This window comes from Rhizobium cerradonense (genome assembly GCF_030182455.1).
Taxonomy (GTDB): domain Bacteria; phylum Pseudomonadota; class Alphaproteobacteria; order Rhizobiales; family Rhizobiaceae; genus Rhizobium.
Map to the genome: position 1 here is coordinate 114,684 of NZ_JAQJCK010000012.1, position 57,671 is coordinate 172,354.

The 57,671-nt window shown below is 60.2% G+C and carries 54 protein-coding genes (2 of these 54 cut by a window edge); 30 read left to right on the plus strand and 24 right to left on the minus strand.

The features are described 5' to 3' along the window. Both PH547_RS23735 and PH547_RS23740 read right to left on the minus strand, forming a co-directional pair. Positions 1 to 661: the 5' portion of an amidohydrolase family protein gene (locus PH547_RS23735; RefSeq protein WP_285169593.1), read on the minus strand. The gene continues 176 nt to the left of window position 1, outside the view; the window shows 661 of its 837 coding nt (coding positions 1-661); it begins with the start codon at positions 659 to 661; the stop codon falls past the left edge of the window. 65 nt (positions 662 to 726) lie between these two features. Beyond that, on the minus strand, positions 727 to 1,518 hold the full coding sequence (locus PH547_RS23740) for an IclR family transcriptional regulator (protein ID WP_283047485.1): 792 nt from the start codon (positions 1,516 to 1,518) through the stop codon (positions 727 to 729). A gap of 176 nt (positions 1,519 to 1,694) precedes the next feature. Here PH547_RS23740 and PH547_RS23745 point away from each other — a divergent pair, with 176 nt between their 5' ends. From PH547_RS23745 to PH547_RS23795, 11 genes are all read left to right on the plus strand, one after another. Continuing rightward, complete coding sequence (locus PH547_RS23745) at positions 1,695 to 3,011, plus strand: ABC transporter substrate-binding protein (RefSeq protein ID WP_104824357.1); 1,317 nt, start codon at positions 1,695 to 1,697, stop codon at positions 3,009 to 3,011. A gap of 180 nt (positions 3,012 to 3,191) precedes the next feature. Further along, entirely contained in the window at positions 3,192 to 4,085 is an 894-nt protein-coding gene (locus PH547_RS23750) for a carbohydrate ABC transporter permease (RefSeq protein WP_104824356.1), read from the plus strand. A 2-nt stretch (positions 4,086 to 4,087) separates the two neighbouring features. Beyond that, a complete protein-coding gene (locus tag PH547_RS23755; protein WP_104824355.1) occupies positions 4,088 to 4,954 on the plus strand; it encodes a carbohydrate ABC transporter permease in 867 nt (288 codons plus the stop codon). 5 nt (positions 4,955 to 4,959) lie between these two features. Beyond that, on the plus strand, positions 4,960 to 6,057 hold the full coding sequence (locus PH547_RS23760) for an ABC transporter ATP-binding protein (RefSeq protein WP_104824354.1): 1,098 nt from the start codon (positions 4,960 to 4,962) through the stop codon (positions 6,055 to 6,057). 17 nt (positions 6,058 to 6,074) lie between these two features. Continuing rightward, complete coding sequence (locus tag PH547_RS23765) at positions 6,075 to 7,187, plus strand: mandelate racemase/muconate lactonizing enzyme family protein (RefSeq protein ID WP_104824353.1); 1,113 nt, start codon at positions 6,075 to 6,077, stop codon at positions 7,185 to 7,187. Positions 7,188 to 7,201: 14 nt separating this feature from the next. Beyond that, positions 7,202 to 7,531, plus strand: a complete 330-nt coding sequence (locus PH547_RS23770) for an L-rhamnose mutarotase (RefSeq protein WP_104824352.1) — start codon at positions 7,202 to 7,204, stop codon at positions 7,529 to 7,531. 201 nt (positions 7,532 to 7,732) lie between these two features. After that, positions 7,733 to 8,806: a Gfo/Idh/MocA family protein gene (locus PH547_RS23775; RefSeq protein WP_104824351.1), complete on the plus strand. Its 1,074-nt coding sequence runs from the start codon at positions 7,733 to 7,735 to the stop codon at positions 8,804 to 8,806. A 3-nt stretch (positions 8,807 to 8,809) separates the two neighbouring features. After that, entirely contained in the window at positions 8,810 to 9,262 is a 453-nt protein-coding gene (locus PH547_RS23780) for a MaoC/PaaZ C-terminal domain-containing protein (RefSeq protein WP_104824350.1), read from the plus strand. Between the two features lie 6 nt (positions 9,263 to 9,268). Beyond that, positions 9,269 to 10,402, plus strand: coding sequence for an extracellular solute-binding protein (locus tag PH547_RS23785; RefSeq protein ID WP_104824349.1), 1,134 nt, complete (start codon positions 9,269 to 9,271; stop codon positions 10,400 to 10,402). 114 nt (positions 10,403 to 10,516) lie between these two features. Then, on the plus strand, positions 10,517 to 11,248 hold the full coding sequence (locus tag PH547_RS23790) for an SDR family oxidoreductase (RefSeq protein ID WP_104824348.1): 732 nt from the start codon (positions 10,517 to 10,519) through the stop codon (positions 11,246 to 11,248). A gap of 109 nt (positions 11,249 to 11,357) precedes the next feature. Next, a complete protein-coding gene (locus PH547_RS23795; protein ID WP_104825216.1) occupies positions 11,358 to 12,032 on the plus strand; it encodes a DUF1345 domain-containing protein in 675 nt (224 codons plus the stop codon). Positions 12,033 to 12,067: 35 nt separating this feature from the next. Here the strand turns inward: PH547_RS23795 and PH547_RS23800 are convergent, their stop codons facing one another. From PH547_RS23800 to PH547_RS23830, 7 genes are all read right to left on the minus strand, one after another. Then, a complete protein-coding gene (locus PH547_RS23800; RefSeq protein ID WP_104824347.1) occupies positions 12,068 to 12,241 on the minus strand; it encodes a DUF1328 domain-containing protein in 174 nt (57 codons plus the stop codon). A gap of 225 nt (positions 12,242 to 12,466) precedes the next feature. Beyond that, positions 12,467 to 13,894, minus strand: coding sequence for a gamma-aminobutyraldehyde dehydrogenase (locus tag PH547_RS23805; RefSeq protein WP_260303153.1), 1,428 nt, complete (start codon positions 13,892 to 13,894; stop codon positions 12,467 to 12,469). A gap of 13 nt (positions 13,895 to 13,907) precedes the next feature. Then, a complete protein-coding gene (locus tag PH547_RS23810; protein WP_260303152.1) occupies positions 13,908 to 14,723 on the minus strand; it encodes an ABC transporter permease in 816 nt (271 codons plus the stop codon). Next, positions 14,713 to 15,684 (minus strand): ABC transporter permease, encoded by a 972-nt coding sequence (locus PH547_RS23815; RefSeq protein ID WP_260303151.1) that lies wholly within the window; start codon positions 15,682 to 15,684, stop codon positions 14,713 to 14,715. The genes PH547_RS23810 and PH547_RS23815 overlap by 11 nt, the downstream gene beginning before the upstream one ends. Further along, positions 15,681 to 16,667 (minus strand): ABC transporter ATP-binding protein, encoded by a 987-nt coding sequence (locus PH547_RS23820; protein ID WP_260303150.1) that lies wholly within the window; start codon positions 16,665 to 16,667, stop codon positions 15,681 to 15,683. Before PH547_RS23820 ends, PH547_RS23815 begins: the two co-directional genes overlap by 4 nt. Positions 16,668 to 16,835: 168 nt before the next feature. Next, entirely contained in the window at positions 16,836 to 17,996 is a 1,161-nt protein-coding gene (locus PH547_RS23825; protein ID WP_260303148.1) for an ABC transporter substrate-binding protein, read from the minus strand. A 227-nt stretch (positions 17,997 to 18,223) separates the two neighbouring features. Then, the gene (locus PH547_RS23830; protein WP_260303147.1) at positions 18,224 to 18,709 is read right to left on the minus strand and encodes a TetR/AcrR family transcriptional regulator; all 486 of its coding nucleotides are present in this window, start codon (positions 18,707 to 18,709) and stop codon (positions 18,224 to 18,226) included. Here PH547_RS23830 and PH547_RS23835 point away from each other — a divergent pair. Next, positions 18,597 to 19,838 (plus strand): SDR family NAD(P)-dependent oxidoreductase, encoded by a 1,242-nt coding sequence (locus PH547_RS23835; RefSeq protein ID WP_283047470.1) that lies wholly within the window; start codon positions 18,597 to 18,599, stop codon positions 19,836 to 19,838. The two genes, PH547_RS23830 and PH547_RS23835, sit on opposite strands and share 113 nt — an antisense overlap. A 37-nt stretch (positions 19,839 to 19,875) precedes the next feature. Here the strand turns inward: PH547_RS23835 and PH547_RS23840 are convergent, their stop codons facing one another. After that, entirely contained in the window at positions 19,876 to 20,784 is a 909-nt protein-coding gene (locus tag PH547_RS23840; protein WP_104824340.1) for a LysR family transcriptional regulator, read from the minus strand. A 195-nt stretch (positions 20,785 to 20,979) separates the two neighbouring features. Between PH547_RS23840 and PH547_RS23845 the strand changes: the two genes are divergently transcribed. Beyond that, positions 20,980 to 21,828: a hypothetical protein gene (locus PH547_RS23845; protein WP_104824339.1), complete on the plus strand. Its 849-nt coding sequence runs from the start codon at positions 20,980 to 20,982 to the stop codon at positions 21,826 to 21,828. A 36-nt stretch (positions 21,829 to 21,864) separates the two neighbouring features. On the opposite strand, the gene PH547_RS23850 is transcribed toward PH547_RS23845, so the two are convergent. From PH547_RS23850 to PH547_RS23880, 7 genes are all read right to left on the minus strand, one after another. Further along, positions 21,865 to 22,149: a hypothetical protein gene (locus PH547_RS23850; RefSeq protein ID WP_104824338.1), complete on the minus strand. Its 285-nt coding sequence runs from the start codon at positions 22,147 to 22,149 to the stop codon at positions 21,865 to 21,867. A 237-nt stretch (positions 22,150 to 22,386) separates the two neighbouring features. Continuing rightward, entirely contained in the window at positions 22,387 to 23,883 is a 1,497-nt protein-coding gene (gene lysS / locus PH547_RS23855) for a lysine--tRNA ligase (RefSeq protein ID WP_283047468.1), read from the minus strand. Between the two features lie 16 nt (positions 23,884 to 23,899). Further along, entirely contained in the window at positions 23,900 to 25,357 is a 1,458-nt protein-coding gene (gene gltX, locus PH547_RS23860) for a glutamate--tRNA ligase (protein ID WP_283047466.1), read from the minus strand. Positions 25,358 to 25,531: 174 nt separating this feature from the next. Then, positions 25,532 to 27,304, minus strand: a complete 1,773-nt coding sequence (locus PH547_RS23865; RefSeq protein WP_285169595.1) for an SLC13 family permease — start codon at positions 27,302 to 27,304, stop codon at positions 25,532 to 25,534. 165 nt (positions 27,305 to 27,469) lie between these two features. Beyond that, entirely contained in the window at positions 27,470 to 28,213 is a 744-nt protein-coding gene (locus PH547_RS23870) for a TerC family protein (RefSeq protein WP_283047462.1), read from the minus strand. A 133-nt stretch (positions 28,214 to 28,346) separates the two neighbouring features. Further along, entirely contained in the window at positions 28,347 to 29,186 is an 840-nt protein-coding gene (locus PH547_RS23875) for a GyrI-like domain-containing protein (protein ID WP_285169596.1), read from the minus strand. A gap of 105 nt (positions 29,187 to 29,291) precedes the next feature. Beyond that, entirely contained in the window at positions 29,292 to 29,972 is a 681-nt protein-coding gene (locus PH547_RS23880) for a TetR/AcrR family transcriptional regulator (protein ID WP_104824332.1), read from the minus strand. Between the two features lie 160 nt (positions 29,973 to 30,132). Between PH547_RS23880 and PH547_RS23885 the strand changes: the two genes are divergently transcribed. The 5 genes from PH547_RS23885 to xylA all read left to right on the plus strand — a co-directional run bounded on the left by PH547_RS23885 (position 30,133) and on the right by xylA (position 37,134). Then, positions 30,133 to 31,365: an HlyD family secretion protein gene (locus PH547_RS23885; protein ID WP_104824331.1), complete on the plus strand. Its 1,233-nt coding sequence runs from the start codon at positions 30,133 to 30,135 to the stop codon at positions 31,363 to 31,365. A gap of 15 nt (positions 31,366 to 31,380) precedes the next feature. Next, positions 31,381 to 32,979: a DHA2 family efflux MFS transporter permease subunit gene (locus tag PH547_RS23890; protein WP_483315576.1), complete on the plus strand. Its 1,599-nt coding sequence runs from the start codon at positions 31,381 to 31,383 to the stop codon at positions 32,977 to 32,979. 158 nt (positions 32,980 to 33,137) lie between these two features. Beyond that, positions 33,138 to 34,163, plus strand: a complete 1,026-nt coding sequence (locus tag PH547_RS23895) for a LacI family DNA-binding transcriptional regulator (protein ID WP_285169597.1) — start codon at positions 33,138 to 33,140, stop codon at positions 34,161 to 34,163. 39 nt (positions 34,164 to 34,202) lie between these two features. Further along, positions 34,203 to 35,660 (plus strand): xylulokinase, encoded by a 1,458-nt coding sequence (gene xylB, locus PH547_RS23900; protein ID WP_285169598.1) that lies wholly within the window; start codon positions 34,203 to 34,205, stop codon positions 35,658 to 35,660. Between the two features lie 163 nt (positions 35,661 to 35,823). Next, a complete protein-coding gene (gene xylA, locus PH547_RS23905) occupies positions 35,824 to 37,134 on the plus strand; it encodes a xylose isomerase (RefSeq protein WP_104824327.1) in 1,311 nt (436 codons plus the stop codon). Between the two features lie 39 nt (positions 37,135 to 37,173). Here xylA and PH547_RS23910 read toward each other — a convergent pair whose 3' ends face one another. Together PH547_RS23910 and PH547_RS23915 are read right to left on the minus strand one after the other, a co-directional pair. Then, positions 37,174 to 37,530, minus strand: coding sequence for a VOC family protein (locus PH547_RS23910; protein WP_104824326.1), 357 nt, complete (start codon positions 37,528 to 37,530; stop codon positions 37,174 to 37,176). 10 nt (positions 37,531 to 37,540) lie between these two features. Continuing rightward, complete coding sequence (locus tag PH547_RS23915; protein ID WP_104824325.1) at positions 37,541 to 38,566, minus strand: LacI family DNA-binding transcriptional regulator; 1,026 nt, start codon at positions 38,564 to 38,566, stop codon at positions 37,541 to 37,543. Between the two features lie 166 nt (positions 38,567 to 38,732). Between PH547_RS23915 and PH547_RS23920 the strand changes: the two genes are divergently transcribed. The 8 genes from PH547_RS23920 (at position 38,733) to PH547_RS23955 (ending at position 49,675) form a co-directional block, all read left to right on the plus strand. After that, positions 38,733 to 40,256, plus strand: coding sequence for a sugar ABC transporter ATP-binding protein (locus tag PH547_RS23920; protein WP_104824324.1), 1,524 nt, complete (start codon positions 38,733 to 38,735; stop codon positions 40,254 to 40,256). A gap of 61 nt (positions 40,257 to 40,317) precedes the next feature. After that, positions 40,318 to 41,334 carry an ABC transporter permease gene (locus PH547_RS23925; RefSeq protein ID WP_104824323.1) on the plus strand — a complete coding sequence of 339 codons (1,017 nt, stop codon included), beginning with the start codon at positions 40,318 to 40,320 and terminating at the stop codon, positions 41,332 to 41,334. Between the two features lie 62 nt (positions 41,335 to 41,396). Continuing rightward, positions 41,397 to 42,344, plus strand: coding sequence for a substrate-binding domain-containing protein (locus PH547_RS23930; RefSeq protein ID WP_104824322.1), 948 nt, complete (start codon positions 41,397 to 41,399; stop codon positions 42,342 to 42,344). Positions 42,345 to 42,605: 261 nt separating this feature from the next. Further along, positions 42,606 to 43,658 (plus strand): sugar phosphate isomerase/epimerase family protein, encoded by a 1,053-nt coding sequence (locus PH547_RS23935; protein WP_104824321.1) that lies wholly within the window; start codon positions 42,606 to 42,608, stop codon positions 43,656 to 43,658. Positions 43,659 to 43,977: 319 nt separating this feature from the next. Next, a complete protein-coding gene (locus tag PH547_RS23940) occupies positions 43,978 to 45,165 on the plus strand; it encodes a Gfo/Idh/MocA family protein (RefSeq protein WP_104824320.1) in 1,188 nt (395 codons plus the stop codon). 193 nt (positions 45,166 to 45,358) lie between these two features. Then, positions 45,359 to 46,732: a GH1 family beta-glucosidase gene (locus PH547_RS23945; RefSeq protein WP_104824319.1), complete on the plus strand. Its 1,374-nt coding sequence runs from the start codon at positions 45,359 to 45,361 to the stop codon at positions 46,730 to 46,732. A gap of 74 nt (positions 46,733 to 46,806) precedes the next feature. Next, the gene (locus PH547_RS23950) at positions 46,807 to 47,352 is read left to right on the plus strand and encodes an NADPH-dependent FMN reductase (protein WP_104825214.1); all 546 of its coding nucleotides are present in this window, start codon (positions 46,807 to 46,809) and stop codon (positions 47,350 to 47,352) included. Between the two features lie 109 nt (positions 47,353 to 47,461). After that, complete coding sequence (locus PH547_RS23955) at positions 47,462 to 49,675, plus strand: bifunctional diguanylate cyclase/phosphodiesterase (protein WP_104824318.1); 2,214 nt, start codon at positions 47,462 to 47,464, stop codon at positions 49,673 to 49,675. A gap of 108 nt (positions 49,676 to 49,783) precedes the next feature. Here the strand turns inward: PH547_RS23955 and trhO are convergent, their stop codons facing one another. Next, on the minus strand, positions 49,784 to 50,728 hold the full coding sequence (trhO, locus tag PH547_RS23960; protein ID WP_104825213.1) for an oxygen-dependent tRNA uridine(34) hydroxylase TrhO: 945 nt from the start codon (positions 50,726 to 50,728) through the stop codon (positions 49,784 to 49,786). 144 nt (positions 50,729 to 50,872) lie between these two features. Here trhO and PH547_RS23965 point away from each other — a divergent pair, with 144 nt between their 5' ends. Continuing rightward, positions 50,873 to 51,334, plus strand: a complete 462-nt coding sequence (locus PH547_RS23965; protein ID WP_104824317.1) for a GNAT family N-acetyltransferase — start codon at positions 50,873 to 50,875, stop codon at positions 51,332 to 51,334. A 60-nt stretch (positions 51,335 to 51,394) separates the two neighbouring features. Here PH547_RS23965 and PH547_RS23970 read toward each other — a convergent pair whose 3' ends face one another. The 3 genes from PH547_RS23970 to PH547_RS23980 form a co-directional block, all read right to left on the minus strand. Next, entirely contained in the window at positions 51,395 to 53,785 is a 2,391-nt protein-coding gene (locus PH547_RS23970) for an arylsulfatase (RefSeq protein WP_285169600.1), read from the minus strand. A gap of 241 nt (positions 53,786 to 54,026) precedes the next feature. Then, complete coding sequence (locus PH547_RS23975; RefSeq protein WP_245463895.1) at positions 54,027 to 54,449, minus strand: CHAD domain-containing protein; 423 nt, start codon at positions 54,447 to 54,449, stop codon at positions 54,027 to 54,029. A 14-nt stretch (positions 54,450 to 54,463) separates the two neighbouring features. Then, a complete protein-coding gene (locus tag PH547_RS23980; RefSeq protein WP_104825212.1) occupies positions 54,464 to 54,949 on the minus strand; it encodes a CYTH domain-containing protein in 486 nt (161 codons plus the stop codon). 160 nt (positions 54,950 to 55,109) lie between these two features. Here PH547_RS23980 and PH547_RS23985 point away from each other — a divergent pair, with 160 nt between their 5' ends. The 3 genes from PH547_RS23985 (at position 55,110) to PH547_RS23995 (ending at position 56,948) form a co-directional block, all read left to right on the plus strand. Beyond that, positions 55,110 to 55,748: a 2-dehydro-3-deoxy-phosphogluconate aldolase gene (locus PH547_RS23985; RefSeq protein ID WP_104824316.1), complete on the plus strand. Its 639-nt coding sequence runs from the start codon at positions 55,110 to 55,112 to the stop codon at positions 55,746 to 55,748. Between the two features lie 184 nt (positions 55,749 to 55,932). After that, entirely contained in the window at positions 55,933 to 56,640 is a 708-nt protein-coding gene (locus PH547_RS23990) for a tellurite resistance TerB family protein (protein WP_104824315.1), read from the plus strand. Between the two features lie 92 nt (positions 56,641 to 56,732). Beyond that, positions 56,733 to 56,948, plus strand: a complete 216-nt coding sequence (locus PH547_RS23995; RefSeq protein WP_199773488.1) for a hypothetical protein — start codon at positions 56,733 to 56,735, stop codon at positions 56,946 to 56,948. A gap of 9 nt (positions 56,949 to 56,957) precedes the next feature. On the opposite strand, the gene PH547_RS24000 is transcribed toward PH547_RS23995, so the two are convergent. Continuing rightward, a protein-coding gene (locus tag PH547_RS24000; protein WP_104824313.1) for a nickel/cobalt transporter crosses the window boundary here: on the minus strand, positions 56,958 to 57,671 show its 3' portion. The gene runs 399 nt beyond the window's last position; the window shows 714 of its 1,113 coding nt (coding positions 400-1,113); its start codon lies off the right edge, out of view — the gene reads right to left on this strand; it ends in the stop codon at positions 56,958 to 56,960.

The window sequence follows — 57,671 nt, forward strand, 5'->3', positions numbered from 1 at the left end:
AGTGTTCGACGAAGGGACGCAGTGTTTCCGGCGACCAGTTATCGGGATCGGCATAGGCAACGACACCGGAGATCTTCACGGTGACATTCGGCCGTTTGGCAACCTCACTGATCCCAGACGACCAGCTTTCGCTCAATCCATCCTTTACTGCCGGCACGCCGCAATGATCGAGCACGAAGCGGATGTTGGGATTGAGGTCGATTAGCGCGATCGCCTGGGAAATCTGATGCGGGAGGACGCATAGATCGAAGGTGAGCCGTGTATTGTTGAGCCGCCTCAAATTTTCGCGGAAAAGTGCGCCTTCGGAAACGTCGTCGGGTACGACATGCAGCACCCGGCGGAAGCCTTTTACGAAGGGGTCGGCGAGCACGCGTTCGAGATAGGTGGGAAAGCCGGCATCTTCCGGACGGCAGGCGGCGATCGCGCCGCGCAGCAGGCTGCCGGGCTCATGGCTCAGACCTTTGACATAGTCGGTCTCGCGTTCGATATCCTCTTCGGCGACATCAACTTCCATGTGAAGCGTGTCGGTGATGCCGAGGCGCTTGGCTTCGCGCGCATAGTCCTCATAGAGGCTGTCGCGATTGAGCGCACCGGCGCCAGCCAGCCAGGGATAGGCGAGCTTTTTTCGGTCGACGATATGCAAGTGGCTGTCGAAAAGCATGGTGTTCCTCCCATACCTGCTTGCTCAACATATACTCACATAAGAATAGTTTATTCAAATAAAAATTATAATTCGGCCTTGTCGACCGTTCCGGCGACGGTTTCGGAGATATCCTTGGCCGCTTCCCGCACATATGCGACGACCTGTTCGCGTGTCGGTGCCTTCTGGTTCACGGGCTCGATATAGGGGCAGGTCAGCGCTGCCAGCGCATTGCCGTCCATCGCCAGGATGGGCGCGGAAATATTGTGAACGCCACTCGTCTGCAGGCTGTTCATAGTTTCGAAGCCCTTCTCGCGGATTGCCGAGAGCTTTTCCTCAAGATCGGCTGGCGGCTCCTCCGCGTCCTGTTCCTGGCGCCTCTGCTCATTGATCATCATCTGGCGCTGTTTTTCATCCTTGAATGCCAGAAGAATGTGGCCGGAGCCGGTATTATACAAATTGATCTGAGCGCCGACGCGGATCGAGATGCCCCAATAGGTCGGCGAATCCTGCTGGGCGATCACGACGACCGAGCCGCGGTCGAAAATCGCCAGATGGCAGGCTTGCTCGGCGCGGTTGGAGAATTCGCGCATCAGCGGCGTGGCGAAGGAAACAAGCCGGCGCACCGGCGCGTGGTAGTGCGCCAGGCCGAAGAGCTTGAGGGTCAGATAGAAGCGATCGCCGTCCTGACGCTGTACATAGCCACGCCGGACCAAGCGATCGAGCATACGGTAGAATTCGTTCGGGCTTTTGCCGAGCGCCTTGGCGATTTCGGCCTGCGTCAGGCCGCCGTCGATCCGCGCCAGCAGCTCCAGAATATCGAGGCCTTTGTCCAGCGCCGGCGCGCGGTATCGATCGCTATCGTCTTCTACACTCATAGGGCCTCATCAGAGAAATATGATTCACCATTCATATATGAATGAAAGCGATTTGCAAGCGCCTGTGATCCCGCTTGACGGTCAGTGAATAAGGTGTTTACATATAAATCATTGATCCATATTTGGATCGTGAGGCGATCGGGCGGAGTGTCCGGTCCTTTAGGGAGGAAAATTCAATGAGGAATTTGAAGGCCGGTCTTGCCGCCGGCGTATTGGCATTGCTCGCGAGCTCCGCGGCCTTTGCCGCCGACCTGCCCGGCAAGTTCCCGGGCGTGACGATCGACGCCAAGCTGATCGGTGGCCAGCAATACGAGCCGCTTTATGGGCGCATTTCCGAGTGGGAGAAGGAGACCGGCGCCAAGGTCAACATCCTCTCCAAGAAGAACCACTTCGAGCTCGACAAGGAAATCAAGTCGGACATGGCGTCGGGCGATATTTCCTGGTGCGTCGGCTCGAACCACTCGTCCTTCGCCCCCCAGTATCCCGACCTCTATACTGACCTCGGCAAGCTGCTGCCGAAGGAAGAGATCGCCAAGTTCGTCGATTCGACCATCGAGGCATCGACCATCGACGGCCGGCTAGTCATGCTGCCGCGCGCTCAGTTCGACGTTTCGGCACTCTACTATCAGAAGAGCCTCTACAACGATGAGGCCAAGAAGACGGCGTTCAAGACCAAGTACGGCTACGACCTGGCGCCGCCGAAGACCTGGAAGGAAGTGTCAGACCAGGCAACCTTCTTCGCCAATCCGCCGAACTTCTTCGGCACGCAGTTCCCCGGCAAGGAAGAGGCGATCAACGGCCGCTTCTATGAAATGCTGGTCGCCGAAGGCGGCGAATATCTCGATAAGGACGGCAAACCGGCCTTCAATTCCGAAGCCGGCGTGCGCGCGCTCGACTGGTTCGTGAACATGTACAAGGCGAAGGCCGTTCCGGCCGGCACGACCAACTATCTTTGGGACGATCTCGGCGCCGGTTTTGCGTCGGGCACCGTCGCGCTCGATCTCGATTGGCCGGGCTGGGCGACCTACTTCAACGATCCGAAGTCCTCGAAGATCGCCGGCAATGTCGGCGTCGTCGTGCAGCCTGTCGGTTCGGCCGGCAAGCACACCGGCTGGTCCGGCCATCACGGCTTCTCCGTGACGGAAGCGTGCAAGAACAAGGATGCCGCCGCCTCGCTCGTCTGGTTCCTTACCAACGACGATTCGCAGAAGCTCGAAGCCGCCAACGGCACGCTGCCGACCCGCAAGGCCGTCTGGGAATGGGACATCCAACAGGCTGCATCCGATCCTTACAAGAAGGAAGTGCTCAGCACTTTCCAGGAATCGATGAAGTATGCCTTCCCGGTTCCGCGCACGCCGCAATGGATCGAGATTTCCAACGTCGTCTATCCTGAGCTTCAGGCCGCCATCCTCGGCGACAAGACCTCCAAGGAAGCGCTCGACACGGCCGCACAAAAGGCAACCGACGTCCTGAAGGACGCCGGCGCACTCTGATCGCCGCAATCAAACTCCCGCATCCGACAGAGGGTGCGGGAGTTGTTTGAAAAATAGTATGACCTGCGCCTTTAGGGGCCGGTCTGTCCGGCCGGCTGTGACGCCGGCCTCTCGGCCCCATGCAATCGCATTCCACGCAGTCCGGGCCATGCTGCTGAGGAATGCCGACAGGTGCAAACCATGTATAAGAAAATATCTCCACCGGTCCTGCTGCTTCTTCCGGCGATCATCGTGCTTGTGGCGGTGGTGCTGTTTCCGTTGCTTCTGTCCTTCTATTCCAGCTTCACGCCGTTCCGCCTGACGCGCCCGGCGACGCTCTTCACCTTCATCGGCTTGCGGAATTATACCCGCATTCTCACCGATCCGGTTTTCCTGGCGGCCTTCGTGCGCACCGTGGTGCTGCTGACCATCGCGCTCAATCTGGAAATGCTGCTCGGCCTCTGCCTGGCGCTTCTGGTCAACAAGGCAACTTACGGCAAGCGTGTGCTGCGCACGCTGATGATGTTTCCGATGATGTTTTCGCCGGTGCTCGTCGGCTTCCAGTTCAAATTCATGTTCAACGACAATGTCGGCATCATCAACAATGCCCTGCAATCCCTGGGCATAACCAATAGTGCCATCCCCTGGCTGATCGACGGCAATCTGGCGCTGCTGTCGATCGTCATCGCCGAAATCTGGTCGTCGACGTCGGTTTTCGCCATCCTCATCCTCGCTGGCCTGCTCGCCATGCCGCAGGAGCCGGTGGAGGCCGCGAAAGTGGACGGCTGCACGAGCTGGCAGACCTTTCGTTACGTCACCTGGCCGTTCCTGATGCCGTTCGCCTTTATCGCCATGACGATCCGCTCGCTCGACGTTGCCCGCGCCTACGACATCGTCAAGATCATGACGGATGGCGGCCCGGCGCGCCGCACCGAGCTGATCTGGACGCTGGTCGGGCGCACGGCCTATGCCGATGCGCAGATGGGGCTCGCCAACGCCATGGCCTATGTCTCGATCATCCTGTCGATCGCCTTCACAGTCTATTTCTTCCGTAAGCTGGCGCTTGCCCGCACCCAGATCGGAGCGGAGTGGTAATCATGGATCGCAACGCTGAACAACGCATGCGCCGCCGCATCGGAAAAGTCGCCTATCTCATCGGCCTTTTCATCGCGATGCTCATCATCTGCCTGCCGGGCTTCTGGATCATCCTCAGCTCGCTGCGGCCCACGGTCGAGATCATGGCGAAGCCGCCGGTTTGGATCCCGCAGGAGCTGTCGCTCGATGCCTATCGCGCCATGTTTGGTGGGGCGGGACAGGGCGGCATCCCCGTTTGGGATTATTTCCGTAATTCGCTGGTGATTTCCGTCACCTCTACCGTCATTGCGCTGATCATCGGCATGTCCGGCGGCTATGCCTTCGCGCGCTTCCGCTTCACCGGCAAATCCGCGGTGTTCCTCGGCCTGATGCTGACGCGCTCCGTGCCGGGCGTCGCGCTATCGCTGCCGCTCTTCATGGTCTATGCACGGCTCGGCATCATCGACACGCATTTCGGCCTGATCCTCACCTATGTCGCGCTGAATGTGCCTTTCACCATCTGGCTGATCGACGGTTTCTTCCGGCAGGTGCCGAAGGACCTCGCCGAAGCCGCGCAGATCGACGGCTGCACGCGCTGGCAAGCCTTCTGGCAGGTGGAATTTCCGCTCGCCGGCCCCGGCATCGCATCCGCCGGCATCTTCGCCTTTCTCACCTGCTGGAACGAATATGCATTGGCCTCGCAGCTCACGCGCTCCGTCGATTCCAAGACACTCCCGGTCGGGCTGCTCGACTATACGGCGGAATTCACCATCGACTGGCGCGGCATGTGCGCTCTCGCGGTGGTGATGATCGTTCCGGCGCTCGCTCTCACCTTCATTATTCAGAAGCATCTGGTGTCCGGTCTGACATTCGGTGCGGTCAAAGGTTGAACCCCATGGCTCAGGTTACGCTCAAAAAACTCGTCAAGCGCTATGGCGCCCTGGAAATCGTGCACGGGATTGACCTTGATATCAGGGACAAGGAATTCATCGCCCTTGTCGGGCCTTCCGGCTGCGGCAAGTCGACGACGCTGCGCATGATCGCGGGCCTCGAGGACGTCTCCGAGGGCGCCATCATGATCGGCGATATCATCGTCAACGACCTGCCACCGCGAGATCGCAACATCTCCATGGTGTTCCAGTCCTACGCGCTCTATCCGCACATGACCGTGCGCGAGAATATGGGCTTCTCGCTGAAGATCGCCAAGCAGCCGCAGGCGGAAATCGACCAGCGCGTCAACGAGGCGGCCGCGATCCTTAGCCTGGAAGCGTTGATGGACCGTCGCCCGGCACAGCTTTCCGGCGGCCAGCGCCAGCGCGTTGCCATGGGCCGCGCCATCGTCCGCCAGCCGGAAGTCTTCCTCTTCGACGAGCCGCTGTCGAACCTCGACGCCAAGCTGCGTACGCAGATGCGCACCGAGATCAAGAAGCTGCATGCCAAGGTGCAGTCGACGGTGATCTACGTCACCCATGACCAGGTGGAAGCGATGACGCTTGCCGACCGCATCGTCATCATGCGCGATGGCTACATCGAGCAGGTCGGCACGCCGGATGAAGTGTTCAAGCGGCCGGCCACGCGCTTCGTCGCCGGCTTCATCGGCTCGCCGCCGATGAATATCGAGGAGGCAACGGTTTCGGCCGGCGCGCTGGTGTTCAAGAATGGCGACAAGCTGCCGCTGCCGGGGCAATTTGCGGATCGGGTCAGAGATGGCGAAAAGGTTGCCTTCGGCCTACGCCCGGACGATATTTTCCCGAGCGGCCATGGCCTTCATTCCGGCGCCGAGGCCGCGGTGCATGAGGTGACGTTGCCCGTCGCCATCACCGAGCCTCTCGGCAATGAAACCCTGGTCTTCGTCGAATTCGCCGGTCGCGAATGGGTGTCGCGTATGCTCAATCCGCGCGGATTAAAGAGCGGCGAACAATTGAAAATGAGCTTCGACCTCAGCCAGGCGCATCTCTTTTCCACCGAGACCGGCAAGAGCCTGGCGATCTGAGCGGGGGAGGCAAGCACATGGCCCGCATCGAGAAAATTGAGCTGCGCATGGTCGACCTGCCGCCGAAGGTGAAGCGGACGGATGCGATCCAGAGCTTTGTCAGCCAGGAGACGCCGATCGTCACCATCACCGATTCCGACGGCGCCGTCGGTACCGGCTACAGTTACACGATCGGCACCGGCGGCTCCTCCGTCATGCGGCTGCTGTCGGACCATCTCGTGCCGCTGCTGATCGGCGAGGATGCCGATTGCATCGAGGCGATCTGGCACAAAATGGAATTCGCGACCCATGCGACGACCATCGGCGCCATTACCGCGCTGGCGCTCGCCGCCATCGACACGGCGCTTTGGGATCTGCGCGCCAAGAAGCAGAAGCTGCCGCTCTGGAAGCTTGCCGGCGGCGCCAAGGATCGTTGCCCGCTCTACACGACCGAGGGAGGCTGGCTGCACATCGAGAAGGAGGCTTTGGTCGAGGATGCCTTGCAGGCGAAGGCCAAGGGTTTCTCCGGCTCGAAGGTGAAGATCGGCAAGCCGCATGGCTCGGAAGATTACGACCGGCTTTCCGCCATGCGTCTGGCGCTTGGGATGGGTTTCGAGATCATGACCGACTGTAATCAGGGCTTTACGGTCGATGAGGTCATCCGCCGTGCTGCAAGGTTGAGAGAACTCGATCTCGCTTGGATCGAGGAGCCGCTGCCATCAGACGATCTCGATGGCCATATTCGCCTGACGCGCTCGACGCCGACGCCGATTGCGGTCGGCGAATCCATGTATTCGATCCGGCATTTCCGCGAATATATGCAGAAGGGCGCCTGCTCGATCGTCCAGGTCGACGTTGCCCGTATCGGCGGCATCACGCCTTGGCTGAAGGTGGCACATGCGGCGGAAGCCTTCGATATTCCGGTCTGCCCGCATTTCCTGATGGAGCTGCATGTCAGCCTCGTCTGCGCCGTGCCGAACGGGAAATATGTCGAATATATCCCGCAGCTCGACGACCTCACCACCAAGGGCATGGAGATCATCGACGGCAGGGCAATCGCACCCTCCGAGCCCGGTATCGGTATCGCCTGGGATTGGGAAGCGGTGAAGGCACGCTCGATCGGCGAATTCACACGGGAAATCCACGGCTGAAGGAGGAATATGCCATGCAGCGGATGGGGATGGTGATCGGCCTGGAGCCGTCGAAGATCGAGGAATACAAGCGCCTGCATGCGGCCGTCTGGCCCGAGATCCTGGCGCTGATCTCCGAGTGCAACATCACCAACTATTCGATCTTCCTGAAGGAGCCGGAAAATCTGCTTTTCGGCTATTGGGAATATGTCGGCACGGATTTCGAGGCTGACATGGCCAAGATGGCCGCAAGCCCGAAAAACCAGGAATGGTGGTCCGTCTGCATGCCCTGTCAGAAGCCGCTCGAGACCCGCAAGGAAGGCGAGTGGTGGGCCATGATGGAAGAGGTGTTTCATCATGACTGAGATGAGGGTGCGCACCTTCTCCCCAGCGGGCAGAAGGACGCGCGGAGCGCGGGTTGAGGGGGCGTTACCGGGCGAACTTCGCCTTTTGCTTTCCGCTCAACGCAGCTCCGAATATGCCGCGAGACCCCCTCATCTGACCCTTCGGGCCATCTTCTGCCCGAGGGGAGAAGGCAAGGTTGCCGCCAACGCCGGAGATATCCAATGACCTTCGATCCCAAATCTCTCCGCCAATGGTGGCCGAAGCCGTCGAATCCCCGCCCGATCGTCATTTTTGGTGCCGGCAGCATCGTCGGCGACGCGCATCTGCCGGCCTACAACAAGGCGGGCTTCCCGGTCGCCGGTCTCTATGATCCGAATGCCGAGAAGGCAGCGGAGTTGGCGGCCCAATGGGGCATTTGCGCCTTTGCATCCGAGGCGGAGGCGTTTGCCGTCGAAGGTGCGATCTTCGATCTGGCAACGCCGCCGGCCGCCCATACCGCTATCCTTGCCAAGCTGCCGCGCGGCTCTTTTGCGCTGATCCAGAAGCCGATGGGCACCGATCTGGCTGCGGCGACGGAAATTCTCCGGGTATGCCGCGAGCGCGACATCAAGGCGGCTGTCAATTTCCAGCTTCGGTTCGCACCGATGATGCTGGCGCTCTATGATGCCGTCGATAAAGGCTATCTCGGCGAGGTCGTCGATTTCGACGCCTGGCTGGCGCTTGCAACGCCGTGGGGGCTCTGGCCTTTCCTGAAAGGCCTACCGCGGATCGAGATTGCCATGCACTCGATCCACTATCTCGATTTCATTCGCGGCCTGCTCGGCAATCCCAAGGGGGTGCATGCCAAGACGATCGGCCATCCGAACCATGAGGTGGCGCAGACGCGCACGGCCGCGATCCTCGACTATGGCGACAAGGTGCGCTGTGTGCTCTCGGTCAATCACGACCATGAATTCGGCCGCAAATTCCAGGCCTGCGAGTTCCGCATCTCCGGCACCAAGGGTGCGGCCTATATCAAACTCGGGGTCAATCTCGACTATCCGCGCGGCGAGCCGGACGAGCTGTGGATTCGCCCGGCCGGCGGCAGCGAGTGGGTCGAGGTGAAGCTTGAAGGCGCCTGGTTCCCGGATGCCTTCGTCAACCGTATGGCCAATCTGCAGCGTTTCGCCTCGGGCGAGGACCAGACATTGGTCGGCTCCGTCGAGGATGGCTGGCAGACCATGGCGCTGGTTGAGGCCGCCTATCAATCGAGCGCTGAGCCGGCAACGCCGATTGCCGGACTTCCAAAGGTGTAAGCGATGGCCCAACAAAGGATCTACTTTGAAGACTATGAGCTCGGCCACGTCCGCATAACGACCGGACGCACGATCACCGAGACCGATTTCGTTGTCCATGCCGGCCACACCGGCGATTTCTTTCCGCATCATATGGACGCGGAATTCGCCAAGACCTTGCCTGGCGGTCAGCGCATTGCCCACGGCACGATGATCTTCTCGATCGGCGTCGGGCTGACGGCCTCACTCATCAATCCCGTCGCCTTTTCCTATGGCTACGACCGGCTGCGGTTCATTCGCCCTGTGCATATCGGCGACACGATCCGCACGCGGGTGACGATATCGGCGAAAGAGGACGATCCGAAGCGCCCGGCGTCCGGCCGCGTTGTCGAGCGTTGCGAAGTGCTGAACCAGCGCGACGAGGTCGTCCTCGCCGCCGACCATATTCTGATCGTCGAGCGCAAAGCGGCAAACTGAGAGAGAATGATGGTGACACTCAAGGGAATGACCTGGTCGCATCCGCGCGGCTACGATCCGATGGTGGCATGCTCGGCCATCTGGAAGGAAAAGACCGGCGTCGAGGTCGTATGGGAGAAGCGCTCGCTGCAGGATTTCGAGACCTTTCCAGTGGAGGAGCTTGCGGCCGCCTATGATCTGATCGTCATCGACCATCCGCATGTCGGCCAGATCACGCGGGAGAATTGCCTGCTGCCGCTCGACGATGCGGACCATGCCGGTGAACTTGTCGCAATCGCCGCCGGCACGGTCGGGCGCTCCTATCCGAGCTACAATTGGCAGGGCCGGCAGTGGGGATTCCCGATCGATGCGGCGACACAGGTTCAGGCCTACCGGCCGGATCGGTTGAGTGGGCCGATCACCGATCTTGCCGAGATCGTATCGCTCGCGGCCAGGGGCAGGGCGATCCTGCCGATGCGGCCGCCGCATTCGCTGATGACCTTCTTCACGCTTGCGGCACATCTCGGCACGCCCTGCAGCGTCGAAGGACCGGAGTTGATCGCCACGGCGGATGGAGAAGCTGTGCTCGACTGGATGGCACGGCTCGTCGGCGGCATGGATGCCAAATGTGACGACATGGACCCGATAGCTGTCTTCGAGCTGATGGGTGAGCTGGATTGCCCCTATGACGTCGTCCCCTTCGCCTATGGCTATGTCAGCTATTCCTTTGCCGGATTCCGACCGGCGCGCTTAGCCTTTGCCGACATGCCCGTGATCGATGGCCGCGCGCCCAAAGGCTCAGCGCTCGGCGGCACGGGTATTGCCGTTTCGGCCCGGACGCAGGTGCCGGAGGAGGCCAAGGCCTTTGCACGCTGGATTGCCAGCGGGCCGGTGCAGGCGGGCGCCTACGCCAGTGGCAATGGCCAGCCCGGCCATGCCGACGCCTGGGGCAGCGATAGCGTTAACGGGCCGGCGCTCGATTTTTACCGCAATACGCGCGCGACGTTGGAGGGCGCCTATGTCCGGCCGCGTCATGACGGCTACATGGCTTTCCAGAGCGAGGCTTCCAACATTATTACCAATGGACTGCGCACCGCCGCGCGGCATACAGTCCTCATCGACAAGCTCAACCAGCTCTTCGCGCAATCGTTCGAAAGCTAGGGCAGGCGGCTCTAGCTGTTTGTTTTCGCATGATCTTATCCGCAAGCAACCACGCATTTTCGCTTCGTGGCCTTTCGGTCTCGGGATCATGCCCTGGAGGAAAGGATCAGGATTATGGGTCACGGATTGGAAGGCAAGAAGGTCGTCATCACGGCGGCGGGACAGGGGATTGGCCGCGCGACGGCTGAGCGCTTCATCTCGCTCGGGGCGCATGTATATGCCACCGACATCAACGAGCAGACGCTTTCGACGCTGGAAGGCGCCAGCAAGCATGTGCTGAACGTGCTCGACAGCGCCGCGGTCAAGGCATATGCCGATGAACTCGGTCCGATCGACGTGCTCTTCAATTGCGCCGGCTTCGTACATGCTGGCACCATCCTCGACTGCGAGGAGAAGGATTGGGATTTCTCCTTCAATCTCAATGCCAAGGCGATGTACACGACTTGCCGCACCTTCCTGCCGGGCATGCTCGAAAAGGGCAAAGGCTCGATCGTCAACATGTCCTCGGTCGCCTCCAGTGTGAAGGGCGTACCGAATCGCTTCGCCTACTGCGCCTCCAAGGCAGCGGTGATCGGCCTCACCAAGTCGATCGCCGCCGATTTCGTCGCCAAGGGTATCCGCGTCAATGCCATTTGCCCCGGCACGGTCGACAGCCCCTCGCTGCATGAGCGCCTGCGCGCCACCGGCGATTATGAGAAGGCGATGAAGGACTTCATCGCCCGCCAGCCGATGGGCCGCATCGCGACTGCCGAGGAGATCGCTGCCCTGGTGACCTATCTCGCCGGCGACGAGGCGGGTTTCACCACCGGTCAGATCCATGTCATCGACGGTGGCTGGACGGCTTGAACTAGCGTCTTCTCCAAGCGCGGAGGCCTCGCATTGCGGGGCCTCTTTTTGTTTGCCACCTACGTCAGAGAATCTATATCTGATGGATATTTAGTGAATGGAGAGCGGCATGCGAATGGGCGGAGAGCAGCATCGTTCCGGGACCGCCGTGCTGTTGCACAAGCATCAGGTGATTCTGGTCAGCGTTGCGGCCGGCATCGTGTGCTTCCTGCTTCTGACCTCGCGTGCGTTCAATCCGAGCAACTTGCTTGTTGCCTGGGATGCCACCGCCATCATCTATATCGTATTCAGCCTGTACCGGATGCTAACATCCGATGTGCATCGCATCCGCAAGCGTTCGGCCGATCTCGATTTTTCGGATGCCGTTCTGCTGTTCCTGTCCATCGCGGCCGCAGTCGCCAGTGTTGGCGGCATCGCTCTGGAACTGCTCGGCGTCAAGGAGGCGCCGCCGCAGGTAGCGCTTTTCCGTGCATTGATGGCGATCGTAACGATCCTGATTTCCTGGGTGTTTCTGCACATGCTTTTTACGGTCCACTATGCGCACCGCTTCTATCGCGGTTCGGGTAGGGGGCAGGGGTTGAAGTTCGCCGAGCCGGTAGAGGAGCCCATCTATTGGGACTTCCTCTATTTCTCCTTCACCATCGGCGTCGCCGCCCAGACAGCCGATATCGGCGTATCTTCCGTCAGCATGCGCAAGCTGGTACTGCTGCACGCCATCCTGTCTTTCCTGTTCAACACGACGATCCTGGCGCTTGCGATCAATGTCGGGGCGAGCCTGGTGTAGCCCGCCCGCCGAAGCATCGTTGATATCTCGTCGGTTTAGAGCACCGCGTTACCGGCCATCACTGCCATGATCAGGAACACCAGGAAAACGATCAGGAAGAGCGCGAAGAGCACGCGGGCGATCGTCGCTGTTGCGGCCGAGACGCCGGAAAAGCCGAAAAAGCCGGCTATCAACGAAATCACGAAGAATATCAGAGCCCATTTCAGCATTAGAAAATCTCCTCTGCGTTGCGCCTAATGAAGACGCAGAAAAGGGGAAATTGTTCCGATGCCGTTTCGATTGCGGGGAGCGGTGGTAGGGCGGCATTCTTGAAACCAATGCCTTTCAGCAGACGTTTCGCAAGTGCTGCACCACCGGCCCTTCGCGTGGCTCAGGGCGTTCGGCGCTGCAATCGACCCGCTGGGTCGATTGCTTCGGTTACACCGAACCGCTTCTCACCCATGATTGATCATGACGTGCCGGACGGCTGTGTAGTCTTCCAGCGCGTAGACCGACATGTCCTTGCCGTAGCCGGATTGCTTCAGGCCGCCATGCGGCATTTCGTTGACCAGCATGAAATGGGTATTGATCCAAGTGCAGCCATATTGCAGGCGGGCGGCGGTTTGCATGCCGCGGCTGATGTCCTTGGTCCAGACGGAGGAGGCAAGGCCGTAGTCGCTGTCATTAGCCCAGGCGACGGCATCGTCGGTGCTGGTGAAGCGGGTGACGGAGACAACGGGGCCAAACACTTCGCGACGGACGATTTCGTCGTCCTGCGTGGCGCCGGCAACCACGGTGGGGGCGTAGAAGAAGCCGCGATCGCCCGAGGTCTTGCCGCCGGTGGTGATTTCCATGTGCCGGTGTTCGGCGGCGCGGGTGACGAAGCTTTCGACGCGGTCGCGCTGGCGCTTGGAGATCAGCGGGCCGATTTCGTTCTCCGTGTCGTCGGCAAGGTTGAACTTGATGCTGGAGACGGCAGAGGTCAGGTCGGCGACGAAATTGTCGTAGACCTTGGCATCGGCATAGATGCGGCAGGCGGCGGTGCAGTCCTGGCCGGCATTGTAATAGCCGAAGGTCCGGATACCGGCGACGACGGCGTCGATATCGGCGTCATCGAAGACGATGACCGGGGCTTTGCCGCCGAGTTCGAGATGGGTGCGTTTCACCGTCTTGGCGGCGGCCTGCAGGACTTTCTTGCCGGTGGCGACATCGCCGGTGATCGAGACCATGCCGATTTTCGGATGGTTGATCAGCGCATTGCCGACGCTCTCACCACGGCCAAGGATGACGTTGACGACGCCTTCAGGCAGGATGTCCGACAGGAGTTTCGCCATCTTCAATGCCGTCAGCGGCGTCTGTTCCGAGGGCTTGAAGACGACGGTGTTGCCGCCGGCAATGGCGGGCGCCAGCTTCCAGGCCATCATCATCAGCGGATAGTTCCACGGTGCGATGGAGCCGACAATGCCGATCGGATCGCGGCGGATCATTGAGGTGTGGCCGGGCAGGTACTCGCCGGCGACCGGGCCGTGCAGGTTGCGCACCGCGCCGGCGAAGAAGCGGTAGCAATCGACGATGGCGGGGATTTCGTCGTTGAGTACGGCATTGATCGGCTTGCCGCAGTTCAGCGCCTCGAGCGTCGCGAAGCTTTCGGCATCCTTCTCGATGGCGTCGGCAATCTTCAGGAGATAGGTGGAGCGCTGGGCGGGCGTCGTCTGCGACCAGCTCGCGAAAGCCTTCTCGGCGGCGTTGACGGCGGCATCGATCTGGCCGAGCGAGGCTTCCGGCAGATTGAGCACGGTCTCACCCGTCTTCGGGTTGAGAATATGCTCTTCCGTCTCCGAACCGGCCTCAAAGCGGGAGCCGATCAGCATTTGGGTGTCCATAATTATCTCCCTTTCATTTGCCGCCGCCGGCGATTTGGTCGCCGTCGCGGGTAAGATAGTAGGCTGCCAGGATCGGCAGGAAGGTGACGAGCACCACGACCATGGCGACGACATTGGTGACGGGACGTTGGCGCGGGCGGATCAGCTCTTCCAGCATCCAGATCGGCAAGGTCATCTGCTGACCGCCGGTAAAGGTAGTGACGATGACTTCATCGAAGGACAGCGCGAAGGCGAGCATGCCGCCGGCAAGCAGCGCCGTGCCGATATTCGGCAGGATCACATGGCGGAACGTCTGGAAGCCGTCGGCGCCGAGATCCATCGAGGCTTCGATCAGCGAGCCGGAAGTGCGGCGGAAGCGGGCGACGGCGTTGTTATAGACCACGACAACGCAGAAGGTGGCGTGGCCGAGAACGATCGTCCAGACCGAGAAGGGAATGTCGAACAGGCTGAAGGCCGAGCGCAGCGCTATGCCGGTGATGATACCGGGAAGCGCGATCGGCAGGATGACCAGCAGCGAGATCGCCTCGCGACCGAAGAATTTCGTCTGGCTGACGGCCGCTGCGCAGAGCGTGCCGAGCACGAGAGCGATGGCAGTCGCGACGGTCGCCACCTGCACCGACAGTGCCAAGGACGACCAGACGTCCGGCCTGTTCCAGGCTATGCCGAACCATTGCAGCGTGAGGCCCGGCGGCGGCCACTGATAGCTCTTTTCCTCCGTCGTGAAGGCATAGACGAAGATCAGCAGGATCGGCAGATGCAGGAAGAGCAGGCCGCCGGCGGCGGCGATCTTCAGGGGCACGGACGCGCGTTGGCCGCGATCAGAGCGCATCGAAGGCCCCCTGTTTCTTGGCGATCCAGAGATAGATGGCCATGATGACAATCGGTACCACCGAGAAGGCGGCGGCGAGCGGCACGTTGCCGGCCGTGCCCTGCTGCGCATAGACGGCCTGACCGATGAAGAGACGCGACGAGCCGATGATCTGCGGAATGATGTAGTCGCCGAGCGTTAGCGAGAAGGTGAAGATTGAGCCGGCAACGACACCCGGCAAGGCCAGCGGCAGCAGCACCGTGCGGAAGGTTTGGTTCGGCGTCGCGCCGAGATCGGCGGAGGCTTCGAGGAGGTTGGCCGGCACGCGCTCAAGGGCAGCCTGCGTCGGCAGGATCATATAGGGCAGCCAGATATAGACGAAGACCAGGAAGGTGCCGATATAGCTCACCGACAGCGAATTTCCGCCGACGATCGGGAGACTGAGCACGCCGTCGAGCAGCCAGCCGAGGTAGAGCCTGTCGAAAAGCCAGGTCAATATGCCTTCCTTGGCGAGGATCAGCTTCCAGGCGTAGACCTTGACCAGATAGCTCGACCAGAGCGGCAGCATGACGCCGAGATAGAACAGCGCCTTCCATTTTCCCTTGGCGTAGCGCGCCGCATAATAGGCGATCGGAAAAGCGACGAACGAGGAGGCGATGGTCACCAGCGCCGCCATAACGACCGTGCGGATGATGATGTCGAAATTGGCGGAATTCAAAAGCTGCGCATAGGTCGCGAGCGTGAATTCGTAATTCACCATTCCGGAGAAGTCGTCGATCGAGAAGAAGCTTTGCAGCAGCAGCGCGATCAGCGAGCCGATATAGATGATGCCGAGCCAGAGCAGCGGCGGCGTCAGCATGAGGAAAAGCAGGAGTTTCGGGCGGCGCCAGAAGAGATCCGAGAGGCGGCCGAAGAAACCGCCGCGACGTGGCAGGATCGAGGTGGCTGCCGGTGCAGCCGTTGAGATGGCGGCTGATATCATGCGGCGTCGTCCATGTAATGGATGTCGGCGGGCAGCCAAGCGATGCGCACCGAGGCGCCGGTGTCGGGGATAGGTTGGCCGGCCGGCACGGTGACTTGCATGCGCGTGCCCTGCGCTTCGACCGAAAGCCGGGTGGCGGCGCCGAGGAAGCTGGTCGCCTGCACCGTCGCCGGAACACCGGCCCCCTCTGTCAACCGTATCGCTTCCGGCCGCAGGCTCGCCCAGCGCCGTTCACCGCCGAGCGATGACATGGTCTCAGGGGCGATCACATTGGAAGAGCCAACGAAATCCGCGACGAAGCGGGTCTTCGGCCGCTGATAGATGTCGTGCGGCGTGCCCTCCTGCACGATCCTGCCATTGTTGAAGACGGCGACGCGGTCGGCCATGGAGAGTGCTTCGCCCTGATCGTGGGTGACAAAGACGAAGGTGATGCCGAGCGCGCGCTGAAGGCTCTTCAGCTCTTCCTGCATCTGCTCGCGCAGCTTGAGGTCAAGCGCACCGAGCGGTTCGTCGAGCAGCAGCACCTTCGGCTTGTTCACGAGAGCGCGGGCCAGCGCCACGCGCTGGCGCTGGCCGCCCGAGAGTTGGCCGGGGCGGCGGTCACCATAACCCGGTAGCTTCACCAGTTCGAGTGCCTGTTCGGCGGCCCTCAGCCTTTCGGTCTTGCCGATACCCTTGACCATCAGCCCATAGGCGACATTGTCGAGGATGTTGAGGTGCGGGAAGAGGGCATAGTCCTGGAAGACCGTGTTGACGTTGCGCCGGTAGGGCGGCACGCCCTCGGCGGTTTCGCCGAAGATCTCGATATGGCCGCCGGTCGGCTGCTCGAAACCGGCGACGAGCCTGAGGCAAGTGGTCTTGCCAGAGCCGGAAGGGCCGAGCATGGCGAAGAATTCACCGGACTCAATCTCTAGATCGACGCGGTCTACGGCGCGGACCTGGCCGAAATGGCGCGATACCTGCTGGAAACGAACGGCGGTCATGGGATGCTCCCGGGTATGCAGAGAAGAAGGGCATGTTGTTCCGTTGCGCCTCTTCGCTTGGAAGAGGGCTCGGTGAGGCGATGAGGGGCTTCAGATATCAGGCCCCTCATCGCCCCGGTGCGATCGCGCTCTTTAGAATGGAGAGGCGGTCGCCATAATCGGCGTGAACTATCTGCCCCCAATCACGCCGATATAGTCTGAAACCCAGCGATGGTACGGCACGCATTCGCTCTCGGTCTTGCACTTGGCGACCGGTGTTTTCCAGAACTTGATCTTGTCGAAATGATCATAGCCGTTGGTCGCGCAGCCGCTGTCGGTCAGGAGCTCGTTGCCCTTGCACGCAGCCGGGACCGAAGGCACGGCGCCGAACCAGGCCGCAGCGTCGCCCTGGACCTTTGGCTGTAGCGAATGCTCAATCCACATATAGGCGCAGTTCGGATGCTGGCTGTCGACATGCAGCATGGTCGTATCGGCCCATCCGGTCGTGCCTTCATCGGGGAAGGTCGAGCCGATCTTCTGCTTATCCGCTTGCAGCAGGTTGACCTGGAACGGCCAGGAGCCCGAGGCGACGACGCCTTCGTTCTTGAAGTCGTCCGTCTGGATCATCGCGTCGTGCCAATAGCGGCTGACGAGCTTGCGCTGGCCGCGCAGCAGGTCAAGGGCGGCCTTGTATTGGTCTTCGTTGAGTTCGTATGGGTCCTTGATGCCGAGTTCCGGCTTGTGGGCCATCAGGTAGAGCGCGGCATCGGCGATATAGATCGGCCCGTCATAGGCCTGCACGCGGCCCTTGTTGGACTTGCCATCCGGCAGGGTCATTTCCTCGAAGACGACATCCCAGCTCTTCGGTGTCTTATCCTTAAAGGCGTCGGTGTTGTACATCAGGACGTTCGGCCCCCAGAGATAGGGCACGCCGTAATGGACGCCGTTGACGGTATGCCACGGCGCGTTTTTCAGTCGTTCATCGAGATTTTTCCAGCTCGGGATCAGATCGACGTTGATCGGCTGAACCCGCTTGCCGGCAACGAGGCGGAGCGACGCGTCGCCCGAGGCTGTGACGAGATCGAAGCCGCCTTCGTTCATCAGCGCCACCATTTCATCGGAGGTGGCGGCGGTCTTGACGCTGACCTTGCAGCCCGTGTCCTTCTCGAATTGGGTGACCCAGTCGTAATTCTTGTCGCTCTCACCGCGCTCGATATAGCCGGACCAAGCAACGATGCTGACGGCGCCTTCGCCTTTGCCGAGCGTCTTCAGCGGCGCAGCGGCGACGACCTGCGTGGCGAAACTTAAGCATGCGAGCGCTGCCGTGCATGATTTCAGCAGATGCTTCATCAAACTCTCCCGGTTCTTGAGCCAGTTGGTATCGGAGCCAGTTTCTGGCGTTATGTTCCCAGAGAAAAGGTGACGCTATTTTGCCGTATTCGCAAATTCATTTATCAGAAAGGCGGTATCGGAATTTCCGATATCTCACTTGGCATATATGTGTCGCAAGTAAGCTCGGCACCTACCCGATATGCGTAGGGAAGAATCCGCGAGAAGCGGACAAAGACAAAGCAGCTTCAAATGAAACGATCGATTAGCAATCGGACTCGTTTCTCAAGAACGGGAACAGAAGGATCGTCCCCAATCTGACCGTCTAACGACAGCATGAACACATCAGTGGCCGTCCTATCCGCCACAATTGCCGATATACACTCGAACGCGACTTTGCGATGTAGCGCATCAATTTCCGGGTCTAGCCGTTCACACACTTCATAGAACTCGCCGGCCATAGGTGCCCCAATCATGTCCGCCCAAGGCTCGATCAGCATAATACGGCAGACCTCAAAGAGGCGCTCCTGCTTCGTGCCAGCGCCAGTAACGGCTGCCTTGGCAAGCGGGTGTCGGGATATCAGCCAGTGCCGAAACACGGCAGTAAAGATATCCTCTTTGTTGCTGAACATTTTGTACAGCAGCGTGCGCGAAATGCAGGCGCGTTTAGCGATATCGTCCAGCGACGTTTTGGCGAAGCCAAAATTGAGGAAGCACCATTTTGCGGCATTCAAAATGGTGTTGCGGCGTGAAGCAACTTCTTCTGGGGTTATCCTGGGCGCCATAGCCGCTTGTGACAAATTGAGTGTTTTTTGTCAAGTTATTGCATTTCTCCTCTTGATCTTTGGCTATCGTCAATTCATTTTGACAGAAAGAGTAAATTTTGTCACAATGTACCGCTTTGCGCAAACAAAGTTACAGCGCGCCAGCTTCCACAGACAGAAAGCAATGAAAATGAGCAATGCTTGGACCCCTGCAGAAATCCCCCCGCAAACGGGTAGACGTATAATCGTTACAGGTGGCAACAGCGGAATAGGATGGCATACCGCGCTCGAATTGGCTCGCGCCGGCGCACAGGTTACGATCGGCGCGCGCAGCAAGTCCAAAGGCGAGGACGCGGTAAAGCGCATCCGCGACATTATTCCGACCGCCACTGTACGCTCGGGTGTCTTGGACCTTTCCAATCCTGTGTCCGTTCAAGCATTCGCCGACAGCCAGCTCGAAGACGGCCATCCTATCGATATGCTGATCAATAATGCTGGCGTAATGGGCCTTCCTCGGCGCGAAGTTAGCGTCGACGGCCACGAGCTGCAGTTCGCGACCAATGTCTTCGGGCCTTACCGTTTGACTGGTTTGCTTTTGCCTGCATTGCTGCGCGCGAACCGCCCACGTGTCGTAACAGTCGCGTCCGGCACACATAAGATGTTCAAGCCGGGACGGATAACGGATTTTGAGGCCAAGGACAGCTACGTGCCGATGCGCGTCTACGCCAAGACGAAGCTTGCCAACGTCCTCTTCGCTCGTGAGTTACAGCGTCGCGCGGGCGACCGACTACTATCCACCATCAGCCATCCTGGCGGCGCGCGAACCAATCTCTTTGCCGCAACAACCTTGAGCACCAAGATCGCCGGCATCTTAACGTACCCTTTGCTGCAAAGTTCGGAGAAAGGCGCGTGGCCGAGCCTTATGGCTGCAACTTTGGAGAACGCCCGACCTGGCGGTTATTACGGACCTGGCGGCTTTATGGAGCTACGCGGCAATCCCGTCGAGGCGAAAACGGCTCCCTATGCGGATGATCCCTCCGCTTGGCGCGCTCTGTTCAGTGATCTGGAACGGATTACCGGCGTCACATACGCCATTTGAAATCGGAAGATTACATGAAAAGCTTTTCAGCTCTCTACTATCGCTGACGGCCCGAGCGCATGGCTTCCGCAATGCCGACGAAATCGCGGGCGGCTTGCGGCAGGCTGGACCCCTTGCGCCAGACCATGCCAACCTGGACGACCGGCAGCGAGCCGGAGACGTCGCGGCTTTCGATGCGGTCGCCTTCCAGCGACCAGGGGCGGTAGACGAGATCCGGCAGCAGCGCCACGCCGGCACCCGTGGCAACCAGGCTTCGAACTGCCTCGACGGAGCGGGTGCGGAAGGCGACATGCGGGCGGGCGCCGAGCGCTGTCAGCAGCTTGCCGGTATTCTCCTCGATCTCGTCGATGGTCAGCATGATCAGCGGTTCGCGGGTGATGTCGGCGACGCTGATGATATCGGCGGAGACCAGGGGATGCCCCATGGGCAACCAGAGACGATAGGGGGATGTCTCGAGAATTTCGGCCTGTAGCGCCATGCGGTCACGCAGGTTGGAAATGACCATGACGGCGACGTCGAGTTCGCCACCAACCAGAAGATGCTCGAGATAGCCGCCATTGTCCTCGATGGCGCTGACCTCGACGCCGGGGCAAGCGCGACGGTAGCGCGCCAGGAGGTCGGACAGCACATAGCCGGCGACAAGCGAGGTGACGCCAATATTCAACGTGCCGCCGGCCGCATTCTGCTGGCTGGAAAAACTGGTGCGCGCGTCGGAAACGGTCGCGAGGATCTTTGTGGCGTGGCGCAGGAATTGGTGGCCGTTATGGGTGATGGAGAGACCGCGCGGATGGCGGTCGAAAAGCTCGACGCCAAGATCGCTCTCCAGCTCCTTCAGGGCTTCGGTGACCGAAGATTGCGAGATCGACAGGTTCTGAGCCGCGCGGGTGATGGAGCCCTGTTCCGCCACGGCGACGAAATATTGAAGCTGTCTCAAAGTGAAGGCCATGCCCCGGTTAGAGCATGGGTTTGCCGTGCAAGGCAAGAACCAGCATCAGTCTGAAAGGCTTGGACCTTTTTTGGTAGCGGAAATGCGAGCGGTACAAGATTCATCTCTTCTTTAAGTATTCCGAAACGCGATATCCCCTAACGTGAGAGTTGATCATCTTGTCGCGTTGGAGTGCTCTATGGTGGAGCAGTTGGCGTGAGCGCCTTACTGCACATTTTCCGGCCATCCCGGAAGCTTGTCTTCATCATCGGCGGAGTGGCCTTGTTGATAGGCTGCTCCGGCGTCTTCGCGCTTTATCTCGGCAAAGACAGGCTTTTGGGTCTTGCCTCCGCCTCCCCGAACGGTTTGAAATGCAGCGACGTCAATCTGGTTACGATCCGCAAGGAGAATCGGCTCTGGGTGCGCAAATATATCCGCACGGACCCGACCGATGGGCTGACGCGCGTCAAAACGGCGCTTCGCGTCGCCAAAGCCGTGTATGACGAGCAAAAGCCTGATCTCGTTCAGGTCGTCGTCCTTGATAAGAACGGCCCGACGCTACGGTCCGATATTCGCGGCCGGGCGCTGGGGGCCGATGTCGTTTATGTTCCGCATCCGGACAAGGTTGCCGATGGTGCAGCCGAGGAGCCGGTGACGGCGCGCTACTACAATGGTGGCGCGAGCGCCCAAGGTCTGTTTTATGGCGAACAGATCAATATGCTGCCCAAGGATATCGATGACGCGCTTGCAGCGCTTCAGGATCACAGCGACTGCGATAATCCGCTGTCCGCCGACAGCGAGGCAGGCGGCAGCGCCAAGAAGGACAAGCAGAAGGCCGCCGAAGCTGCCGAACAGAAAGCCGTCGCCCGCGAGGAAAAGGAGGATGCGCCCGCGACACCTCCGGAGCAGAATCCTCCCGCGTCGAGGAGCAGTCTCCCGCCGGAGGGCAACAATACCGGCAGCTTCATTGGCGCCGACGCCACCGAACCAAATGCGGCACCATCGCCAGGTCTGGACCCGACGATGACAGGCGCCAGCAACCGGCGGTCGCCGGTCACCAATTGACGGCAGACGTCACCTGGCCGGGGCCAGGATAATCCCTCAATCCGCCAGATGTTTCTCGCCGATGGCCTGATAAAGCGCAAACAAGGCTTCGTGGACGTCGCCGGCAAGGCGGTAGAATTCCGGATTGGCGAGGATGGCGGGGTGCTGCAGGAGATGGTCGTCGGTCATGTCGAGCATGAGCGAGGTCGTGTGCATCGCCTCATGGCAGCCGAATGTGCCCGGCGCGAATTGCGTCAGATCGATATCACCCAATTCGGCGAGATCGTCGAGGCGCTGCTGCTCGTGATCGGCGTCGGCGGTCGGATTTTCTTTTTCAGTCATTGTTCGTACCTCTTGTTTCCGGAGGGCGAGGATTCGCCGCGCGTTGGCGGGAACTTATACGCAATCCGCAGGCAATGGCCCAATAAAAAAGGCCGCCATGGCTTAACCTGGCGGCCTGTCGTCTGTGCGAAACCGTGTTAGAGCGGTTCAGCGTTTCAGGGAATCGCTTTCTCGCTCTATCCCTTTGTTTTGCGCATTCCGGACGGAAAACCGCTTCGCGCTTTTCCTGGAATTGCTTTAGTCTGCCTTGCTGCGCCGCGCCGGGAACAGGATAATGTCGCGGATCGACGGGGAATTGGTGAGCAGCATGATCAGGCGGTCGACACCGATGCCGAGGCCGCCGGCGGGCGGCATGCCCTGATCGATGGCGTCGAGGAATTCCTCGTCCAGTTCCTTCTGCTTCTCGCCGCGCGCATGGGCTTGTTCGAGCTGTTCGACCATGCGGGCGCGCTGCTCTTCCGGATCGTTGAGTTCCGAGAAGGCGTTGCCGAGTTCCCAGGTGTTGCAATAGGTCTCGAAGCGTTCCACGAGGCGCGGTTCGCCCGGCACTTCCTTGGCGAAGGGCGAGATGTCCTTCGGGAAATGGGTGACGTGCGCCGGCTGGATCAGCGTGCCCTCGACCTTCTCTTCGAAGATGAAGGCGAGGCATTCGCCCCATGTGGCGTCCTTCTCGACGGCAAAGCCGGCGGCCTTGGCGGCGGCGCGCGCTTCCTCATCGGTCTTGATCGCCAGGAAGTCGATGCCGGTCGCTTCCTTGACGGCGTCGGGCATTGGCACGCGGCGGAACGGGCCCTTGAAGGATATCTGCTTGTCGCCGAAGGCGAATTCGGTGCTGCCATGGATCGACATCGCCAGCGTCGAGAACAGGCGTTCCACGAGGTCCATCATGTCCTCGTAGTCGGCATAGGCCCAGTAACACTCCATCATCGTGAATTCTGGATTGTGCCGGGTGGAGACGCCTTCGTTGCGGAAGTTGCGGTTGATCTCGAAGACCTTGTCTGCGAGGGCCGAAACCAGCGTGCGCTTCAGGAACAGTTCCGGCGCGATGCGCAGATACATGTCGAGCTTCAGCGTGTTGTGATGCGTCTTGAACGGCTCGGCCGTGGCGCCGCCATAGACCGAATGCAGCATCGGCGTCTCGACTTCCATGAAGCCGTCAGTCTCCATGAAGCGGCGGATGCCGGAGACGATGCGGCTGCGCTGCTGGAAGCGAAGCTTCGATTCCTCGTTGGTCATGATGTCGAGATGGCGCTTGCGGTAGCGCAGCTCGATGTCGGACAAGCCATGCCACTTTTCCGGCATCGGCAGCAACGACTTGGTCAGCATGGTGATCTGCTGGGCATTGATCGTCAGCTCGCCGCGCTTGGTGCGGCGCACGACGCCGGTCACGCCGATGATGTCGCCGATGTCGATCATCGGCAGCAGGGCGCGGGCCTCTTCGGACGTTACATCCTTGTGGCTGAAGATCTGGATCTTGCCGGAGGCGTCATGGATATCCATGAACATGCCGGAATTGCGCGAGGAATAGACGCGGCCGGCGACGGTGACGACGTCGCCCGTTTCGGTGTCCGGCTCAAGGCCCTCGTATTTTGCTGCCAGCTCGGCATTGGTCAGCGTCCGGTGGAAATGCGCAGGATAGACGTCTCCGATCTGTTCGCGCAGCAGCTTCAGCTTCTGCCGGCGGACTTCCGTTGCGTCAGAGGAAAGGCCAGATGTTTCGGTCTTGTCGTTCATGATTTTTACGTCCGGTTCAGTTCTTCGGGCCGACGAGGGTCGCAACGGTCTGGGCGGCAAGTTTCAGCCGCTGACGCACGACGGAGCGGCCGAGGATCGCCATGCTGTCAAAAAGCGGCAGCGAGCGCGACGAGCCCGATACGGCGACGAAGAGGGGAGCGACCACCACCTTCAGCTTCTTGCCCATGCGGTCGGCAATGGCGCGCAGTTCGGCTTCGATCGTCTCGACATTCCATTCGAGGATCTTTTCGAGGTCTGGCTGTACCGTATTCAGGATTTCCAGCAGCTCTTCCGGCGTCGACTTGATCTTGGCGAAAGCCGAGGGATCGAGATTGAGGTCGGACTTGAACAGGAAGCCAGTGAGGTCGGGCAGTTCGCCGAGCTTGGAGATGCGCGACTGCGACAGCTTAAGGCCTTCCCTCAGGCGGCTGTTTTCCATCGCCCAGGTGAGCACCCGATGCTGGAACTCTTCTTCCGACAGCTTCTCGCGGATCCAGCGGCCGTTCAGCCAGTCGAGCTTCTGGATATCGAAGATCGCGCCGGCCTTGGAGAGGTTTTCCGGATCGAACTTTTCGGCAAGCTCGTCCATGGTCAGCAGTTCTTCGCCTTCGGCGATCTGAATGAAAAACAGGCCGAGGAAGTTCATCAGCGCCTCGGGAATATAGCCGAGTGCGGTGTAATAGGAGATCGACGTCGGGTTCTTGCGCTTCGACAGCTTCGACTTGTCGGCATTGCGCATCAGCGACAGGTGCATGAACTGCGGCGGTTCGAGGCCGAGATACTGATAGATCAGAATATGCTTCGGCACCGAGGCGAGCCATTCCTCGCCGCGCGCCACATGGGTGATCTTCATCAGATGGTCATCGACGACGTTGGCCATGTGGTAGGTCGGCATACCGTCGGCCTTGAGAAGGACCTGCATGTCGACTGCGTCCCAAGGGATTTCGACATCGCCATAGACGCCGTCATGGAACTTACACGAGCCTTCGGTCGGGATCTTCATGCGCACGACATGCGGCTCGCCGCCGGCAACGCGCGTGGAGACTTCCTCGGCCGTGAGGTTCAAACAGTGCCCGTCATACTTCGGCGGCAGGCCGGCGGCGCGCTGGGCTTCGCGCATCTTTTCGAGGCGCTCGGGCGTGCAGAAGCAGCGGAAGCCGTGGCCGGCATCGACGATCTTCTCGACGAAGGGCTTGTAAATGTCCTTGCGGTCGCTCTGGCGATAAGGGCCGTAGGGACCGCCGATATCGGGGCCTTCGGACCACTTCAGGCCGCACCATTTCAGCGCATCGAGCACCTTGGTCTCGAATTCCGGGGTCGAGCGCGTCGCGTCGGTGTCTTCGATGCGCAGGATGAACTCGCCGCCATGCTTTTTGGCGAAGAGATAATTGAACAGCGCAATGTAGGCTGTGCCGACATGCGGCTCGCCGGTCGGGGAGGGTGCGATGCGGACGCGAACGCCTGATGTTGTCATCTTGTTTGCCCGTCAGAAAAAGCCAGGCCGCTGCTTGGGATAAGCGCTGCCCGGCTGGGGATGTTTATCTGGATCAGGAAACCGGCCGGAAAAGGGCGCCTTGCCGCTTCAATCCCGCGTTTTCCGTTTGGCAGGCTTAGGCCATATTCAACGGATAACGTCAAGGGAAACTGCTCAGCTCACCGGCCAGACATAAAGCAGGGCTGGCACGCTCACGATGATAATGATGAACGATAATGGCAGCCCGAGACGTGGATAATCGCTGAATTTGTAGCCGCCGGGTCCCATCACGAGGGTGTTGCACTGATGACCGATAGGCGTCAGGAAATCGCAGCCGGCGCCGACCGCCACCGCCATCAGAAACGCCTCGGGGCGGTAACCCAACGTCTGCGCAAAGCTGATGGTGATTGGCGCCATGACGAGCACCGTGGCGGCGTTGTTGAGGAAAGGTGTTACCGCCATGGCAGTGACCAGGATCAGTGCAAGCGCGCCATAGGGTGGCAACTGAGTGGCGAAGTGCCCGAGCCAGTGGGCAATCAGCTCGCTGCCACCGGTTGTGCGAAGCGTATCCGAGACCGGGATCAATGCTGCAAGCATCACGAGGATTGGCCCGTCGACGGCTTTGTAGACGTCGGCCAATGGAATGACCCGAAAAAGCAGCATGGCGAGAGCCGCGGCAAAGAAGCCAACCGATACAGGCGCCAGGCCGGTGGCGGTCGTCCCCATGGCTGCGACGAGGATCAGAAGCGGTATGTAGGCACGCCGCCTCGTCCCGAGCATGATCTCCCGTTTGGCCAGCGGCAGGCAGCCATTTTCCTGCAGGAAGGCCGGCATGGCGTTGCGGCTGCCCTGCAAGACCACGACATCGCCTGCCTGCAACGAAATGCCAGCGAGCCTTTCGCCGAGGCGCTCACCCTTGCGGCTGACCGCCAGCAGGTTGATACCGCGGGTGTGAAATAGCGAAAGATCGCGGGCCGATACGCCGACCAGGCTGGAATCCTGCGCGATGACAGCCTCGACCGCGATGATGTCGCCGTCCTCCTTATGCACCTCGGCCATCGGCTTGCCGGAAAGCTTCAGGCTGGCGCCGGAAACGACTAGGTCCAGAGCCTTTGGGCCGCCCTCCAGCAGGATAGTGTCCCCGGCCTGGAGCATGACGTCGGGAACCGGTGAAAGGCGTAGATCGCCGCGCAGGATCGCGGTTGCCACAACTTCTCCATCACCGTTGCGAAGAACTTCGTGCAGAGGTTTGCCAACGGCACCCGAGCCTTCGGGGACCGTCGCCTCGGAAAAATAGGCTTCAATGTCCAGTGCGTCTTCCAACGAGGGATTCTTGTGGCTGCGTTCAGGTACGAGGCGATGGAAGAAAATCAGGAAGAGAACGCCGACCAAGGTCAGGAGTGCGCCGACAGGCGTGAAGTCGAACATGGAGAAGGGCGTTCCGCTGATCTCCTGCCGCAGCCGCGATACCACGATGTTCGGTGAAGTGCCGATTTGCGTCATCAGGCCGCCCAGCAGAGCGGCGAAGCTCATAGGCATCAGATAGCGCGAGGGTGAAACGCCCGTCTTTTTCGAAAACTGAAAGGCAACCGGCATCATGATCGCCAAAGCGCCGATGTTCTTGATGAAAGCCGACAGCACCGCAACCACGATCGTCAGCAGTGCGAGCTGCGTATGGGGGGATTCAAGCTTCGGAAAGAAGCGTCGTATGGCAGAATCGATTATGCCTGATCGGGCGACACCGGCGCTCACCACTAGCGCGCTGCCGACGATGATGACGATATCATCACTGAAGCCGGAAAAAGCATTCTCGGCAGGGACGAGGCCCAGCGCTACAGCGAGAACGAGTACCGAGCACGCTACAATATCGTAGCGGATCCTACCCCAGATGAAGGCGGCCATCATCAGGGCAATAACACCAAATGCAAGTGCTTGCTGAGTGGACATGCCGCTCCGATGATATTGTTGCCAAGGATCCAAGGCCGGATCGTGACGCCAGCTTTTGCCGATACATATCGCCGAGATGAATCAATGCAGGTTTCGCTGCAAAGTTCCGCCGGCGCAAAGCCCGCCGGCGACAGGCGGGCCTACATATAGTCATGGCCGATGGTTTCAGTGCCCGCCGGCAGCTCTTTTCCGCCGGTTCCGGGCCAGCATGTTCAGCACCTCGACTGCGGCGGAGAAGGCCATTGCGGTGTAGACGTAGCCCTTGGGAACATGGAAGCCCATGCCTTCGGCAATCAGCGTCGTGCCGATCATCAGCAGGAAGGCCAGCGCCAACATGACGATGGTCGGGTTCTTCTCGATGAAGTTGGCAAGCGGCGTTGCGGCAACCAGCATGACGGTGACTGCGGCGATGACGGCGATGAACATGATCGGCAGATGCGGCGTCATGCCGACGGCGGTGATGATGCTGTCGATCGAAAAGACGAGATCGAGCAGCAGAATCTGGCCGATGGCCGAGGCAAAGCCGGTCGTCGTGGATTTGGCGATGAAATCCTCGCCATGTTCCAGCGGGTCGACATTGTGATGGATTTCCTTGGTCGCCTTCCAGACCAGGAACAGGCCACCGCCGATCAGGATCATATCCTTCCAGGAGAAGCCCTGGCCGAAGACTTCGAAGACCGGTTCCGTCAGTTGCACGATCCAGGCGACGGTGCCGAGCAGGGCAAGGCGCATGACCAAGGCAAGGCCGATGCCGATCTTGCGTGCTTTTTCCCGGTGTTCGACCGGCAGCTTGTTGGTCAGGATCGAGATGAAGATGAGGTTGTCGATACCGAGGACCACCTCCATGACGACGAGCGTGACAAGCGCGATCCATGCGCTCGGATCCTGCACCAAGCCAACAATGTCCATTGATGATTTTCCTCTGGTCAGCGTCTGCCGACGCTGACCCCCAGCTCCGGCTCCTCAATGATGGTCGCTTATGTAAGGAGCGAAATCGCAGGTGCAAGCGTCGCGACTATTTTCGCGGAGCGCGCGCATATTTCTATGCCTTCAGAGGAATCCAGATCTCCGTCACGCCGGTGCCGGTGCGGGGATCGAAACGGTCGTCGTAACGCTCCATCGTGTCGGGCACGCCGGCGTGCTCCTGGCCGGATTGCGGCAGCCAGTCACCGAAGATCTGATGCACGGTGGCGGAGATGCCGGAAATATGGCCGCGATGGGTAAAGACGGCATAGCGCTGCTGCGGCAGTTTCAAGGTCGTAAAACCCTCCGGCAGATCGTCGACCGCGCTAACCTCGGCGGCGGCGATATAGCGGAAGGTTTCGCTCTCGTCTTCGGCGAGGATGCAGACGCCATAGGCGACATTGCCGACCTGGCCGGGAATATGGCCGAAATGCTGGTTGAATTTCTGCCAAAGCGAGGGAATCCCTTGCGTGGCTTCATAGGCATAGGTTTCCGCAAGGCCGGCGAGCAGCATTGCGGGGAGGGTCTCGAAACGCGGCGCGTCGAGTTTGGGAAGGCGGGTGTCGTCCATTCTGATGGGCTCCAGCAAAACAAGGTTTCGGGCGTGCCCCTGTTTGCGCAAGCTGTCCGGCGTCATGCCGAATTGCTCGCGGAAGGCACGGGTGAAAGCCTCATGCGAGCCGTAGCCCGCATCGAGGGCAACCTCGAGAATGGTCGATGAGCTGTTGATCAGCGCAAGAGCCGCCCCGCTAAGGCGTCGGCCCCTGATGTACCCGCTGATCGAATGGCCGGTGGTGAGCCCGAAGACGCGCGACAGATGATAGCGCGACAGGCCAGCCGTATCGGCAATCTCGTCCAGCGAGATGTCCGACGAGAAATGGCTTTCGATGAACCATATCGCTCTTCCAATCGCGCTCATATTCGATTCCCTGGTTGCCCGCCCATTGTTAGGCGCCGACCGGCTATTGGGTTTGATCGCGATTGCGGGATTGGGGTCAGATATCCGCTGGCTATCGGAAGGCGGTCAGGCCTGATCTTTCCGATTGATACCATAAGCAGCCATGAAGACGCGAACGGCGCCGCGCACGACATAGTCGATCTCCTCTTTCGAGGGCGGGAAATCCATGTCACCGAACAGTCTCAGCTTGAAGTAGCTGCCGCTGGCCATATCGAGGAAATGACGGGCTGCCATATCGAAGTCCTCGATGCGGAGATGACCGGCCGCAACCTGACGTTCGAGAAAGCCACGCAGAACGGTGCGCAGGTTTTCCGGGCCGGTGAAGAAGCGTTGACAGAGGGAGGGCATGCGTTCGCGCACACCGATGATGGTGCGCATGGCGCTGATGGTCTTGTCCGATGTGACGTGGGTGACGAACACCATGCCGAATTCATAGAGATTGGTGGCGACGTCGGTATCGTCGGCAAGCGCGGTGCGCACGGTCTCGACGAAATGCGCACGTTCGCTGTCCACCATGGCGGCGAACAAATCTTCCTTGTTGGCGAAATAGACGTAGAGCGTGCCCTTGGAGACGCCCGCTTCGCGCGTGACGTCGTTCATGCTCGCGGCATCGAACCCCATTTTCATGAAGACACGCTTGGCGCCATCCAGAATTTGCTGGCGCTTGACTGGGTCTTCTCCAGCGGCCCAACGCCCCCCGGATGCGGGTGCGTTCAAGACGGCGGTATTTTGCGGTTCGTGTTTCATCGTCTCCTTCGCGATCACTTTTTCAGAATCTTAATCAGATTCGTTAATTAAATCGAACCGGGTGGTTCGATATGACTTGATATGGAATGAAAAACGATCTATGTCAACTGAACTGAACCGTACGGTTCGATTATTTAGTCAGATTTCCGGTGGTAGGGCAATGTCGTCAAGTCATAGTAACAATGTAGCGCGCATCGTTGATGATTCCGCTGACGTCGAAGTGGAAGCACGGAATGCCGGTGCAACCGCCGAGGCTCCTGCCACGGAAAAGCCTAACAGCCCGCCCCCCGCCCAGGCTGCGCCTGCTCACCCGGTCCAAGCGGCCCCACCGCCGACCGAGAAGAAGCGGCGCAGCCTGGCACTGCCCATCATCGCCGTTCTGGTGCTCGTTGGCGGCGGTTGGTACGGCTATGACTGGTGGACGAACGGCCGCTTCCTGGTGTCGACCGATGACGCCTATATCGAAGGTGACATCGCGACCATCCAGCCGAAAGTGACGGGCTATGTCGCCAAGGTGAACGTCGTCGCTAACCAGCAGGTCAAGGCGGGCGATGTGCTCGCCACGCTCGACGACGGCGACTACAAGCTGGCGCTTGAACAGGCCCAGGCATCGCTCGATACCGAGCAGCTTTCACTGCACACCATCGATGCGCAGATTGCCGCCGGCCAGGCTGCTCTTGCCCAGTCGCAGGCTCAAAAGGTTGCCTTGGAAGCGACGGTACGCGGCGCGCAGATCACCCAGACACGCGCTGCCGAACTTCAGTCGAAGTCCGTCGGCACCACTGCGTCGCTAGACAGCGCCAATATCGCCCTCGACCAGGCCAAGGCCAATCTCGTCGGCGGCGATGCCGCCATCGCGTCGGCTCAGGCCAATATCAACCTGCTGCAGGCGCAGCGTCGCCAGGCCGAAAGCACGATCAAGGGCCTGGAGGCCGCTCGCGACAAGGCCGCCCGCGATCTCTCCTTTACCGTGTTGAAGGCGCCTTATGACGGCATTGTCGGCAATCGTTCGGTTCAGGAAGGCGATCTCGTTTCGCCTGGCCAGAAGCTGATGGCACTGGTTCCGACCCGCCAGCTCTATATCGACGCCAACTTCAAGGAAACGCAGATCCAGCATCTGGTTGCCGGTTCCAAGGTGAACGTCCATGTCGATGCCTATAGCGATCATCCGATCGTCGGTACGGTAACGTCGATCTCACCGGCCTCTGGTTCGGTCTTCTCGCTGTTGCCGCCGGAAAATGCGACGGGCAATTTCACCAAGGTGGTCCAGCGCGTGCCGGTTCGTATCGCACTGCCGCAGGACGCGCTCGACAGCGGTCGTCTGCGTGCTGGTCTGAGTGTCGTCGTCGATGTCGATACGCGCACTGCGCCGGATCGGGTGGCCAGCAACTAAGTTTGGAGAGCGCCGATGGCCTCGACAGCAGCGACCGTAGGTTCGACAGCCGGCCCCGTCGTCCCAGCGGCGGACCACATGGACCCCCGCAAACTCATCGCTTTCTTTGCGATGGTGCTCGGCATGTTCATGTCGATCCTCGACATTCAGGTCGTTTCCGCCTCCCTCAGCGAAATCCAGGCCGGCCTTAGCGCCGGCTCGGATGAAATTCCGTGGGTCCAGACAGCCTATCTGATCGCTGAAGTCATCATGATCCCGCTTTCGGGAACGCTGGCCCGCATCATCTCGACACGATATCTTTTCGCGGCTTCCGCTGCCGGCTTCACCATTGCCAGCGGTCTTTGTGCGACGGCGACCAACATCGATCAGATGATCGTCTATCGTGCGCTGCAAGGCTTTATCGGCGGCGGTATGATCCCGTCGGTCTTCGCCGCAGCTTTCACCATTTTCCCGCCGTCAAAGCGCAACATCGTGTCGCCGATCATCGGTTTGATCGCAACGCTTGCGCCAACCATCGGCCCGACCGTCGGCGGCTATCTCAGTCACGCATTTTCCTGGCACTGGCTGTTCCTCGTCAACATTGGGCCCGGCATCATCGTCACCATCGTCACCTGGAACTTCATCGACTTCGACAAGCCGGAGCTGTCGCTGATGAAGAAGTTCGACTGGTGGGGATTGTTCTCCATGGCGCTGTTTCTCGGCGCGCTGGAATATGTGCTTGAAGAAGGCAACACCAACGACTGGTTCAACGACGACTATATCGTGATTGCCGCGATTGCTTCCGCGATCGGCGCGCTCGTCTTCTTTTACCGCGCTTTTACCGTCGATTTTCCCGTCGTCGATCTGAAGGCCTTTGGCAACAAGAACTTCGCGTTTGGTTCGATGTTCTCCTTCGTCATGGGCATCGGGCTTTATGGTCTGACCTATATCTATCCAGTCTATCTCAGCCGTATCCGTGGGTATGATTCGCTGATGATCGGCGAAACGATGTTCGTCTCTGGCCTGGCGATGTTCTTCACTGCGCCTCTCGCCGGTATTCTTTCCGGCAAGATGGATCTTCGGCTCATGATGATCATCGGCTTCTGCAGTTTCGCGACCGGCACGTGGATCATGACGGGTTTGACGACGGACTGGGATTTCTGGGAGCTCTTCATCCCGCAGATTCTTCGCGGCTTCGGGCTTATGTTGTGCATGGTGCCGATCAACAACATCGCGCTTGGAACGATGCCTCCCGCTCGCATGCGCGGTGCTTCCGGCCTGTTTAACCTGACCCGCAACCTCGGCGGTGCCGTCGGGCTCGCCATCATCAATACGGTGCTTAGCACCCGTCAGGACGCCCATTACATGCATCTGCGCGATCATGTTCATTGGGGTAGTCCGGCTGCCATCGATAAGATCAACAATATGACGGCCAATTTCACCGCCAACGGTCTGGACGGTCCGCAGGCAGCGTTGCGGCAGTTGGTCAACATGGCGGAGCAGCAGGCGGTCATCATGTCCTTCGGCGATGTCTTCCTGATGTTGACTGTATTGTTCCTTGCGATGATTTTTGGCGTATTGATGCTGAGCAAGCCGAACGCCCCACCGAGGGGCGCGGGTGGCGGCGGCCACTAGGCTTAACCGTTTCCTTCCTATCTTCCTGTAATTGAAAGGCTTCTCTGATCGAGAGGCCTTTTTTCTTTTGTGCTTGTCGACAGGGAATTTCAGGTTTCAAAAGTTTTTGATTTACGTACATCAGAAATCGCAGTAAAGGATTTCGCCAGGAGGAGCCGATGAGACCCACCGTTTACGACATCGCCGCTGCTGCGGGCGTCAGCCTCGCGACCGTGGATCGCGTGCTGAACCGGCGCCCGGGCGTACGTCTCGTGACGCGCGAGAAGGTGGAAGCGGCAATTCGCGACATCGGCTATGTCCGCGACGTGGCGGCAGCCAATCTTGCCAAAGGTCGCGTCTATCCGCTCGTCTTCATCCTGCCGACCGGCGACAATTCCTTCATGAACGGGCTCTATGCCGAGGTGCGTCAGGCGATGATGCGCTCGACCTTCGATCGCACCGAGATTCGCATCGTCGAGGTGCCCGCCTTCGACGCGCCGGCGCTGGTTGCCGCGCTAGACGCGCTGCAGGGACTGAATCTCGCCGGCGTGGCTTTGGTGGCGACCGATGCGCCGGAGGTCCGCGCCGCCGTCGACCGACTGGTGGCGGCACGAATTCCTGTAGTCACGCTCGTTTCCGATCTCACCGACTCCACCCGGCACCACTATGCTGGCGTCGACAATATTGCTGCGGGCCGGACGGCTGCCCGGCTGCTCGGCCGTTTTCTCAGCGGGCAGAAAGGCGATATCACCGTTCTCGCCGGCTCCATGTTGGTGCGCGACCATCGGGAGCGTCTGGAAGGATTTTCCTCCGTCATGGCGGAGGAATTTCCGCAACTGCGCCTGCTGCCGGTGCTGGAAGGGCGCGACGATCCGGAAATCGCCAACACGCTCGTCTCCGAAGCGCTTTCCGGCAGCAACAGCATCATCGGCGTCTATAGTCTCGGCGCCGGCAATCGCGGTCTGCTCAGGGCGCTGAAGGAGACAGGGCAGGGGCGCGGGCTGACGGTCGTCGTCCACGAATTGACGGAACATACATGCGCAGCGCTGCAGGAGGGCACCATCGATGCCGTTCTCAACCAGGACGCCGGCCATGAGGTGCGCAGCGCCATCCGCGTCATGAAGGCGACGGCGGACGGCCAGGATGTCATCGCCGGCCAGGAGCGCATCCGCCTCGACATTTTCTTGAAGGACAATCTGCCCTGATCATCAAAATCTGCGGCAGAGCATAGGGAGTTACATCTGATGTATTTGGGTCTTGATCTCGGAACGTCCGGCGTCAAAGCGATGCTGATCGACGGCAACCAGAAGATCATCGGATCGGCCAATGGCGGGCTCGACGTGTCACGGCCGCATCCGGGCTGGTCGGAACAGGAGCCGGCGCACTGGGTTCGTGCCACCGAGGAGGCGGTTGCTGGCCTGAAGGCAGCGCACCCGAAGGAGCTGGCTGCCGTGCGCGGCATCGGTCTGTCCGGCCAGATGCATGGCGCGACGCTGCTCGATGCGGATGACAAGGTTCTGCGTCCCTGCATCCTCTGGAACGACACGCGCAGCTATCAGGAAGCCGCCGCCCTCGACGCCGATCCGCGCTTCCGTGCCTTGACCGGCAATATCGTATTCCCCGGTTTCACTGCACCGAAGCTTGCCTGGGTCGCCAAGCACGAGCCTGATATCTTCGCCAAAGTGCGCTGGGTGCTGTTGCCGAAGGATTATCTGCGCCTGTGGCTGACGGGCGAGCACATGTCGGAAATGTCCGACTCCGCCGGCACGTCCTGGCTGGATACCGGCAAGCGCAAGTGGTCTTCCGAGCTGCTCGCCGCCACCAATCTCGATGAAAAGCAGATGCCGACGCTGGTGGAGGGCACGGAAGCCGCCGGCAAGCTGCGCGGCGAGCTGGCTTCGAAGTGGGGTATCGCCGGCGACGTCGTCGTGGCCGGCGGGGCAGGGGACAATGCGGCCTCGGCCTGCGGCATGGGCACGGTCAGCCATGGCGCCGCCTTTGTCTCTCTCGGTACTTCCGGCGTGCTCTTTGCCGCCAACGGCTCCTACCTGCCGAAGCCGGAAAGCGCCGTTCATGCCTTCTGCCATGCGCTGCCGAACACATGGCATCAGATGGGCGTCATCCTGTCGGCGACCGATGCGTTGAACTGGCATTCGAATGTCACCGGCAAATCCGCCGCCGAACTGACCAGCGAATTGGGGGATGCGCTGAAGGCACCGTCTGGCGTCACCTTCCTTCCCTATCTTTCCGGCGAACGCACCCCGCATAATGATGCGATCATCCGTGGTGCTTTCATCGGTCTCGGCCATGAGAGCAGCCGTGCCGTCCTCACCCAGGCGGTGCTCGAAGGCGTCACCTTTGCCATTCGCGACAATCTCGAAGCGCTGCGCTCGGCGGGAACCGATATCGCCCGCGTTACCGCCATCGGCGGCGGCTCGCGTTCGCGCTACTGGCTGGCTTCGATCGCGACGGCGCTCGGCGTTCCCGTCGATCTGCCGGCCGACGGCGATTTCGGGGCCGCCTTCGGCGCTGCCCGTCTCGGCCTGATCGCCGCAACCGGCGCCGATCCGGTCGCGGTCTGCACGCCGCCGGAAACCGCCGGCACGATCGAACCGGTCACAGCGCTGGGCGGTGCTTACGAGGATGCCTACAAGCGTTACCGCGCGCTTTATCCGGCGATCAAGTCGCTGAGCGCCGGCTAATACGCCTCACCCTACCCTCTCCCCGAGGGGAGAGGGTGAGATCGAGCTTGCGGCAGCCGCCCATACCTTCTCCCCGGCAGGGAGAAGGTGGCCCGAAGGGTCGGATGAGGGCGCGCTACCAGCGACGAAACAATATCGAATACCAAACCCAAGGAGATGAGTTATGGGCACCGGATTTTTTGGTGACATCAAGAAAGTGAAGTACGAAGGGCCTGAGAGCACCAACCCGCTGGCCTTCCGCCACTACAACAAGGATGAAGTGGTTCTTGGCAAGCGCATGGAAGACCATCTGCGTTTTGCCGTTGCCTACTGGCACACCTTCACCTGGCCGGGCGGCGACCCCTTCGGCGGCCAGACCTTTCTGCGCCCCTGGTTCCAGGACACGATGGAAGCGGCCAAGCTGAAGGCTGACGTCGCCTTCGAATTCTTCACCCTGCTCGGCTCGCCCTACTACTGCTTCCATGACGCCGACGTGCGTCCGGAAGGCAAGAATTTCGCCGAGAACACCAGGAACCTCAACGAGATCGTCGATTACTTCGCCGAGAAGCAGGCCGAGACTGGCGTCAAGCTGTTGTGGGGCACCGCGAACCTGTTCTCCAACCGCCGCTTCATGTCTGGTGCCGCCACCAACCCGGATCCGGATGTCTTTGCCTTCTCGGCTGCGACCGTGAAGACCTGCATGGACGCAACGCACAAACTCGGCGGTGAAAACTACGTTCTCTGGGGCGGCCGCGAAGGCTACGAAACCCTTCTCAACACCGACCTGAAGCGTGAGCTGGACCAGATGGGCCGCTTCCTCAACCTTGTGGTCGAGTACAAGCACAAGATCGGCTTCAAGGGCACGATCCTGATCGAGCCGAAGCCGCAGGAGCCGACCAAGCATCAGTATGATTACGACGTCGCGACCGTCTACGGCTTCCTGAAGAAGAATGGCCTTGAAAACGAAGTGAAGGTCAACATCGAGCAGGGCCATGCGATCCTTGCCGGCCATTCCTTCGAGCACGAACTGGCGCTTGCCAACGCGCTCGGCATCTTCGGCTCAATCGACATGAACCGCAACGACTACCAGTCCGGTTGGGACACCGACCAGTTCCCGAACAATGTTCCGGAAATGTCGCTCGCATACTACCACGTGCTGGCAGGCGGCGGCTTCAAGACCGGCGGCACCAACTTCGACGCCAAGCTGCGCCGTCAGTCGCTCGATCCGGAAGATCTGATCATCGGTCACATCGGCGGCATGGATTGCTGCGCCCGTGGCCTCAAGGCCGCTGCCAAGATGATCGAGGACAAGGCGCTCTCCAAGCCGCTCGCCGACCGTTACGCCGGTTGGGATTCGGCTGAAGGCCAGAAGCTGCTGCGCGGCGAATATTCGCTCGATCAGATCGCTCAATGGGTCGAGAGCAAGGACATCAATCCGCAGCCGAAGTCCGGCAAGCAGGAACTGCTGGAAAACATCGTCAATCGTTACGTTTGATCGACAAAACCGGGAGGCGGTGGTTCATCGCCTCCCAGATTATCGCCGGAAGGCGCGGCTGGAAATGGATATGGAATTTCCGCAGGGGTCCTTGGCGTTGGCGTACGCATAGCCGTCGGCCTGGTGCAAGGGGCCGAACTCAAGTCCGTTGCCGGCACATTTGGCGCGAAAGGCTTCCACATCCTCGACGTCGAAGACCAGCTTTACCAGCACCTGGCCCATTTTCTGTGCTTTTCCTGCCGGATGGATCATCAGATTGGCGCCGCCGTCCGGTGCCAGCAGCTCGACAATTCGATCGCCGTCCTGCCGCAGCGGTTTGAACCCAAAATGCTTCTCGTAAAAGCTGATCGTCGCGTCCACGTCGCGGGCATAAAGGACGAGTCTGCCGAGCGGCACGGCTATGTCCTTATCGCCGGGCGCGGGACGGCGCCGAGACCGAGTTGCGCACCACCAAATCCGGCCGCAGCAAGATTTCCGTCTCAGCCGGCTGGCCGTCCGACAACAGCTCAATCAGGAGCGACATTGCATGCTTGCCGATGGCGGTTCGCGGCTGCCGGATCGTCGTCAACGAGGGTGACATGAAAACGGCCTGCGGCACATCGTCGAAGCCGGTCACCGAAAAATCCCCGGGAATGTCGTAGCCGCGCGCTTTCAGCCCGATCATCACGCCAATGGCCGTCTGATCGTTGACACACATGAAGGCAGTCGGCAGCGTGTCGCGCATGAAAAGCTGCTCGACGGCCAGCCTGCCGCTCTCGATGGTGCCGTCGCCCTCGAATACGATACGAAGGTCGGGACTGACGTTGGCGGCATCCAGTCCAGCCTCGTAGCCCATGCGGCGCCGGCTATAGGCGAGGCGGGTGCGCGAATCGCCGATGAATGCAATCTTGCGATGACCCTCGGCAATCAGAAGGTCGACCGCCTTGCGCGCTCCGGCGATATCGTCCACGCCGACATAGGGAATGCCGCCGTTGAAGACCGGCTCGAAGACGCCGACGCTCGGCGGAAGCCGCGCCGTCATCGTCTGGTGTCCGAAGGGCAGGATACCGGTGAACAGGATCAAGCCCGCCGCCTGGTTGGAATTCAGGAACTTCAGATATTCCAGCCCGCGTTGCGCATCGTTCTGCGTGTGGCCGATCAGGACGCCGTAGCCGTGCGAGCGCGCCTCATTTTCCAACCCGATAAGAATGTTGGAGAAATTAGGATCGCCGATATCGGGTGCGACGACGAGGATCATGTTCGATCGACCGAGCCGCAGGCTGCGCGCCATGGCATTGGTGGTATAACCGGTGATCGCGATCGCCTGATTGACCTTCAGCCGCGTCGAGTTCGCGACCTTTTCAGGCATATGAATTGCCCGCGAGACCGTAGCGATCGAAACATTGGCAATGCGGGCGACGTCTTCGATGGTTGCGGGCGTGGAATTAGACACTGCGCTCTGCCTTGGGTCTCGTCTCGGACCGGACACTACACAGACTTCCGCGGAGATCAAAGGCGACCGCGTAAAATTGTGCGACATGCAATGATGTAAACCTTTACACAGAGTATGTAAAGGTTTACACAACATGGAAGTGGTGTGGGGCCACAGGGAGGAAATAATGAGTTCGGAGACCGTCGACGGCGCGGTGGTGCTGTCCGCGAGGCGAATTTCCAAGTCCTTCAGCGGCGTGCAGGTGCTGTTCAGCGTCAATTTCGATCTTCGGGCCGGCGAAATCCATGCGCTCATGGGGGAGAACGGCGCCGGCAAGTCGACGCTCGTGAAAGTCCTCTCCGGTTTCGAGCAGCCAAGCTCCGGCGAGATCCTGCTTGACGGTGAGCCGGTGAAGCTGCCGCCCAACGGTGGCGCCGAAGCGCTCGGCATTGTCATCATCCACCAGGAATTCAATCTAGCCGAACATCTGACTGTGACCGAAAGCCTGTTTCTCGGTCGCGAAGTCACGCGTTTTGGTGTGCTTGATCGCAAATATATGCGCGCCGAAACGCGGCGTGTCCTCGATCTCCTCGGTTCGCATGTCGACGAGAATGCGCTGATCGGCACGCTTTCCATCGCCGACAAGCAGATGGTGGAGATCGCCAAGGCGATCAGCCGGGATGCGAGGATCGTCTTCATGGACGAGCCGACCGCCGTCTTGTCTCGGGAGGAGACCAACTTCCTGTTCAAGCAGGTGCGCAAGCTTAGGGACCAGGGAACAAGCTTCGTGTTCGTGTCGCACAAGCTCGACGAAGTCATGGAGCTGACGGACCGCGTCACGGTCCTGCGCGACGGCCAGTGGGTGAAGACATCGCAAACCTCGCTGCTCGACGGCGAATCGATTGCCCAGTTGATGGTCGGGCGTGAGCTTTCCAGCCTCTATCCGGCCAAGAACGAGCCGGATGTCGACGAGAAAGTCGTGCTCAGTGTCAGCTCGCTTTCGACCGGCTACGTTCACGATGCGAGCTTCGAGCTGCGCAAGGGCGAGATATTGGGCTTTTCCGGTATGATCGGCTCGGGCCGGACGGAGCTGATGGAAGCGATCGTCGGCCTGCGCTCACGCGCCGCCGGTGAGGTCGTTGCCAATGGCCAAACGGTGCCGCCGCATGACGTGCATGCGGCCATCGATGCCGGGCTTGCCTATATGACCAAGGACCGGAAGTCCAAGGGTCTCCTTCTGAATTCCGGCATGGCCGTCAACCTGACCCTCCAATCCTTGGATCGGCACGGCAAGTTCGGTTATCTCAGCGCCTCCAGCGAGGCCAGTGCGCTGACGCGGGCGCGCCGGCGCTTCGACATCCGGGTTCGCGACGGAAATATCGTTGCCGGCCGCATGTCCGGCGGCAATCAGCAGAAATTGCTTCTGGCCAAGGTCATGGAAACCGACCCGCAGATCATCATCATCGACGAGCCGACACGCGGTATCGATGTCGGCACGAAGCAGCAGATCTATCACTTCATTTCGGCACTGGCCCGCGATGGCCATTCGATCATCGTGGTCTCCTCGGAAATGCCCGAGGTCATCGGGCTGTGCACGCGGATCGCGGTGATGCGCGAGGGCCGGATCGTCGGCATGCTTGAAGGCGACGAGATCTCCGAGCAGGAAATCATGCGTTATGCGGCGGGCCTGAAGAAAAAGACCGCTGCCTGAACGGGCAGCAGAGGCAGGGCGAATTCCCAGCAGTCATTGGGATGGGAGGTTGGTTTTGGTTATGAGCGTGGGCGAAGACAGCAGCGGCAAGACCGGTCGGCGAGGGCGTTCCTGGCGTGATGTCGATCTCAGGGCCGTGGCACCGTTTGCAGCGCTGGTGCTGCTTCTGATCGTAGGCGCACTGGTCAACCCGAACTTCATCGGCATTACCAATCTCACCAATGTCGCGACGCGATGCGCCTATATTGCGATTATCGCGGTCGGTGCCACCTTCGTCATCTCGGCGGGCGATCTCGATCTGTCCGTTGGCGCTATGGTCGCCTTCGTCGCAAGCCTGATGATCCTCTTGATGAACTCCGGTGTCATCGCCGATCCTGGCCTGATGTTGGCGGCGGCCGTGTTGTTCTCGATCGTCGCCGGCCTCCTGTGCGGCTTGGCCAATGGTCTGATCACGACCATGGGTAAGATTGAGCCGTTCATTGCGACGCTTGGCACGATGGGTGTCTACCGAGGCTTGACGACTTGGCTGTCGCAGGGCGGCGCGATCACCTTGCGCCCGGCGAACCTGCAGGCGCTGTACAAGCCCGCTTATTACGGCTCCGTGCTCGGTGTGCCGGTGCCGATCGTCGTCATCATTGTCGTTACCTGCATCGCGGCCTTCATTCTTTATCGCACCCGTTACGGGCGGCATGTCATCGCCGTCGGCTCCAGCCGCGACGTTGCGCGTTATTCCGGCGTGGCGGTCAATCGCGTGCGCACCATCGCCTTCGTCATCCAGGGCCTGTGTGTGGCGATCGCCGTGCTTCTCTACGTGCCGCGGCTTGGTTCGACATCGGCGACGACGGGTAGCTTGTGGGAGCTGCAGGCAATCACGGCCGTCGTCGTCGGCGGCACGGCGCTGAAGGGCGGCGCGGGCAGGGTATGGGGTACCGTTTGCGGAGCCTTCATCCTCGAGCTGGTCGGCAACATCATGCTGCTTTCCAATTTCATCAGCGAGTATTTGCTCAGCGCTATCCAGGGCGCGATCATCATCATCGCCATGCTCGTCCAGCGCTCGCTTGCTCGCAAACAGCAATAACCGGGTCTAAGGGGCGCCCGGTCATTAGGACAATGCCCTGTTTCTATCTGGGAGGATGAAATATGCGTAAAAGACTATTTGGTCTGGCCGTCGCGCTGGTGGCTCTGGCCAGTGCGGTTCATGCCGAGGACAAAAAGGTCACCATCGGCGTTTCCATTCCGGCGGCGGACCATGGCTGGACCTCCGGCGTCGTCTTCCATGCCGAACGCGTCGCCAAACTCTTGATGGCCGAACATCCGGGGCTGAATGTCATTGTCAAGACCTCGCCCGACGCCGCAAGCCAGGCAAATGCGGTACAGGACCTTGAGACTCAGGGCATCGACGCTCTCGTGATCCTGCCGTCGGATCCAGATCCGCTGGTCAATGCGATCAAGGAAGTCAAGGACAAGGGCAAGTTCGTTGCTCTCGTCGACCGCGCGCCGAGCAACAACGACAATTCCGTCCGCGACCTCTATGTTGCGGGCAACAATCCTGCTCTCGGCCAGACGGCGGGCGAGTATATCAAGGCCAATACACCGAATGCTCAGGTCGTCGTCATCCGTGGTCTGCCGATCCCGATCGACCAGCAGCGTCAGGACGGTTTCGACAAGGGCATTGCCGGCTCCAACGTCAAGGTTCTCGACCGGCAGTACGGCAACTGGAACCGCGACGACGCCTTCAAGGTCATGCAGGATTATCTGACGAAGTTCCCGAAGATCGATGTCGTCTGGTGCCAGGATGACGATATGGCTGTCGGCGTGCTGCAGGCGATCGACCAGGCCAAGCGTACCGACATCCAGTACATTATCGCCGGCGCTGGTTCCAAGGACATGGTCAAGAAGGTCATGGACGGCGACAAGCTGATCCCGGTCGATGTGCTCTATCCGCCGGCAATGGTCGGGACGGCCATGGAACTGACGGCCGCCAACTTCTACGATCAGGTTCCGGTTCGCGGCAACTATATCCTGGACGCGACCTTGGTCACCAAGGACAATGCCAAGGATTTCTACTTCCCCGACTCGCCGTTCTGATCGGCACGGATTCCGACAGAGGCGCCCGCCGGTTCCGGCGGGCGCTTTTTAAATGTTCCGCCGCTTCGTTTCGCGGCCCGAGGAAATTTTGCGGCACGTACCTCTTGCCGTCGGCGACTGGCCATGATTAGGTCGCAAGGCATTCGACTTTCATCCTGACGACCCTATTGTTTTTTGAGGTTACGGCGTCCCGGCCGCCTCGGATATGGGCCGGAAAGGCATCGGAAACGTTTACAGAACGCAATTAGGGAGGAATTACGCATGAAGACGATCAAGGGTCCAGGCCTGTTTCTTGGCCAGTTCGCCGGTGACGCGGCGCCGTTCAACTCGTGGGATTCGATCACGAAATGGGCTGCCGACGCCGGCTATGTCGGCGTGCAGGTGCCGACCTGGGCAGGCCAGCTCATCGACCTGAAGAAGGCGGCCTCCTCCAAGGACTATTGCGACGAATTCGCCGGCGTCGCCCGCGCCAACGGTGTCGAAGTCACCGAGCTCTCCACCCATCTGCAGGGCCAGCTCGTCGCCGTGCATCCGGCCTATGACGAGGCTTTCGACGGCTTTGCAGCGCCGGAAGTGCGGGGCAATCCCAAGGCTCGCCAGGAATGGGCGGTCGAGCAGGTGAAGATGGCGCTGTCGGCTTCCAAGCATCTCGGCATCAAGGCGCATGCGACCTTCTCCGGCGCGCTCGCCTGGCCGTTCCTCTATCCCTGGCCGCAGCGTCCGGCCGGGCTGGTCGAAACCGCCTTCGACGAACTCGCCCGCCGCTGGACGCCGATCCTCGACCATGCCGATTCCTGCGGCGTCGATGTCGCCTACGAAATCCATCCCGGTGAAGACCTGCATGACGGCGTCACCTTCGAGATGTTCCTGGAACGCGTCGGCAACCATCCGCGTGCCAACATGCTCTACGACCCATCGCACTATGTCCTGCAGTGCCTCGACTATCTCGACCACCTCGACATCTACAAGGACCGCATCAAGATGTTCCACGTCAAGGATGCGGAGTTCAATCCGACCGGACGTCAGGGCGTCTATGGCGGCTATCAGAGCTGGGTCAACCGCGCTGGCCGCTTCCGTTCACCGGGCGATGGCCAAGTCGATTTCGGCTCGATCTTCTCGAAGCTGACCGCCAATGATTTCGACGGCTGGGCCGTGGTCGAGTGGGAATGCTGCCTCAAGCATCCGGAAGACGGCGCACGCGAAGGTGCCGAATTCGTCAAGTCGCACATCATCCGCGTCACCGAAAAGGCGTTCGACGACTTTGCCGGCAGCGGCACGGATCAGGCGGCCAACCGGCGCATGCTGGGGCTTTAGAGCCAGGTCCCTTCTCCCCGTCCTGAGCTTGTCGAAGGGGCGGGGAAGGTGGAGGCCACCTCGTCCTTCGAGGCTTCACTCCTTCGCAAGGCTCAGGAGGCTCCGCACCTCAGGATGAAGGTGGAGCGGGCTTTGGCGAATTTTCATAGGAGCCATCCGTGGCATCAATGGATGGAGGAGCGCGGGTTTCGGCGCAAAAGATCAGCCTCACCCTGAGGTGGCCCGCAGGGCCCTCGAAGGGCGAGGCGGGTTGTTTGGAACAGCAGGCACCAAATCTTCCCCCGCGAGGGGCGAATTCTAATTCATTCAGGAGGACCATATGGCAATCGAAGGATCATCGGAGCAGACGCGAGAGCCGCGCATTCGGCTTGGCATGGTGGGCGGAGGCGCGGGCGCCTTTATCGGTGCGGTGCATCGTATCGCCGCGCGCATTGACGACCAGTTCGATCTCGTCGCCGGCGCGCTGTCTGCCTCGCCGGACAAGGCTATCGCTTCGGGCCGTGATCTCGGTCTCGATCCGTCCCGCACCTATTCCAGCTATCGCGAGATGGCGATCCGCGAAGCCAAACTGAAGAACGGCATCGAAGCGGTTTCGATCGTCACGCCGAACCATGTTCACTATGATGCCGCCAAGGAATTCCTGAAGCGCGGCATCCACGTCATCTGCGACAAGCCGCTGACCTCCAATCTTGCCGACGCCAAGAAGCTGAAGAAGGTGGCTGACGAGAGCGGCGCGCTGTTCATCCTGACGCACAACTACACCGGCTATCCGATGGTTCGCCAGGCGCGCGAGATGATCGCCAATGGCGAGCTCGGCGATATCCGCATCGTGCATGCGGAATATCCCCAGGACTGGCTGACGGAAAACATCGAGCAGTCGGGCCAGAAGCAGGCGGCCTGGCGTACCGATCCGTCGCAGTCCGGCGCGGGTGGCTCGACCGGCGATATCGGCACGCATGCCTATAATCTCGCCTCTTTTGTTAGCGGCCTGGAACTCGATAGCCTCGCTGCCGATCTCGACAGTTTCGTCGAAGGCCGCCGTCTGGACGACAATGGTCATCTATTGCTGCGCTTCAAAGCCAAGGGTTCGGAGAAGCCGGCTAAGGGCATGCTGTGGTGCAGCCAGGTGGCACCGGGTCATGAGAACGGCCTGAAGGTCCGCGTCTACGGCACCAAGGGCGGCCTCGAATGGACGCAGGCCGATCCCAACTATCTCTGGTACACGCCATTCGGTGAGCCGAAGCGCCTGATCACCCGTAATGGCGCAGGCTCCGGTGCGGCCGCGGCGCGTGTTTCGCGCATCCCATCGGGACATCCGGAAGGCTATCTCGAAGCCTTCGCCACGATCTACACCGAGGCTGCGCGCGCCATCAATGCCCGCAAGAAGGGCGTGGCGGTCGATCCGGCCGTGGTTTACCCGACCGTCGATGACGGTGTGAAGGGTGTGGCTTTCGTCGAGGCCTGCGTTGCTTCCTCGAAGCGTAACGGTGCCTGGGTCAAGCTTTGATCTGCGAGTAAGAGGGCGGCGGGTTGTCCGCCGTCCCATGCTTTTCGACTTATAACTGCAACGTTGCAGATTTGTCATTTCAGGACTGTACAAGGACGTTTTCGTTGGTTTAAACCGCGCGCGGGCCCAATATCGTGAGCGCGGTCGATCGCATCAACCGCCGTCCCGCCGTTTGAAAGAAACGAGATTAGTCATGATTGATCCAAAGAGCTTCGCTGCCCGTTTCCCGGGCGATTTCACGTTCGGCGTTGCCACTGCCGCCTTCCAGATCGAAGGCGCCACCAAGGCGGATGGCCGCAAGCCGTCGATCTGGGATGCCTTCGCGAACATGCCGGGCCGCGTCTATCAGCGGCACAACGGCGATGTCGCCTGCGATCACTACAACCGGCTGGAACAGGATCTCGATCTGATCAAGGACATGGGCGTCGAAGCCTATCGCTTCTCGATCGCCTGGCCGCGCATCATTCCGGACGGCACCGGCCCGGTGAACGAAGCCGGCCTCGATTTCTACGATCGTCTCGTCGATGGCTGTAAGGCGCGTGGCATCAAGACCTTCGCGACGCTCTATCACTGGGATCTGCCGCTGACGCTCGCCGGCGACGGCGGCTGGACGGCACGTTCCACGGCCTATGCCTATCAGCGTTATGCCAAGACCGTCATGGCACGCCTCGGCGACCGTCTGGATTCGGTTGCCACCTTCAACGAACCCTGGTGCATTGTCTGGCTCAGCCATCTCTATGGCGTTCATGCGCCGGGCGAGCGTAACATGCAGGCCGCGCTTTATGCCATGCACACCATGAACCTCGCGCACGGTCTCGGCGTCGAGGCAATCCGGGCCGTCGCGCCGAAGGTGCCGGTCGGTATCGTGCTGAATGCGGCCTCGATCCTTCCGGGTTCCGATAGCGCCGAAGATCAGGCTGCCGTCGAGCGCGCGCATCAGTTCCACAACGGTGCCTTCTTCGATCCGATCTTCAAGGGGCAGTACCCGAAGGAATTCGTCGAGGTACTCAGCGACCGCATGCCTGTTGTCGAGGATGGCGATCTGAAGATCATCAACCAGAAGCTCGACTGGTGGGGCCTGAACTACTACATGCCGATGCGTGTCGCCGATGACGTGTCCAAGAGCGGCGATTTCCCCTGGACGAAGGAAGCGCCGCCTGCAAGCGACGTGAAGACCGACATCGGCTGGGAAATCTACGCGCCGGGCCTGAAGCATGTCGTGCAGGACCTCTACAAGCGCTACGAATTGCCGGAATGCTACATCACCGAAAACGGCGCCTGCTACAACATGGAGGTCGTCAACGGTGAAGTCGACGACCAGCCGCGCCTCGATTACTACATCGACCATCTCGGCGTGGTCGCCGACCTGATCAAGGACGGTTATCCCATGCGCGGTTATTTCGCCTGGAGCCTGATGGATAATTTCGAATGGGCGGAAGGCTATCGCATGCGTTTCGGCCTCGTGCACGTCGATTACGAGACGCAGGTGCGGACGGTGAAGAAGAGCGGCAAGTGGTACCGTGAACTCGCCGGTCAGTTCCCGAAGGGGAACCACAAGGCGGCTTGATGCCGCCTTTCGGCTCCTTCCGAAAGAGGGGGAAGGTCGCCCGAATCGCTGGCACCTGATAAGCCTTGGGCATGATCCAGCGTCCGCTCTCCCTCTACGCGCTCTGCGGCAGCCAAAGGCAGGCCTCGACCAGCCTTCGGTTGCTGGAAGCCCTGCGGCTGATTTCGCCAGACGGCGTTTCCATCGAAATCTGCGATTTGATCGGCAGCCTGCCGATCTTCAATCCCGATCATGAGGGCGACAGGACGCCTCCTATTGTCGAAACCTTTGCCGCGAAAATCCGCGATGTAGACGGGGTGATCGTCTCTTGCCCGGAATATGCCCATGGCATTCCCGGCGGATTCAAGAACGCATTGGATTGGCTGGTGTCGCGCGACGAAGTGCCGTTCAAGCCGCTGATGTTTGCGCATGCCTCGCATCGAGGCGATCTTGTGCTGGAACAACTGACCGAGGTGCTGAAGACAATGTCGCTCCGCATTGTGCCGGAGGCTTTTCTGCGTGTGCCGCTCGCCGGCAAGAGCGATGAGGCGCAGGCGACGACCCTGGCGGAGGCGCAACAGAACGGCACGTTGCAAGCCAGCCTCGATCGTTTTGCACAGGCGATCCGCGCATCCGCATGAATGCCTGCGATACCGATAAATATACAACCATTTCCTGCAAGAATCGTAGGCTCGCTTTAACCGTTTCTTGAAGACCTGACGGCACACTCCAAAGTCAAGGAGAAGTGCGTTGGGTGCAGTTTTCAAGTCAATCCAGCGGAATACGCAAATCGGTCGTCATTCCATCGTGACGGCCGTTTTGTTTTCGTTCGCTTTGGTGGTCACTGTGGTTACCTTGATGGTGCTGACAGCGATCGGCCGCGTCGCGGACTATTCCAACAAATTGGATGACGAACGCTCCTGGGAAACCACTGCCGGTGCGCTGAAGACCTTCGAAGGCCTGCTCGATGCCACGCTGCATGACTATGCTGCGCGCAACACCGCCGCCAGGAATGTCTACGATGAAAACGACCAGGACTGGATCGCCGGCAACTACGGCGAGATGTCCTCGGATGGCGCCCTGTTCGACATGGCGCTGGTGGTCGACGACAATAACAAGCCGATTATTGCCTATCAGGACGGCAAGCCGATGACCGACAGGATCGAGGATGTCTTCGGTCCCTCGCTCTGGGCCTTGGTGGATCAGGTGCGCAAGGCGCGGGTGACCAGCGTTCCGGAGGCGAGCGGCTATGTGATGACCAATAAGGGCATCGCCGCCGTTGGCGTGGGGACAATCCGCGAAAAATCCGGCCGAATCCCCGTGCCGGAAGGCAAGCGCCGCTATTTGATCTTCGTCCGGCACCTCGATGCAGCCAAGATCAAGATGCTTTCCAATACCTATGTCATCAGCGGCCTCAAGCTGGTCCCGCCGGATACGATTGCGCGCTATGCCGTTTCGATCGTCGATCCGCTTGGCAAGCCGCTCGGGCGGCTGGTCTGGACCTCGCGCGGGCCTGGTGACGTCAGCTATCAACAGGCCCGTCCGCTGGTGGTTGGTGCACTCGGCCTGGTCGGCATGTTCTTCTTGGTGCTGCTGATTCTGGGGTCTCTGGCAGGACGCCGGCTCAGGGCGGAAGAGGCGCTGGCGCGGCAGGGCTCGCTGCGGGACCGGCTCAGCGGCCTTCTCAATCGGGAGGGTCTTCGTCTCGATGTCGACCGACTAGTGGAGAGCGCCCGCGCCGACGGCAGCAATGTCCTGTTGCTCTATCTCGACCTCGACGGTTTCAAGGAAATCAACGACTCCTATGGCCACGGCACTGGCGACCAGTTGATCCGCGCCGTCGCAGCCGGGTTGAATGTGCTTATCCCGCCGAAGGCGATTCTTGCGCGGCTCGGCGGCGATGAATTCGCCGTCGCCTTTCCGACCAAGGAACTGAACGATGCGCCGGCGCTCAGGCTTGCCGAGCAGGTGCTGGATTTCTTTGCCGAGCCGCTGGAGATCGGTCGCCGCGTGGTGGTCGTCGGCGCCAGTATCGGCATTGCCAGCTCGCCGGAGGGCCGCATCGGCCGCGAGGAGCTGGTGCGCCGCGCCGACCTAGCCATGTACAAGGCCAAGGAAGCCGGACGCGCCCGTATGGCTTGCTATGAGACGGCGATGGATGCCGATCGCGAGGAGCGCAATGCACTGGAACTGGATCTGCGCAATGCCATCGAAAAAGAAGAGCTGACGCTCGCCTACCAGCCGCTGGTCGACGCCACGAGCCATGAGATCACTGGCGTCGAGGCGTTGGTACGCTGGAACAGGCCAGGTCACGGGCCGATTTCGCCTGAAGCCTTCATTCCTGTCGCCGAAACCAGTGGTTTGATCGAAGCACTCGGGCTGTTCGTACTAAGAAAAGCCTGCGAGACGGCGCGGCAATGGCCGGATCTGCGGATTGCAGTCAATGTCTCACCCGGACAGTTCCGCAACCCCGCCTTCGCGGACTATGTTCGGCATGTCCTGAACCATACGGAGATCGAAGCCGAACGCGTCACGCTGGAAATCACCGAAGGCTATATCATCCAGAACCCCGAGCGCACCCGCCAATCGATCGAGCGGCTGAAACGGCTTGGGGTCAAGGTGGCGCTGGACGATTTCGGCTCGGGCTTCTCGTCGATCGGCTATCTCCGCCAATTCGGCTTCGACCGCATCAAGATCGACCGGTCGCTGACCATGGATGTGCTGGAAGACAGCCGCGCCCGCGAGATGCTGCAGGCAACGGTGGCTTTGGCGCGTTCGCTCGACATCCCCGTGACGGCGGAAGGCATCGAGACGAAAGAGCAGGGGGCCGCCCTGGAGCACTTCGGTTGCGACGAGCTGCAGGGCTATTTCTTCGGCAAACCGCTGCCGGAAGCCGAGATCAGCAAGCGGCTGATGGCGCAGACGGCTCGCGTGCTCGACGTCGAGCGCGACGCAGCCGCCTAAATTCCCTAAAGCATGTCGCGCAAAAGTGTGCAGCGGTTTTGCGATAACGACATGCGCAAAATCAAGAACCTAAAGCGCAAGGGCGAATCCCAGAGATCGCGATGCGCTTTAGCCGCCAATATGCTCCTGGCCACGCTTGCGGGCGAGCATCACTTGGCGCTGGCGCTCGCGGAAGCGCTTGCGGTCTTCCTCAGTGCGGTCGTGATAGCAATGGCTGCAGGAGACGCCGGCTTCATAGAAGGGTGACGTGACCTCTTCCGCAGTGATCGGGTTGCGGCAGGCATGGCAGAGCTTGTGGTTGCCTTCCTTCAGGCCATGTTCGACGGAAACGCGCTCGTCGAAGACGAAGCAGGCGCCTTCCCAGAGGCTTTCCTCGGCGGGCACTTCTTCGAGATATTTCAGAATGCCGCCCTTGAGGTGGTAAACTTCATCGAAACCCTGCTCCTTCATGAAGGCGGTCGCCTTCTCGCAGCGGATACCGCCGGTGCAATACATAGCAATCTTCGGCTTGTTGTGCAGGCCCTCGTTCTGGCGCACCCATTCCGGAAATTCGCGGAATGTCTTCGTCTTCGGATCGACCGCGCCCTTGAACACGCCGATCGCCGTCTCGTAGTCGTTGCGTGTGTCGATGACGATGGTGTCGGGGTCGGAGATCAGCGCGTTCCAGTCCTGCGGCGCGACATAAGTGCCGACGATCTTGGTGGGGTCGATGTTCTCGACGCCCATGGTGACGATCTCTTTCTTCAGCTTCACCTTCATGCGGACGAAGGGCATTTTCGAGGCCCGGCTTTCCTTGTGCTCCAGCGTCGAAAATTCCGGCTGGGCGCGCAGGAAGGAGAGGACGGCGCCAATGCCTGCATCGGTGCCGGCGATGGTGCCGTTGATGCCCTCATGGGCGAGCAGCAGCGTACCCTTGACGCCGTTTGCTTCACAGAGCGCAAGCAGCGGCTCGCGCAGGGCTTCGAAGCGCGGGAAGGAGGCAAAATGATAGAGGGCGGCAACGAGGAACGCGCCCCCTGCCTCATGCCGCGGAGTGGAAAGGATGTCTGTCATGCCGCGGAAATACAATTTTGCGCGTCGGCAAGCAATCGGGATTTATCTGATGGCATTACGGTGGCCGTTATACGACTCGTGCTAGTCTGCGTTTGTGTGCAGCAACGATCGTTGCGCGGCGATGAGGTTGATGTGTCTGACAACATGCTGATGGTAAGACCATATGTCCCCGCGGATGCCGATCTGACCATGGACATATTCCTGAGAGCAATCCGGGAGGTGGCGTCGAAGGACTACAACCAAGCTCAAATCGACGCCTGGGCCAAGGTGGAAGACAGGGACGCGTGGGCGAAACGACGGTCAAGCAGGCCGGCCTGGATCGTTCAATATGGGGACGTGTCGATCGGATTTGCGGATCTGGTGCCCGATGGGCTCCTGGATATGATGTTTGTCCATCCCGATTATCAAGGCATGGGTGCCGCCAGCCTGCTCCTGACGACGGTCGAGGCAGAGGCAAGAAAACAGAGGCTCGGGCGCATTTTTACGGAAGCGAGCCTTACCGCCAGAGCGTTTTTCGAGCGACGAGGCTTCCGCGTCCTGGCATCGCAAATCGTGGAAAAGCGCGGGCAGACGCTCGAAAATTTCCGGATGGAGAAATTTCTCTGAGAGGCGGCTGCAGCGGGATTGAGGGGACATCGGTATCAATGTCCCCCCGTCCGGCATTGTCTACGGCTGCAACGCCACTTCCAGTTTTCCGATATTTCCATTGAAGGGGAACGGCACCTGATAGTCGTTGTCCTCTACGCCTGTCCGCGTATCGACCCCCACATCGAAGGTTTCATCCCACGGCATCAGTGCTGGAATTGTGTGTGGAATTTTCTCGTTGGCAACCTCGGTACCATCCACCTTGAGGACGCCCGTTCCGCCCTTGCCGAAACCGGGGCCATCGGATTTGAAATCGAACACAAGGGTGTGCTTGCCGGGTGCCAAGGCGTCATGACCTTCCCAGCGAAAGCGCTCCATATCGACAAAATTGTACAGGAACACCGGCTTGCCTTTGAGCAGATAGAAACCGTATCCGCCAAAGCGTCCACCCGTGGTGACAAGCATGCCTTCACCACCACCCTGCGGTATCTCCACCTCCGCGGTGATCGTGTACGATTTGTTCACGATGCTCGGAGCGTTGCTGGACGGAATACCGGATATCACGCCTGAATAGGTGAAGTTATTTCGCCCGGCCGTGGCACTCGGCCGCGGGGTGAGGAGACGCTCCAGGATAGAGTTATCAAGCGGGAAGACATTGTATTTCGCCGCTTCCATGAGAAACAATTCCTGCATCTCGTGCAGCTTGTCCGGCATCTTGGCGGCGAGATCGTTGTTTTCCGAAAAATCCTCCGTGAGGTTGTACAATTCCCATTTGTAGCCATCGACGACGTCGGGCATTTTGGTCGTGCCCATCAGCCAAGGCGCTGCGGGCGGCGTCGTGGCTGCGATCCAGCCGTCATTGTAGATCGCGCGGTTGCCGAACATCTCGAAATACTGCGTCGTGCGCGCTGACGGGGCTTGGGCATTGTCCCAGCTATAGGCCATGCTGACACCTTCGATCGGCTTTTGCGCCACGCCGTTGACCATGACAGGAGGTTGGATTCCAGTCGCCTCGAGAATGGTGGGAACGATGTCGATCACATGGTGGAGCTGACTGCGGATGCCGCCGGCTTCCTTGATCCGTGCTGGCCAGGCCATAGCCATGCCCTGCCTCGTACCGCCGAAATGCGAGGCGACCTGCTTCGTCCATTTGAACGGCGTGTCAAAGGCCCAGGACCAGGCCACCGACATATGCGGATACGTCTTGTCGGAACCCCAGACGTCGTAGAACTTCATCTGATCCGCGACCGGAATCTGCATACCCTCGATGGTGATCAATTCGTTGGGGGTGCCAAGAGTGCTGCCTTCGGCACTCGTACCGTTGTCGCCTTCGATGTAGATGACAAGCGTGTTATCGAGCTTGCCCAGGTCGTCGACCGCCTGGATCACTCTTCCGATCTCGTGATCGGAATAGGCGACATAGGCGGCGAAAACCTCAGCCTGTCGTGCAAACAGCTTCTTGCTGTCGGCATCTAAGCTGTCCCACTTCGGCAGGTCGTCAGGCCATGGGGTTAGCTGCGTATTCGCGGGAATGACCCCGAGCCGCTTCTGGTTGGCGAAAATCTGTTCGCGCATTTCGTTCCAACCCATGTCGAACTTGCCTTTGAACTTGTCTATCCACTCCTGGGTCGGATGGTGAGGCGCGAGGGTAGCTCCGGGTACGAAATAGACGAAGAACGGTTTGTCAGGAGCGGCTGCATTCAGTTGCTTGATATGGTCGATGGCATTGTCGGCTTCGTCCGTGATAAGGTTGTAGTCCGGCTTGCCAACCCAGGGGAAAATCTGGGTCGTGTTTTGGAACAAGTATGGAGTCCATTGGTTGCTGTCGCCGCCCATGAAGCCGTAGAAATATTCGAAGCCCATCCCCACGGGCCATTGATCGAACGGCCCGGCACTGCTGTATTGGAAAGCAGGGGTGTTATGGTTCTTGCCGAACCAAGACGTTGCAAAGCCGTTCTGCTTCAGAATTTCACCGATCGTGGCGTTGTTTACCCCAATGACGGAATCGTAACCGGGGTAACCGGTTGCCTGCTCGGAAATGACCCCGAAACCCGACGAATGATGGTTTCGTCCGGTAATCAGCGCTGCCCTCGTCGGAGAACAGAGCGCTGTCGAATGGAACTGCGTGTAGCGCAGGCCCGCTTTCGCAACGCGATCCAGGGCAGGCGTCGGGATGACGCCGCCGAAAGTGCCAGCAACGCCGTAACCCGCATCATCGGTCATGATGAGCAGGATATTCGGCGCGCCCTTGGGGGGCACAATCTGCGGCGGCCAATAAGGTTTGGAGTTCTTGGCGTCGAGGCCAATTTGTCCGCCAAATGCCGCGGGCGGGTTCGGAAGATATCTTCCGTCGATCGTCGTTGTTGCGCTGGGCGAACCAGGTTCGCCTGTGACCTGCTGGGCGCTTGCCCGGTCGAATGAAACGGCGGTTAAACTCAATGTGGCGAGAAATAATGTTCCAATTCTCAACATCGTCGTGTCCTCCCAACTCGATGAAGTCGAAACGTTGGCACGATGCTGAAAAGTAACAAGTACGTTACAGTTAATGAGACGTAATCGCTGTTGCGTCGGACGGCTTTCGACTGGGAGCGATCGGCGACAATCGCTACCGAGCGCGAGAAATTGCTTGCCTGTCCTGGGCGGACGGAATTGGTTTCCTCAATCCCCCGCTTCCAGCCAAAGCCGTCTGATCGTCCGCGCTTCCCGCTTCGGCTTATCCGAAAAAAATCCAGCGTGCTTTGGTCAGTGCTTCCTGGCGGGCGCTTTGCTGGCGAGAGATGATTGCCTCCAGCAGGCGGGCGCGGTCGTCGCTGCCGTTGAAGAGATGCGGCTCGCGATCGGTGACCTCGGATAGTATCGACAGATCGAGATAGCGGCCGAGCACATCGACCAGCGCCTTGGCTTCGAGCTGTTTTGCATGCATGGCTGCCGGCCAGATGTCGCGCAGCAGCGCATGATGCATCCAGCAATCCTGGCTGCGTTTGCGCAGCTCGTGAAACTGGTCGGTATGAGCTTCGGCATGGCATTCTGAGAGTGCCCTCGTCGCCTTACGACCGGTCTTGCGCCAGCTATTTTGAAAGATACGCGCGGTCTGGCGCCGGCCGCTGCCGAAGGAGGCGGCTTTCAGCGCTTCCAATGCTTCGCGGCAGGTCAGGCCGAATGCGATAACTCATCGTATTCCTGTTCGAATTGCGTCGCGAGCGCCTGGTTAGAGTAGCGGTATTCGCCGGTCACCTCGCGGCCAATCCAGTCCGGCAATTCCGGATCGTCGCTTTCGTCTTCCATCTCGACTTCGGCGATCACCAGGCCGCGATGCATGCCGCGAAAAACGTCGACTTCCCAGACGAAGCCTTTGAAGGGAACCTTGTAGCGGATCTTTTCTATGACCAGACCGATGGCATTGCCGAGCAGCTCTTCGGCATCGGCGACGGGGATTTCATATTCGAATTCATCCCGGATCATCGCCTTGCCGATCTTCATCGTCAGGGTCGCGACCGTGTGGTTCGTCAGGCGAACGCGAACGGAACGATCGTCCATCGAGGCGACATAGGCCTGCCGTAGGGTGAGTTTCTCGGAAACGAGGTCTCGCCAATGATCGCCACGGACCAGAAACTTTCGCTCGATCTCTTTTGCCATATGCTCGACATGCTCCGCCCGCATCCCATTTAAATAGACTAACGTAACTTATCGGCATTTCCTACCCGTTGTATTCAAACTTAGCTTTTGTCTCGACAAGGACCCTCGGGAAGGCTATTCGGAAACCGGATTTCAATCGTTTTAAGGGAGCACGCCGACCATGGGCGAGAAAACCGAAAAGCTTCTTTCCATCCTGAAACTGCAGCCTGTCGTCCCCGTCCTCATCGTGGAAGATGCGAAGTCGGCCGTTCCGCTCGCCCGCGCGCTTGTCGCCGGCGGCTTGAAGGCGATCGAGATTACGCTGCGGACCGCCGGTGCACTGGATGCCGTTCGGGCCGTCGCCGAGGAAGTCGAAGGCGCCGAAGTGGGCGCCGGTACGATCCTGAATGTCGCGCAGTGGGAAGCTGCCGTCGAGGCCGGCTCCAAATTCATCGTCAGCCCCGGCACCACGCAGGAACTTCTTGATGTGGCCCGCACCTCCCACGTTCCGCTGCTGCCGGGTGCGGCGACGGCGAGCGAAGTCATGGCGTTGCGTGAGGAAGGCTACAAGGTGCTGAAGTTCTTCCCGGCCGAACAGGCTGGCGGCGCTGCCTATCTGAAGGCACTGTCTTCGCCGCTGGCCGGCACGCTGTTCTGCCCGACCGGCGGCATTTCGCTGAAGAACGCCCATGATTACCTGTCGCTGCCGAACGTCATCTGTGTCGGCGGCTCCTGGGTTGCGCCGAAGGAACTGGTCGCGGCCGGCGATTGGGCCGGGATCACCAAGCTCGCCGCCGAAGCCGCCGCGCTGAAGGGCTGAGCCTTCCTGAAAAGTCGATTAAAGGGCGTGCATGGCTTCATGCGCGCCCTTTTTGCTTTTCAGCGGATTTGTATTTGCGGTCCTACCTTCCTATCTCCCTCTCGCAATTTCGTTTGCGCATGATCTCGTCCCAAAACCGCTGCGTACTGGGATCATGCTTCACAAAGGACGGAGGACCATCCACATGATCGACGCCCGCAAGCTTCTGGACCAGTTCCTCGGATCGCAAGTTCCGGGAATGCAGGGAAGCGTGAGAGACAAGGCGAGCGAGGCCATCAATCTCGCCAGGGACAATCCGCTGGCGACCAGCGCCATCGCCGGCGTGCTGCTGGGCACGAAGACTGGCCGCGACATTGCCGGCAACGTACTGACGCTCGGTGGTCTCGCCGCCATCGCCGGGCTCGGCTATCAGGCCTACAAGAACTATCAGGCCGGCAATGCACCACAGCCGGCGCCGCAGCCTGCCCAGCAGGCGGAGCCGCAATTTCTGCCGCCGCCTTCCAATTCCGGCTTCAGCACTGCGCCGGCGATTGCCAGCAATGATTTTGCACTTTCGCTGGTCCGCGCCATGATCGCCGCGGCTCGCGCCGATGGGCATATCGACGATGCCGAGCGGCAGCATATTCTCGGCAAGGTGCACGAAGCGGGCGTCGGTGCTGAAGCGGAAGCCTTTTTCGAGCGCGAGCTTGCCAATCCCGTCGATCTCGACGCCATCGTCGCATCGGCGCAAACGGAAGAGCAGCGCGTGCAGGTCTACGCTGCGTCGCGCCTGGCGATCGAGCCGGATTCGCGGGCGGAGCGCGGCTATCTCGATCTTCTCGCCGGCCGGCTCGGTCTCCCCGACGCGCTGGTCGATCACATCGAAGCGACGGTCGTGAGCGCCAAGGTCTGATCGTTGCCAGGAAAGGGCCGGTTGCCTTTCGCGGGCGGCTGGCCTAAGCCTTCGCCGGAAAGTAAGCAGCAGTGCGCGGAGGATTGGCCATTTTGACGGATAAGAAAAGCGAAACCCGCTCCACGGCGATCGCCGCCGCCATTATCCTGCTGGCCGCCATGGTGCTGCTGTACCTGATGCCGGATATCATCCTCCGGCTCGGCGATGTTTCGCCATGGCTCGGCACCGGCTTCGGCGTCCTCGTCATCCTTGCGTTCTTCCTGGTCTTCTGGCTGAGAGCCCGCTACCAGAGGCGCAACAGCCGGTAGTCCGCAGCGTCAAGTCTGCAGCGATGCGCCGAGCAGAACGATGCCGGTGCAGATGACCAGCAGCGCGCCAAGAATCTCAATGCCATTGCCGACCCACATCGAGAGCCTCGAGCCGCGACCGGTGAAGTGCACGGCGGTGCCCTTGGCGAAGACAGCGATGATGGCGAGCAGCGACACGGTCAGCGCCGTGCCGACCGACATGGCGATGACGGATAGCAAGCCGCCGAGATAGAGCCCGTTCAGCATCGAGAAGGTCATGACCAGCAGGGCGCCGGAACAGGGGCGCAAGCCGACGGTGATGATCGCCGACCAGGCCTCGCGGACACTGAAATTTTCATTCGACAGCATTTTCGGATCCGGCAGATGCGAATGGCCGCAGGTCTCGCAGACCATGCCATTGCCCGCATCATGCGTCGGATCGTCACAATTATAGCGGTTGCCCGTCTGCGGCGCTGCGCGGAAGTGCGATAGCCTTTGGGCGGGAGCGGAGCCGTTCGGAGCATCTTCGAATAGCGACATGCTGATCGGGCCGACCGATGTCGCGAGCTGCACTTCCTGGCGCTGTGGCCGGGCCTGGATCATCGAGCGCAGCTTGCGGAACAGCAGCCAGCCGCCAAAGATGATCACCATCACGAAGCTGGTGATCTCCATCGCATTGGTGGCCATCGTCATGGTGATGCCCGAGCCGCGCAGCACGAAATAAGCGGCACCGACGACGAGGAC

Bases quoted from the DNA above. Each gene is read 5' to 3' on its own strand.
- PH547_RS23740 (WP_283047485.1), bottom strand. From the start codon at position 1,518: ATGAGTGTAGAAGACGATAGCGATCGATACCGCGCGCCGGCGCTGGAC.
- PH547_RS23745 (WP_104824357.1), top strand. From the start codon at position 1,695: ATGAGGAATTTGAAGGCCGGTCTTGCCGCCGGCGTATTGGCATTGCTC.
- PH547_RS23750 (WP_104824356.1), top strand. From the start codon at position 3,192: ATGTATAAGAAAATATCTCCACCGGTCCTGCTGCTTCTTCCGGCGATC.
- PH547_RS23755 (WP_104824355.1), top strand. From the start codon at position 4,088: ATGGATCGCAACGCTGAACAACGCATGCGCCGCCGCATCGGAAAAGTC.
- PH547_RS23760 (WP_104824354.1), top strand. From the start codon at position 4,960: ATGGCTCAGGTTACGCTCAAAAAACTCGTCAAGCGCTATGGCGCCCTG.
- PH547_RS23765 (WP_104824353.1), top strand. From the start codon at position 6,075: ATGGCCCGCATCGAGAAAATTGAGCTGCGCATGGTCGACCTGCCGCCG.
- PH547_RS23770 (WP_104824352.1), top strand. From the start codon at position 7,202: ATGCAGCGGATGGGGATGGTGATCGGCCTGGAGCCGTCGAAGATCGAG.
- PH547_RS23775 (WP_104824351.1), top strand. From the start codon at position 7,733: ATGACCTTCGATCCCAAATCTCTCCGCCAATGGTGGCCGAAGCCGTCG.
- PH547_RS23780 (WP_104824350.1), top strand. From the start codon at position 8,810: ATGGCCCAACAAAGGATCTACTTTGAAGACTATGAGCTCGGCCACGTC.
- PH547_RS23785 (WP_104824349.1), top strand. From the start codon at position 9,269: ATGATGGTGACACTCAAGGGAATGACCTGGTCGCATCCGCGCGGCTAC.
- PH547_RS23790 (WP_104824348.1), top strand. From the start codon at position 10,517: ATGGGTCACGGATTGGAAGGCAAGAAGGTCGTCATCACGGCGGCGGGA.
- PH547_RS23795 (WP_104825216.1), top strand. From the start codon at position 11,358: ATGCGAATGGGCGGAGAGCAGCATCGTTCCGGGACCGCCGTGCTGTTG.
- PH547_RS23800 (WP_104824347.1), bottom strand. From the start codon at position 12,241: ATGCTGAAATGGGCTCTGATATTCTTCGTGATTTCGTTGATAGCCGGC.
- PH547_RS23805 (WP_260303153.1), bottom strand. From the start codon at position 13,894: ATGGACACCCAAATGCTGATCGGCTCCCGCTTTGAGGCCGGTTCGGAG.
- PH547_RS23810 (WP_260303152.1), bottom strand. From the start codon at position 14,723: ATGCGCTCTGATCGCGGCCAACGCGCGTCCGTGCCCCTGAAGATCGCC.
- PH547_RS23815 (WP_260303151.1), bottom strand. From the start codon at position 15,684: ATGATATCAGCCGCCATCTCAACGGCTGCACCGGCAGCCACCTCGATC.
- PH547_RS23820 (WP_260303150.1), bottom strand. From the start codon at position 16,667: ATGACCGCCGTTCGTTTCCAGCAGGTATCGCGCCATTTCGGCCAGGTC.
- PH547_RS23825 (WP_260303148.1), bottom strand. From the start codon at position 17,996: ATGAAGCATCTGCTGAAATCATGCACGGCAGCGCTCGCATGCTTAAGT.
- PH547_RS23840 (WP_104824340.1), bottom strand. From the start codon at position 20,784: ATGGCCTTCACTTTGAGACAGCTTCAATATTTCGTCGCCGTGGCGGAA.
- PH547_RS23850 (WP_104824338.1), bottom strand. From the start codon at position 22,149: ATGACTGAAAAAGAAAATCCGACCGCCGACGCCGATCACGAGCAGCAG.
- lysS (WP_283047468.1), bottom strand. From the start codon at position 23,883: ATGAACGACAAGACCGAAACATCTGGCCTTTCCTCTGACGCAACGGAA.
- gltX (WP_283047466.1), bottom strand. From the start codon at position 25,357: ATGACAACATCAGGCGTTCGCGTCCGCATCGCACCCTCCCCGACCGGC.
- PH547_RS23865 (WP_285169595.1), bottom strand. From the start codon at position 27,304: ATGTCCACTCAGCAAGCACTTGCATTTGGTGTTATTGCCCTGATGATG.
- PH547_RS23870 (WP_283047462.1), bottom strand. From the start codon at position 28,213: ATGGACATTGTTGGCTTGGTGCAGGATCCGAGCGCATGGATCGCGCTT.
- PH547_RS23875 (WP_285169596.1), bottom strand. From the start codon at position 29,186: ATGAGCGCGATTGGAAGAGCGATATGGTTCATCGAAAGCCATTTCTCG.
- PH547_RS23880 (WP_104824332.1), bottom strand. From the start codon at position 29,972: ATGAAACACGAACCGCAAAATACCGCCGTCTTGAACGCACCCGCATCC.
- PH547_RS23885 (WP_104824331.1), top strand. From the start codon at position 30,133: ATGTCGTCAAGTCATAGTAACAATGTAGCGCGCATCGTTGATGATTCC.
- PH547_RS23890 (WP_483315576.1), top strand. From the start codon at position 31,381: ATGGCCTCGACAGCAGCGACCGTAGGTTCGACAGCCGGCCCCGTCGTC.
- PH547_RS23895 (WP_285169597.1), top strand. From the start codon at position 33,138: ATGAGACCCACCGTTTACGACATCGCCGCTGCTGCGGGCGTCAGCCTC.
- xylB (WP_285169598.1), top strand. From the start codon at position 34,203: ATGTATTTGGGTCTTGATCTCGGAACGTCCGGCGTCAAAGCGATGCTG.
- xylA (WP_104824327.1), top strand. From the start codon at position 35,824: ATGGGCACCGGATTTTTTGGTGACATCAAGAAAGTGAAGTACGAAGGG.
- PH547_RS23920 (WP_104824324.1), top strand. From the start codon at position 38,733: ATGAGTTCGGAGACCGTCGACGGCGCGGTGGTGCTGTCCGCGAGGCGA.
- PH547_RS23925 (WP_104824323.1), top strand. From the start codon at position 40,318: ATGAGCGTGGGCGAAGACAGCAGCGGCAAGACCGGTCGGCGAGGGCGT.
- PH547_RS23930 (WP_104824322.1), top strand. From the start codon at position 41,397: ATGCGTAAAAGACTATTTGGTCTGGCCGTCGCGCTGGTGGCTCTGGCC.
- PH547_RS23935 (WP_104824321.1), top strand. From the start codon at position 42,606: ATGAAGACGATCAAGGGTCCAGGCCTGTTTCTTGGCCAGTTCGCCGGT.
- PH547_RS23940 (WP_104824320.1), top strand. From the start codon at position 43,978: ATGGCAATCGAAGGATCATCGGAGCAGACGCGAGAGCCGCGCATTCGG.
- PH547_RS23945 (WP_104824319.1), top strand. From the start codon at position 45,359: ATGATTGATCCAAAGAGCTTCGCTGCCCGTTTCCCGGGCGATTTCACG.
- trhO (WP_104825213.1), bottom strand. From the start codon at position 50,728: ATGACAGACATCCTTTCCACTCCGCGGCATGAGGCAGGGGGCGCGTTC.
- PH547_RS23965 (WP_104824317.1), top strand. From the start codon at position 50,873: ATGCTGATGGTAAGACCATATGTCCCCGCGGATGCCGATCTGACCATG.
- PH547_RS23970 (WP_285169600.1), bottom strand. From the start codon at position 53,785: ATGTTGAGAATTGGAACATTATTTCTCGCCACATTGAGTTTAACCGCC.
- PH547_RS23980 (WP_104825212.1), bottom strand. From the start codon at position 54,949: ATGGCAAAAGAGATCGAGCGAAAGTTTCTGGTCCGTGGCGATCATTGG.
- PH547_RS23985 (WP_104824316.1), top strand. From the start codon at position 55,110: ATGGGCGAGAAAACCGAAAAGCTTCTTTCCATCCTGAAACTGCAGCCT.
- PH547_RS23990 (WP_104824315.1), top strand. From the start codon at position 55,933: ATGATCGACGCCCGCAAGCTTCTGGACCAGTTCCTCGGATCGCAAGTT.